Source organism: Ruegeria sp. C9, assembly GCF_056537585.1.
Window position 1 is genome coordinate 449374 of record NZ_JBQFRU010000002.1, and the last position, 56561, is coordinate 505934.

The window sequence follows — 56561 nt, forward strand, 5'->3', positions numbered from 1 at the left end:
CATGAGCGCCTTCCCACCATTCGTGCTTGCCACGAATAGCTTCCAATCCGTGCGTCTCGCGCCCCATGCCCGCAAAATCCTGTCCCTCAACAGAAACAGCATCCGAGGCATAAAGCTTCTCGAGGTTCTCCTTGGCCCGGTTCTCGCGGCATCCAGCAACCAGTTCGTCTGCGATTTCTTTCAAATTCATTGGTCCACTCCATATTTTGTTCACTATATGTTCTTATTGCCACAGCCACATGATTCGAACCACCCCCTTTGTCTTGCCTCAGTTGGATTCCCCGCCTATACGCGCGCTTATGCTTGATACTTCGAACCAACCCACCCTGCCGCCCGAGATCGCTCGTCGCCGGACATTCGCTATCATCTCGCACCCGGATGCGGGCAAGACGACGCTGACGGAAAAGTTTCTGCTGTACGGCGGCGCGATCCAGATGGCTGGACAGGTACGCGCCAAGGGTGAGGCACGGCGGACGCGGTCGGACTTTATGCAGATGGAGAAAGATCGCGGTATCTCGGTCTCAGCCTCGGCCATGTCGTTCGACTATGGGAACTTCCGGTTCAATCTTGTGGACACACCCGGCCACTCGGATTTCTCCGAAGACACCTATCGCACCCTGACAGCCGTAGACGCCGCCGTCATGGTCATTGACGGTGCGAAAGGTGTGGAAAGCCAGACGCAGAAACTGTTCGAGGTCTGCCGCCTGCGCGATCTGCCGATCCTGACCTTCTGTAACAAGATGGACCGCGAAAGCCGGGATACGTTCGAGATCATCGACGAAATTCAGGAAATGCTGGCGATCGACGTCACGCCAGCCGCGTGGCCTATCGGTGTGGGTCGCGATTTCATCGGCTGCTACGACATGCTGCGCGACCGGCTTGAGCTGATGGACCGCGCCGACCGCAACAAGGTGGCCGAAAGCATCCAAATCAATGGTCTGGATGACCCTAAGCTGGCCGAGCATGTGCCCGTTGAATTGCTCGACAAGCTGCTGGAAGAGGTTGAGATGGCGCGCGAATTGCTGCCCAAGCTCGACCCTCAGGCGGTGCTCGAGGGGCACATGACGCCGATCTGGTTTGGTTCGGCCATCAACTCGTTTGGCGTCAAGGAACTGATGGAGGGTATCGGCGCCTATGGTCCGCAGCCGCAGGTTCAGTCGGCTGAGCCCCGTCAGATCGCGCCCGATGAAAAGAAGGTCGCCGGTTTCGTGTTCAAGGTGCAGGCCAATATGGATCCCAAACACCGCGACCGGGTGGCGTTTGTCCGCATGGCCTCGGGCCATTTCAAACGCGGCATGAAGCTAACGCATGTGCGATCGAAGAAACCGATGGCAATATCGAACCCCGTGCTGTTCCTCGCCTCTGATCGTGAACTGGCCGAGGAAGCCTGGGCCGGTGATATCATCGGCATTCCCAACCACGGTCAGTTGCGCATCGGTGACACGCTGACCGAAGGTGAGGCGATCCGGGTGACCGGCATCCCCTCCTTCGCACCGGAATTGCTGCAAACGGTGCGCGCGGGTGACCCATTGAAGGCCAAGCATCTGGAAAAGGCCCTGATGCAGTTTGCCGAGGAAGGTGCCGCGAAGGTTTTCAAACCCTCAATCGGGTCAGGATTCATCGTAGGCGTCGTCGGTGCGCTGCAATTCGAGGTGCTCGCCAGCCGGATTGAGATGGAATACGGCCTGCCTGTGCGGTTTGAGGCGTCTCAGTTCACCTCGGCCCGTTGGGTCAGTGGCGACAAGGTTGAGATCGACAAATTCGTCAACGCCAACAAGCAGCATATTGCCCATGATCACGATGGAGATATCGTCTATCTGACGCGGCTGCAGTGGGACATCGACCGGGTCGTCCGCGATTATCCCGAGCTGAGCCTGACCGCGACGAAGGAAATGATGACCTGACGGATTCTGCAGGCAATCCAGAAGTGACCACATGGGGGATTGTGTCCACGATCCGCGCCCCGCGTGAGGATATTTTGCGCTTTGCCGCCCACCACCTCGATATCGGCGCGGACCGGATTCACATCTTTCTGGACAAGCCGGTCCAAGGGGACATCTCGGCCCTGCGCGAGCATCCTCGGATTAGGGTGCGCACCTGTGATGCGGCGTTCTGGAAGCGTCGCAGGCGTGAAAGGCCGGACAAACATCAGGTTCGACAATCCTCGAACGCGAATTTGATCTACAACAGGACTGATCTGGACTGGGTCGCACATATCGATGTCGATGAGTTTTTGTGGCCAATGTCCCCGATCCCAGACCTGCTGCGCGACATTCCCGATGACATCCCCGCCGTGCGCGTCCGCCCGATTGAGGCGCTGGCGGGTGGCCAGGACCTCTACAAAGCGTTCATTCCCGAAGGTCAGAATCGACAAGCGCTGGTCGAAGCGCTCTATCCCAATTTCGGCACTTACGTTCTGGCCGGTTTCATGAGCCACATTCAGGGCAAACTGTTCGTACGCGGCGGTTTGAAAAAACTGAGCGACCGTATCCACAACCTCTATCAGCACGGTGAGTTTCTGCCAGTCAGAACCGAGCTTCCTCAGATCGATCTGTGTCATCGCCACGCCCCGGATTGGGAGCATTGGCTGGCGCATTATCGTTTCCGCCTCGAACGCGGCTCGTACCAGGCCAGCCCGGATCGCCCGCGAAAGATCGGTGCGCTAGACAGGTACGAATTGATCACCCTTCTGGAAACCGAATACGGGCTCGATGGCCTGCGGGAATTTTACGATGAAATCAGCGCTGCTGACCCGGAAGTGCTGGAACGGCTTGAGGATAACGACATGATCCGTCACCGGCCGCTTGATCTGGACCAAAAAGTCGCGAAACACTTTCCCGGAACCATCTGAATTGTTGCGGAAATCCTTGTTACCGGCAGATTTGCCACGGATTAAACCGACTTCATTTGACCCTGCCCCACGTTTTTGTTATGCCCGCGCCACAGCCGAAACGCGCATGGGGCGCATGGCCATCCGGGCCCGGCATTTTCAGACGCGCGGGCCAGGTCTAGTGTCCGCTTGAACCGGACATACATGACAAAGTTTAACGAACTGAACCTGAACCCGAAGGTCCTCAAAGCAATTGAGGAAGCCGGATACGAAACTCCGACCCCGATCCAGGAAGGCGCAATTCCAGCCGCGCTGGAAGGGCGCGATGTTCTGGGGATCGCCCAAACCGGCACCGGCAAAACCGCCAGCTTCACCCTGCCGATGATCACATTGCTGGCCCGTGGGCGCGCCCGCGCACGTATGCCACGCTCGCTGGTCTTGTGCCCGACGCGGGAACTGGCAGCGCAGGTGGCCGAGAATTTCGATACCTACGCCAAGCACCTCAAGCTGACCAAAGCACTGTTGATCGGTGGCGTTTCCTTCAAGGAACAGGATGCTCTGATTGACCGCGGTGTTGACGTGCTGATTGCCACTCCGGGCCGTTTGCTGGATCATTTCGAACGTGGGAAGCTGCTTCTGACAGGCGTTCAGATCATGGTGGTGGACGAAGCTGACCGGATGCTCGACATGGGCTTCATTCCTGATATCGAGCGCATCTTCTCGCTGACGCCCTTCACCCGCCAGACGCTGTTCTTCTCAGCCACCATGGCGCCCGAGATCGAACGGATCACCGATACTTTCCTGTCGGCCCCCACCCGGGTCGAAGTTGCGCGTCAGGCCACCGCTTCGGAAACCATCGAACAAGGCGTAGTGATGTTCAAAGGTGGTCGCCGGGATCGTGAGGCCAGCCAGAAACGCAAGACCCTGCGCGCATTGATCGATGCCGAGGGCGACAAATGCACCAACGCGATCATCTTCTGCAACCGCAAGACCGATGTAGATATCTGCGCCAAGTCGCTGAAGAAATACGGCTATAACGCCGCCGCGATCCATGGCGATCTGGATCAGTCGCAGCGGATGAAAACACTGGACGGATTCCGCGATGGATCACTGCGGCTGCTAGTGGCTTCGGACGTTGCTGCGCGGGGTCTGGATATCCCCTCGGTCAGCCACGTGTTCAACTTCGATGTTCCCGGCCATGCCGAAGATTATGTCCACCGCATCGGCCGCACGGGCCGTGCCGGACGCGAAGGCAAGGCAATCACGATCTGCTCGGGCCGCGATGAAAAGGCGCTGGCCGCGATCGAGAGCCTGATCCAAAAGGACATTCCGCGCATCGACAATCCGGTCAAGGCCGATGAGCCCAAGCCCGAGGCGCCAAAGCCAGAGAAGAAGGCCAAAGCGTCGGACAACAAAAAGAGCGAGAGCCGCAAAGAGCGAGAGCCCAAAACCCGTGGTCGTGGGCGTCGCGACGATGGCGGGCCAGCAGTTGTAGGCATGGGGGATCACCTGCCCAGCTTTATCGCTCTCAGCTTTGATGAGCGTCGCGCAGGCTAGATTGTCAGCACAAGCGCCAGTATCGACAAGCCAAGCAACGTCATCCCGGCGATCTCGCGCCGGGTGATGTTTTCACGGAAAAACAGCAGCGATGCGAACAGGCTGAGGATCAGTTCGATCTGACCCAAGGCCTTCACATAGGCTGCGTTCTGCAACGTGAAGGCGAAGAACCAGCAAAACGAACCACAGAGGCTGGTCAGGCCGACAAAAACCCCGGTCCGGCGAGTCTCCCACACGGCGCGCAGCTCGGCCCTGTCTCGCCAAAGCAGCCACAGCCACATGCTGAGAAACTGAAACGTTACCACGACGGCCAGTGTCACAAGTGCCCGGAACCACGCATCGATGTCGCCCAATTGCAAAGAGGCGCCGCGATAGCTGACCGAGGAGAATGCGAATAACACGCCTGACCCCAGTCCAAGACGCGAGGCTTTGTTTGTCAGATGTTGCCACCAAGCGCCGCTGCCTCCGGGCGTTTTTGACAACAACAGGACGGCCAGCAACCCAAGCAGAATTGCCCCCAGCGCCCCGGTAGAGACCTGATCGCCGAGGACAAGGAACCCCACAATAGCGGTTTGAATCACCTCAGTTTTCTTAAACGTAATCCCTACCGCAAAGTTGCGCTGCTTGAACAATGCCACAACGCAGATCGTGGCCAATATCTGTGTGGTCCCGCCGATGACAGCAAATATCCAGAACTTCGCCGTCAGCGCTGGCAGTTCGTACCCCGTCGCGCCCAAAGCAATGGAAAGCCCCAGCAAGGCCAATGGCATGGAATAGGCGAATCGTGCAAATGTCGCCCCGGCAGCCGAAAGCTTCACGCTGCTCAGGGATTTCTGCAGCATGAACCGCACCGTCTGGAACGATGCGGCCGCGATGGTGACGGGAATCCATAAACTCATGGCTTCCCTTCTGTCGTTAAATCAAGGCTTTGGCCAGAGCGGATGCGCCACCGGATCCTTGGCGCGCCAGAAATACTCTCGGAATATCTGCCCGTACGAACGGTAGACATAAGCCTCGTTACAGGCCAAGTATCTTTCCTTGCCCGTGCGGTAGAGTGCCGGCAATCGGTACCAAGGTGCTGATGGGTTCATATGATGAACGACGTGCAAGTTATTGTTCAAAAACAGAAATGCAAGGATGCCACGGTCTTCTACGATCACTGTGCGCGCGCGCGATTTCTCATGCGCGCGGTGTTCCAGGAATGTGCGGATCTTGACCAAACCCAACCCGATATATGCTGAAAGGGCGAAGGCCCAGATCGGCATTTGCGAAAGCGCGACGATCCAAAGAGTCGCGACAACGCCGGGCATGTGCAGCGCCCATGCCAACAAAATCGCCCGATCTCCGCGAAGTGCACCACGCAGTTCATCTCGCAAGAACGCAACCTGCCCAATTGCAGGCCCCAGAACCATCCGCCCCAGCAGAGTGTTGTTCACTTGATACATCCGCCTCTGCCAACCGGACAGAGACGCCCAGACCTGAGGGTCAAGATAGTTGGTCTCAGGGTCATCATAGGGATCGGTTAGGTTCGCGTCACAGTGATGCGCCAGATGCAGGTCCCGAAACCGATTGTAGGGAATGAACAAAGTCAGCGGCATCGCCATCAGCGCCTCATTCAGCCACTTCTGGCGAAAGGGATGCCCGTGCAAAGCCTCATGGGTCAGCGAGGAATGCAGCGCAGCCACCAGCCCCATGAACGGGATCGCAAGCCAAAGCGATATGCCTGCCAACCAGAAAATCGCACCAATCCAGGCTAAATAGCACGCGATGATCAGGGCAAATGTCGCCCATTCAGGTGATTTGGGTGTGACCGGCTCAGCCATTGCGGCCCCACGTGATTCCGGCCCAGATACGCTCGTAAATTACATACATGGTCAAGCCAATGGCTGTATTTACCAAAGCAACCATCCCTCCAAGTGCTGCTGAACCCGTGGCGATCAAACCAACCAGCGTCATCATCGCCAGCCCCATCGCATTCCACACCAGCGCCTTCACGACCGACCTGCGTCGCGTTTCCATTCCAGACCCCATTCTTATTTTTGTAACACCAGCGTTACAGACAGAGCCAAGGGTCGTGAATTCTGAATATGATTAACAATTCTCACCAAAGGTGATATTAATCACCACATGATTGATAAAATCGACAAACGGGACCGTGCCCTGCATTTTCGCCAGCGCTTGGCCCGAGCAATGCAAGAGCGCAATGTCAGCCAAAGCGCCCTGGCACGCAGCATCGGGGTTGACCGATCTACCGTTTCGCAATTGCTGACCGGGGCGGGGGCACGCCTTCCGAATGCTCATGTCGTCGGCAGCTGCGCCTCGGCGCTTGGGGTTTCCGCCGACTGGCTTCTTGGGCTTTCCAACCGACCCGAAAGCGCGGCAGAACTATTGGCCAGTTCCCTCACCCTAACCGAGGCCGCCCGGGCATTGGTTGATGAGCGCATTTTTGAATGGCATCAAGAGGCCGCCGGCTACAAGATACGCTACGTTCCGGCTACCCTGCCCGACATGCTCAAGACCCGCGCCGTGCTTGAATGGGAATACGCTCCGCATCTGGGCCGTACTGCAGATCAAGCCATTGGCGCCTCGGCAGACCGGCTGGCATGGATGCGCAGCGCCCAGTCCGATTATGAGATTGCCATGCCGTTGTACGAGCTTCACAGCTTTGCCTATGCCACCGGTTACTACGAGGGACTACCGCTTCAGGTCCGGTTGGATCAGATCGATCACCTGCTGTCGGTGTGTGAGCAGCTTTATCCACGTCTGCGCATCTATCTATTTGATGCAAAACGTCTTTACTCTGCCCCCGTCACGATATTCGGCCCACTTCTATGCGTGTTCTATGCCGGAAGCCACTACATGGCTTTCCGAGACCGCGACCGGATTGAGGTCTTTACGCTCCATTTCGACCGGCTGGTTCGAGAGGCGGATATGACCGCGCGTGATTTCCCGGACCATCTGCAGCAATTGCGCTCAGAAATCTCTCAGACATGACCTGGGCTGAAAGCTGTAGTATAGTCACTTGGCGCGAAACTACAGACATTCCGATCTGAGATGGAGGATGACGGGAATGGACGCACTCAAAACCGCTGAATACGCACGTGCCCTTTATACGGCCCATGGCGATCGGGCCGAAGCCGAAGCTGCGCAGAAAATGCGCGAATGCGAAGCCGCCGGAAACCAGCAGGAGGCGCAGGACTGGCAAGCCGTCCGCAGCGCCATCCGCCAGATTCGGGGGCCAAATCAGGGCTGATTCACAGTTTCGGGTCAGGATTGACCGTATGACCATCCACCGCGATTACCTGACCCGACACCAGCCTCGCTGCATCTGAAGCCAGGAATACAGCCATGTTCGCAATGTCCTGCGCCTCTACAAAGCGGCCCATGGACGTGCCCGAGGCATAGCCGTCGTAAACCTGATCCCGGGTCATGCCCTTGGCATCGGCCTCGCGCTGCAGCACGCCCTCCATTCGTGGACCTTCGACCGAACCCGGGCAGATCACATTGCAGCGGATTCCGTGCGGCCCAAGCTCCATCGCCAGCGTTTTGCCTAATCCCACCATGCCCCACTTGGCCGCCGCATACGGCGCGCGGTTGGGGTATCCGTACTGGCCTGCAGTCGATGAAGTGATCAAGATCGCGCCGCTGCGTTGCTGTTTCATCAGAGGTGCGGCGTATTTAGAGCACAAAAATGACCCCTCTAGATTGATGGAAAGGCATGACCTCCAATCCGTCAAGGAAACGTCCTCAACTGCTGCGGTGGGACCCGCTATCCCCGCATTCGCACAGAGCACATCAAGCCCGTCCCATTCGGTCTCAAGGTCGGTAAACGCAGCCGCGACAGCATCCTCATCCGACACATCAAGCTGGCTTTGCTTCCAATGCGCCGGGCAATCCGCCAACGCATCCGCATCAACATCCGCAACCCAGACCTGAGCCCCGGCAGCATCAAACGCTTCAGCCATGGCCCTGCCGACGCCAGAGGCGCCTGCGGTAATCAAGACCCGGCTGCTCATGCGGGCTTGCGGATCGCCGCGCCCGCGCCTTCGGGATAAGGCAACCCGGCCTGCGCCTCGGCAACCCGTGCCATCGCGGCCTCGATCTCGGGTGAAGGTGGGCTGGGGCGTCGGGTCTCAAGGCTGACATGCAGAAGAAAGCTTTCGCCTGTGGCCAACAGCGTTTCACCCTCGTACATGCTGTGGAAGACATGCAGCTTCTTGCCCTGCCCTAACAGCATCTGCGTACGGCATTCGATCCGCGACCCCGCATGGGTCTCCTGCATGTAACGGATGTGATTTTCGGCAGTGAAATAGCTGCCGCCTGTCGCGATATACTCCATATCGCAGCCAATGATTTCCATGAAACGATCCGTGGCCGCTGCAAAGGCCTCCAGATATTTAGCTTCATTCATGTGGCCATTGTAGTCGGTCCAATCCAGCGGAACGGCGCGCGACAGCGTGAGGATCGGCTGGCTCAGATCCGCCTCGTCCAGCGTCGGCAGCGCTCCGGGCTTCAAGACCGCATCATGCTGGTTCAATACCGCCCCTGCACCATAGTTCTGGGCCTTCAGCGCCCGCATCATACCAACGAGGTTATTGTCCCGGATACGCTCCAACTCGCGGATCGAGTACTTGCCAGACTGCGCATCCGACTGATCCGCAATCATGTCGACCAACTCATCGGTGAACTCAGGCACATCCATCAGTTTGGTCCAGGGCCATTTCAGCGCTGGGCCGAACTGAGCCATGAAATGCCGCATCCCGGCCTCTCCACCGGCCACGCGATAGGTTTCGAACAGTCCCATCTGGGCCCAACGGATACCAAAACCCATGCGGATGGATTCATCGATCTCTTCGGTCGTTGCGATGCCGTCTTTCACCAGCCAAAGCGCCTCGCGCCACACCGCCTCGAGGAACCGGTCAGCAATATGCGCGTCGATTTCCTTCTTGATGTGCAGCGGGAAGAACCCCACCGAGGTCAAAAGATCTTTGGCCCGCGCGATCAAGTCAGGTGAATTCTTGTCGGTCGGAACCAGTTCGATAAGTGGCAACAGGTAGACCGGGTTGAACGGGTGGGTCACCACGATCTGCTCGGGTCGCAAAGCGCCTTCCTGCAACTCCGAGGGCTTGAACCCGCTGGTCGAGGACCCGATGATTGCATCTGGATCACAAGCCCCCTGCAAGCTCTTGTAAACCTTCAGCTTCAGATCGAGCCTTTCCGGTACGCTCTCCTGAATCCAGATCGCACCCTGAACTGCCTCACCGAGATCGTCATGAAAGCTCAGCGTCCCTTCTAGAGGCAGAGGTACATCGCTCAACCCCGGCAAAGAACGACGCGCGTTATCTAACACCTCACCGATCTTCCTCTCGGCTTCAGGGTCGGGATCGTATACCCGAACATCCCATCCGTTCAGCAGGAACCGGGCAGCCCACCCGCCACCAATCACTCCGCCTCCGATGATTGCTGCTGTTTTTGCTTGCTGTTCTTTGCCCACGATCCGCCTCTTCATCTGGCCAAAAATATCTCGGAGGTTTGGGGGCTGGCCCCCAATCCGCGACTACTTCGCAACCGGAGCCCGCTTGGTAAGCCCCAACTTTTCACGTACTTCCTGCGGCCCGATCACCCGCGCGCCCATGTTTTCGATGATGCTGCCTGCACGCTCGACCAACTGCCAGTTTTCGGCCAGAACACCCTTTTCCAGCCACAGGTTGTCCTCCAGCCCGACGCGCACATTGCCCCCCGCCAGAACCGAGGCCGCGACATACGCCATCTCATTGCGCCCCAGCGAAAACGCGCTGAACGTCCAGTCATCCGGCACATTGTTCACCATCGCCATAAAGGTGTTGAGATCATCCGGAGCCCCCCACGGCACCCCCATACATAGCTGGACCAGAGCGTTCGGTTCCAGAACCCCCTCTTTCACCAGCTGCTTGGCGAACCACAGATGGCCGGTGTCGAAGGCCTCGATCTCGGGCTTCACGCCCAGATCGGTCATCATCTGCCCCATCGCCCGTAAGGCGCCGGGCGTATTGGTCATCACATAATCGGCCTCGGCAAAGTTCATCGTGCCACAATCCAGAGTACAGATTTCAGGCAAGCACTTCGCTACATGCGCAACACGTTCAGTCGCGCCGACCAAATCTGTTCCGGCCTCTGCCAAAGGCAGCGGATTTTCGATCCCGCCGAACACCATGTCTCCGCCCATGCCCGCCGTCAGGTTCAGAACCGCGTCTACTTCGGCATCGCGAATGCGGTCCGTGACTTCACGGTACAGCGCCAGATCGCGTGAAGGCGCACCGGTCTCGGGGTCGCGCACATGGCAGTGCACCACGGCCGCACCGGCTTTCGCTGCAGCAATTGCACTATCGGCAATCTGCTTCGGCGAACGCGGCACATGTGGGCTGCGATCCTGTGTCCCGCCCGAGCCGGTGACGGCACAGGTGATAAAGACTTCGCGGTTCATTTCCAAAGGCATGGCGTTATCCCCAGCTTATACCCGGTTTTACCGTGGGTTTTCCCCAGGCTTCTCCCCGGATTCCGATTTGCGTCAACGCCAACTCTGACGCAGCCTTGAGGGAACCACTTAGCAAAATGCGAATCAGACTTGATGAAATCCGCAAAAAACATACTGCAGCCCGAACATCGCGCCCTGAAAACGGCGGTGCTGGTGCTGGACGAATGCAACACACTCAGCTTCGCGGCCGCCGTCGATCCGATGCGTGCTGCCAACCGACTAGCGGATCGGCCCGCTTTTGATTGGGACTACGTCACGGCAACCGCAGAACCCGCGTTGCTGACCAGCGCTCTGAATGTGCAGGGCATTCCCCTGGCCCGGTTGCAGGGCTGCGATCTGTTGATTGTAGTTGCCGGATTCCAATTGGCCCGTCATGCGACGCCCAGCCTGCTCGCCGGGCTCCGCAGGATCGCGGCCACCGGTGCAACAATCGCCGGGATAGATGGCGGCCCCTGGTTACTGGCTGAGGCTGGATTGCTCGACGGTCACGCGGCGACGACCCATTGGGAGGATTTGGAGAACTTCGCTGCGCGCTTTCCCAATGTCGATGTGCGCCCTGACCGATTTACCGTCTCCGATACACGCCTAACCTCTGGCGGCGCCGTCCCGGCGATCGATATGATGCTCCATATTATTGCTGCACGTCATGGCGCGGGCTTTGCCGCCCGCGTGTCCGGGCTATTCCTCTATGAAGGTGCGTCTCAGCCCTCAAAACCACAAAGCCGCACCGGTGCGCCGCACCGTCACACCGCGCTCACAGCCAAAGCCAACTCATTGATGGAATCCTCACTGGACGACCCGCTGTCCCTTGCGCACATCGCCGATAGACTCGGCACTAGTACACGCACCCTGCAGCAGCAGTTCCGCCTGCGCCTGAATACAACTCCACAGGATCATTACCTGCAACTCAGACTGGCCGAGGCCCGCCGTCTGGTTACCGATACCGACCTGCCGCTGATGGACGTGGCTCTAGCCACCGGCTTCGCCTCGCAATCCAGCTTCGCCCGCGCGTTCCGAACCGCCCACGGCCTCACGGCTCGCGACCTCAGGCAAGACCGTACGCAACCCACCCATCACTGACACGATCCAGCTTCATCTGGCCTAAAATACCTCGGGGGAGTCGCCAAAGGCGACGGGGGCAGAGCCCCCATCCCTTCAATATGGCATCGGAAACGCCCGATGCGCCGCACTGATCTCGGCCATCACTTCGGACGACAGCTTCAAATCCTTACCCGCCAGAATATGTTCTAGCTGCGCTACATTTGTCGCGCCAAAGATGGTTGAGGCCATGAACGGACGGCTGCAACACCACGCCAGTGACATGTGCACGGGGTCCAACCCGTGTCGCTGCGCGATTTCTAGATAAGCAGCCACGGCATCATACACGCGATCCGTTTTGCGTCCGCCCATATTCGGCACTAGCGCCATGCGCGACCCTTCTGGAATAGCCCCGCCTTGATACTTCCCGGTCAGGAAACCCGCAGCCAAAGGCGAAAAGGACAGCAACCCGACATCTTCCAGAAGACACAATTCAGCCAGGTCGGTATCGAATAACCGGCAGAGCAAAGAATATTCGTTCTGGATCGACGCGACCCGAGGTCCACTAACCTCATCCGACGCCCGCAACCACTGAGCGGTACCCCAAGCGCTTTCATTCGACAGACCAAAGGCGCGGATATTGCCCTTGTCCACCTGCGCCTGCAGAGCGATCAGGCTTTCGCGCATCTCGTCCATAATCTCGTCACGGTTGTGACCCGAGGGCGCATAGTCCCAGTTCTGTCGGAACATGTAGCTGCCACGATTTGGCCAGTGGAACTGATAGAGATCTATGCAATCAGTCTGTAGACGACGCAGTGAACCCTCTATCGCCTCAGGTATGGTCTCTTTCGAGATTGGGGCGCCATTGCGCGCATGCACGAACCCTTCACCGGAGTGTTTCGTGGCCAGCACAAAGTCCCCTCGACGCGAACGATTGGCGGCATTCCAATTGCCAATTATTTCCTCGGTCCGCCCGACCGTCTCTGCCGAGATCGGGTTCACCGGATACATCTCAGCCGCGTCGACAAAGTTGATCCCACCCGCAAGCGCCATGTCCATCTGGCGGTGCGCCTCAGTTTCCGAGGTCTGAGTACCAAAGGTCATTGTCCCAAGACATAAATCCGACACCATGATCCCGGTGCGGCCCAAAGGCTTCATATCCATTTGAAATCTCCTAAAATATATTTGTGGCCGATCAAGCCTCGGCCTTTTTCTCCCATCGTCCGGATTCCTCGGACCAATACTGTGCCGAACACCCCGCCCCGGTCAGAGCCTTCCACTGCCCGCGCGCATGTTGAACCGCCTCCGGATCATTCCCGTCGAACAGAATGCAGACACGCTCCATGGTCGAAACTTCCTCCGCCTCAACCGTTGCCCCATCGACAGCCATTACACAGGTCGCGCCATTTGCTGCCCCTCGGCCGGTCGTCAGCAGAACGGGCTGTGCTGCGTCGTGCGGGCCACCTTCGCGGCCATGCGGCAGGAACCCGTCCTCAGGTCCCAGCCACAACTTCTCATCCAGCCAGTCCATCCGCGCAGGGTCGACACCCCGCACGGCAATCCGCCATCCGGCCTGCCGTGCCTTGTCGAGCAGCACAGGCAATGTGTGCTCCAACGGCTGACGGGTCAGGTGGTAGAAATAGACGGCACCCATGCGCTTACTCGAAATTGTCCTGCACGAACCGGCTTAGCGCGCGGACGCCCCAGCCCGTGGCCCCTTTCGGTGCATAAGCGGTCTCGGAAGAGACAGAGGCCACACCTGCGATATCCAAGTGAATCCACGGCGTCTCTTCCTTGACGAAACGCTGCAGGAACTGCGCTGCGGTGATCGAACCTGCGGGCCGCCCGCCCACGTTCTTCATATCCGCAATGCGCGATTTAAGCTGTTTGTCGTAGCCTTCACCCAAGGGCAGCCGCCATGCGCCCTCGTCCTCGGCCTTGGCCGACTTCAGGAAGGCGTCGCAGAAGGTGTCATTGTTTGAAAACACACCGGCATTCTCATGCCCAAGACCAATGATGACCGCGCCCGTCAGAGTGGCCAGATCGATCATGCCCACCGGCTGGAACCGATCCTGCGCGTACCACATGACGTCACACAGAACCAAACGACCCTCGGCATCGGTGTTGATGATCTCGACAGTGTCGCCTTTCATCGAAGTGACCACATCGCCCGGGCGAGAGGCATTGCCCGAGGGCATGTTTTCGACCAACCCGACCAGCCCCACGACATTGGCCTTTGCCTTGCGCTTGGCCAGCGCTCGCATGGTTCCGGCAACAACACCCGCGCCGCCCATGTCCATGGTCATGTCTTCCATGCCTCCGGCCGGCTTCAGCGAGATACCGCCGGTATCGAACACGACGCCCTTGCCGACCAAGGCCAGCGGCGCGTCATCCTTGTCGCCGCCGTCCCATTGCATCACCACAACTTTCGAGGGGCTGACCGAGCCCTGCCCGACGCTCAGCAGTGTACGCATGCCCAGTTCGGCCAGCTTGTCCTCTTCCAGAACCTCGACCTTCAGGCCCAGCGATTCCATCTCGACCAATCTGTCCGCGAACTCAGTTGTCGTCAGCACATTCGCGGGTTCATTTGTCAGATCTCGTGTCATGCGCACACCGTCTGCGACGGCATAGAACGGCGCAAAGTCAGCTTCGGCCTCCTCCGGCTTGGAGTGACCGATGGTGATCTCACCCGCCGGGTCTGAGTCCTTGGATTTGTGGACATCGAATTCGTAGGCCCGCAGTACCATGCCCAAGGCTACCTCTTCGATACGCGCGTGATTGGCGGCCATGACCAGCACGGGTTTGCCCGCTGCAGCTTTCGCCAGATTGGCCCCGGCCTTGCGTGCCTCGTCAGAGTCGGGGCGACGCGGCAACACCAGAATATCCAGCGCCTCGGCTACCATTCCGGCAGGCCAGGCCAGCGAAATAACATTACCCGATTTGACCTTACCGAACCGCTCGCTTTCGACCAGCCGCGCAACCGCGCCTTTGGTCAGGCGATTGGCTCGACGCGCGGCGGGGCTCATCTTGCCATCGGCGGGAATGAGAATGGCCACGCGCCCTTCGGTTTGCGCTATCGCATCAAGGTCAAAGGGGGTGAATCGGACGGGCACAAGACTGCTCATATCATTCTCCTGAAAAATGCGTTGCCCAAGACCTAGCCCGCGCAGCCACCGTTGACCAGATAGCAGTTTTCCCCGCCGGGCAATTGCATTATGGTCGCGCGAAAATAACGGCAGGCTCGGGGGAGAGAACGTGACACCAATCGGCAGTTACAGGCCGTCGCGCATGATTCCATGCCCGATTGTGATTCTTGGATGCCGGGGTTTGACGGGGATGCCCAAGTGATCCTCGACCGCTATTTTGCCCGCCGCTTTATTCAAAGCTTTCTTGTAATCGGCGGTATTTTTCTGACCTTGATGATCCTGATCGATCTGATCGAACAGGTGCGGCGGTTCGATGGTGTTGACCTATCCTTTGGCCAGTTGCTGCAACTGACGTTGCTGAACACACCGGCCGCGATCAGCGAGATGTTGCCCCTGCTGATGATCCTGGCCACCATCGCGCTGTTTGTCGGCCTCGCCCGCAGCTCCGAACTGGTGGTGACCCGCGCTATCGGGAGATCCGGTATCCGAGCCCTGCTGGCGCCCGTGTTGCTTGCGCTGACCATCGGCGCACTTGCTGTTACTATGCTGAATCCCATCGCGGCCGCGACGTCGGAAGAGTTCCAACGCTTGTCTGATGGTTATCGCAACCAGGGTGGTTCAGCCCTGTCCATCAGCCGCGAGGGGTTGTGGCTGCGCCAGAGCTCAGCCAACGGTCAGTCGGTGATTCACGCGACCGGGACTGTCAACGGCGACCGGTTCGCCCTGCAGAACGTGACTATCACAACGTTCTCATCCGACGGCAAGCCGAACCAGCAAATCTCGGCCCAGCAAGCTGATCTGGAGGATGGATTCTGGACCTTGCATCAGGCCAAAATCTGGCCCATTCAGGACGACCTCAATCCCGAAGCAAATGCCACCAGCCATGAGATCCTGAACCTACCCACAACGCTGACCAGAGACCGGATTCTGGACACTCTTGGGCAAAAGGATTCGGTTTCGGTCTATGATCTGCCCCAGTTGATTCGTGATCTGGGCGAGGCGGGATTTTCAACCAAGCAATATGAGGTCTGGCTGCAGGTACAACTTGCGCGACCCCTGTTTCTGGTTTCGATGGTTCTGATCGGGGCCGCCTTCACAATGCGCCATGTCCGGTTCGGCGGCACCGGTATCGCCGTGCTGACCGCCGTATTGCTGGGGTTCGGTATCTACTTCATCCGGAATTTCGCCCAAATCCTTGGCGAAAACGGGCAATTACCTATTCTGGTCTCGGCTTGGGCCCCACCCTTTGCGGGCATTCTACTGTCTCTGGGCCTGTTGCTCCATGCGGAGGATGGCTGATGCGCTCCGTCCTGTCTTTGTTGCTGTCGAGCGCACTGATCCTCTCGCTGCCAGCAGCAGTTGCCGCTCAGTCCGAACCAGAAGGTGCCGCCAGCGAGGTTGACGCGACTGAACAGAATCAACCCGCCCTACTGGTGGCCGATGAGATATTCATTACCCCGGATCGCAAACTGGTCGCAGAGGGGAATGTCGAGGCCTTCCAAGGCGACGTCAAACTGACAGCGCAAAGCGTCACCTATGATCGCGAAACCGGCGAGTTGACCCTGACAGGCCCAATCCGGATCGATCAAGGCGGAAACAGCACATTGCTCGCCGATTCCGCGCAGTTGGACAGCGGGATACAAAATGGCCTTTTGATGGGCGCGCGCATGGTCTTTGACCAGCAAGTGCAGATCGCCTCAGTCCAGGCCACCCGTGCGGCAGGTCGCTACACACAATTCAGCAAGGTCGCTGCAACCTCATGTCATGTCTGCGCGAATGGCAGACCCCCGATCTGGCAAATTCGCGCCCGGAAAGTGACCCATGACCAGCTTGAACGGCAGCTCTATTTCGAAGGCGCACAGTTCAGAATACTCGATGTCCCGGTCTTCTACTTTCCCACGTTGCGCCTACCCGACCCGACACTTGAGCGGGCGACCGGCTTTCTCGTGCCGTCGATCCGCACCACTTCGCAACTGGGCACTGGAGTTCAGGTGCCGTATTTCTTCAAGATCGGAGATCACAAGGACCTGACTCTGACGCCCTATCTGTCGTCCAAGACCCGCACACTTGGGTTTCGTTACCGGCAGGCATTCAAACGCGGGCGTATTCGGCTGCGGGGCTCTTATACACGCGACGACCTGCAGCCCGGTCAAGACCGGGGGTATTTCTTCGCCGATGGCCGGTTCGGTCTTGGAAATGACTACCGGCTGACATTCGATATCAAAACAACTTCGGATGACTCGTATCTGGCAGATTACGGCTTGCCCGATTTTGACCGCTTGCGTAGCGAAATTGCACTTGAGCGGATCAAGCGTGATACGGCATTCAGAACCAGCTTCATCCACTACAAGTCCCTTCGGGATAGCGAAAATCAGGATGAAATCCCATCGCGTGTCTTCGACATCAACTATCGAAAGCGATTCTTCCCCAGCACCTTAGGGGGTGAAGTTGAACTAAGCCTCGATGGTCACACCCACACGCGAACCAGTGACGAAGATATTATTGGTCGCGACGTCGCCAGGGCAACATTCGATGCGGAATGGCTGCGCAACTGGACCTTTGCGACCGGATTACGTGCAGAGGCATTGGTGGGCGCGTCAGTGGATACGTTCAATATCCGCAATGACAGCGAGTTTCCGAACAATGTAACCCGCTCGACCCCGCGCGCAGCTTTTACCCTGCGCTACCCCATGCTGCGCCGCGAGCAGTCCGGTGCAACACAAATCCTTGAGCCAATCGCGCAAATTGGTTGGACGCATGTTTCGAACAATGACGTTCCCAACGATGAAAGTACCTTTCAGGAACTCGATCAGGGCAATCTTTTGTCCCTTTCGCGCTTTCCGGCCCCCGACCGCCGCGAAGACGGTGCAACCGCCGTTGTGGGCCTGAACTGGTCTCGGTACAACGCTGACGGCTGGCGGGCGCTGGCGACAATCGGACAGGTCTTCCGGTCCGATGCGGATCCGGATTTCACGCTCACATCGGGGCTGCAGGGTACCAAGTCCGACATTCTGCTTGCCGGGCAATTGAATAACGGCAAGGGGCTGACATTGGCCGCGCGTGGGCTTTTAAACAGCGATTTCAGTTTTACCAAAGCTGAAATTCGTGCAGGCTGGTCTAATGGAGATACGGCAATCTCCGGCGGGTACATCTGGCTCGAACCTGATCCTGCTGAAGCAAATAATGATGAAATCTCGGAACTACGGGTCGGTGGCCGCTACCGCGTAGACCAAAATTGGCTAACCCTTGCCAGCGCACGCTATGATTTCAGCGAATCTGAACCACTCCGCCTTGGGTTCGGCGTGACCTACGAAAATGAGTGTGTGCAGGTAAATGTGAACGTCAACAGACGCTTTACCTCCACATCAAGTATTGAGCCTTCGACAGAATTCGGCTTTACCGTTGCCCTGACAGGGTATTCCGTCGAAGGCGATGGACAGAAGTTTAAGAGAAGATGCAGTTGATCTCAGGTTTCACAAAATCTCTCCGCTCTGGCTGCCGTAGATCGGTGCTGCCGGTGCTTGCTGCCGCGCTTGTTGCAATGGCCACACCACAGGTCCAGGCTCAAAGCCTGTTCTCGCCTGCAATCCGGGTCAATCAGGACATTGTCACCTGGTATGAACTTCAACAACGTCAGCAGTTTCTCGAACTGCTCGGCGTTCCGGGCAGTTCCGAGCGCGAGGTCCGCGAAGCCCTGATCGAGGATCGTCTGCGCAAACAGGCGATGCGCGATGCCGGCATCGAAGCCGCGCCCGAAGATATCCAGACCGGGATTGATGAATTCGCCTCGCGCGGCAACCTCAGCAGCGAAGAGTTTCTGCAGCTGCTCAACGATGCGGGCGTATCAAAGGAAACCGTACGGGATTTTGTCGCCGATCAATTGTCCTGGCGCGACTTTGTCAGTACCCGCTTTCTGTCGCAGGCTCGCCCCTCGGAAGATGAGATCAACCGTGCTTTGGGTCAGGGTGGCGGCGGCGGCCTGCAGGTTCTGTTGTCCGAAATTATCATTCCGGTAACACCGCAGACCCTGGCGCAGGCTGAAGCCCTGGCCGATGAAATCTCACGACTTCCCGATCAAGACAGCTTTTCTTCGGCTGCTACGCAATACTCTGCCGCTGCCACACGCGAGAATGGCGGGCGACTGGATTGGCTGTCGCTCAACAACCTGCCTCCGGCCCTGCAACCCGTCATTCTGGGCTTGAAAAACGGTGAGATCACCGACCCACTTTCGCTCCCGAACGCCGTGGCTCTGTTCCAGATGCGCGGCATCCGCGAAGTTGCCGCAGGTGCCCCGACCTATTCCGAGATCGACTACGCGATCTACTACCTTCCCGGTGGCCGCAGCGCCGAAACGCTTGCAAAAGCCGAAAAGCTCAAGGAAGAGATCGACACCTGCGATGACCTCTACGGCATCGCCAAAGATCAATCGCCCGACGTGCTGGAACGCCTTACCCAAAGCCCCTCGGCGATTCCACGCGACGTAGCGCTTGAGCTGGCCAAGCTTGATCCAAATGAGGCATCGGCCACGCTGACGCGCAACAACGGGCAGACGCTGATGTTCCTGATGCTGTGCAATCGCACCCGCAACCTGGGCGAAGATACCACCCGTGTGGACGTGGCAAACGCACTGACCCAGCAACGGTTACAGGCCCTTGCAAACAGCCTGCTGGAACAGCTGAGGGCCGACGCTGTCATCATCGAACAATGATCGCCCCAATCGCGCTAAGCTGTGGTGAGCCCGCCGGGATCGGACCCGAAATCGCAGCCAAAGCTTGGGCAGCCCTGCGCGATACCTGTCCGTTCTTCTACATCGGCGACGCATCACATTTGCCCGATGGAACACCCATTACTCGGATCGCCGACCCGTCAGAGGCCACACCGGCCAGCGCCTCGGCTCTCCCGGTGCTGCATTTCGACTTCCCCGCCCCGAACATGCCCGGCCACCCTGATCCGGCTAACGCACTTTCGGTCATCGATTCTATTGAAAAGGGTGTTGAGTTGGTGAGTTCCGGTGCAGCTTCTGCACTTTGTACCGCGCCGATCCACAAAAAGGCGCTGATCGACGGTGCGGGCTTTGCCTTCCCTGGCCATACCGAATTTCTTGCGGCGTTGGCAGGCCGGTCGCGCGTGGTAATGATGCTTGCCAGCGAACAGCTCCGCGTGGTTCCGGCCACCATCCACATCCCGCTCTCCCAGGTCCCAAGCGCACTCACCCCAGAAGTGCTGCGTGAAACCATCGAGATCACCGCCCAAGGCCTGCGCACCCAATTCGGTATCCACCATCCTCGCATCGCCATCGCGGGGCTGAACCCCCATGCTGGCGAAGGCGGGAAAATGGGTACGGAAGAACTCGATTGGATCGCGCCACTGATCGCAGACCTCAATCCAGTCGATTGCACCGTGACCGGACCCCACCCGGCAGACACTATGTTCCACGCCGCGGCGCGCACGCGATATGATGCCGCGATCGCGATGTATCACGACCAGGCCCTGATCCCGATCAAGACACTGGATTTCGACCGCGGTGTGAACGTAACCTTGGGCCTGCCCTTCGTCCGGACCTCGCCGGATCACGGCACCGCTCTGGACATCGCGGGCCAAAGCAGCGCGACCCCCAACAGCCTGATCGAGGCCCTGAAGCTCGCCCAGCGAATGGCGCAGTCCCGCTAATGCTTCATCTGGCCCCAAATTCCTCCGCCGGAGGCAAAAAATCTCTGGCGCTCCCCCTCCATTCCGAACAACGCTAAAGTCATGAGCGCCATCGACTCCCTCCCCCCGCTGCGCGAGGTTATCGCAACTCACCAGCTTTCGGCCCGCAAGTCGCTGGGCCAGAACTTCCTGCTCGACCTCAACTTGACCGCCAAGATCGCGCGGCAGGCGGGTGATCTGACTCAATGCGATGTCCTTGAAATCGGCCCAGGCCCCGGAGGTCTGACTCGCGGGCTTCTGTCCGAAGGCGCGCGCAAGGTCGTGGCCGTGGAAAAGGACACCCGCTGCATCGCCGCCCTGAACGACATCGCCGCCGCCTATCCGGGCCAGCTGGAAGTGATCAACGGCGACGCGCTGGAAATCGAGCCGCTGGCCCATCTGACGCCTCCGATCCGGGTGGCCGCCAACCTGCCCTACAATGTTGGGACCGAGCTTCTGGTCCGCTGGCTCACCCCGCCCGAATGGCCGCCCTTCTGGCAGAGCCTGACCCTTATGTTTCAACGTGAAGTGGCCGAGCGGATCGTGGCCCAACCCGGCAACAAGGCCTATGGCCGCCTCGCCATCCTTGCCCAATGGCGGGCCGAAGCGCGCATTGCGATGTCCCTGCCACCCGGAGCCTTCACTCCACCGCCCAAGGTCTCAAGCGCCGTGGTTCACCTGACTGCCCTGCCCGAACCCCGCTATCCCGCTGACGCCGCAACCCTGTCGCGCGTGGTTGCCACAGCCTTCAATCAGCGCCGCAAAATGCTGCGGGCCTCACTGAAAGGGGCAGCGCCAGATATCGAGGACCGCCTGATCGCAGCCGGAATCAAACCCACCGACCGGGCCGAGCAGATCCCGCTCGAAGCCTTCTGCGCGCTCGCGCGCGAAATTCGCAAACCCTGAACGAAAAAACCCCAGGCCTTTGCCCGGGGTTTTCATTAAATTCATGATCGAAAAGCGCTTATTCAGCTGCCTCGGGTGCGTCGCCCTTGTCAGCGGGTGCATCCTCAGCCGCAGGGGTGGCAGCCTTTGGCTTCCGGGTGCGCGGGCGGCGCGGCTTTTCCTTACGCTCGGTCGCTTCGGGTTGCTCGGCATCCTTGCTTTCCGGCGTCTCGACCAGCCCTGTATCGGGCGCAGCCGCCTCATTCCCGAAATCCACAACGTCCGGCTGCGGAGCCTCGGCCGGATCGGCCTGACGGGCTGCTTCGCGTTCCTGACGCTCGGCGCGTTCACGATCACGCTCGGCCTGTCGTTCGCGGTTCTGACGCTCTTGCTCTTCGCGGCGCGCTTCGATCTCGCGCTGCGCTTCGCTTAGCATGCGCAGATAGTGCTCGGCGTGTTGCTGAAAGTTCTCAGCTGCCACGCGGTCATTCGACAGCTGAGCGTCGCGCGCCAATTGGTTGTATTTGTCAATGATCTGCTGCGGTGTGCCACGCACCTTGCCTTCGGGGCCCGAGCTGTCAAAAACTCGGTTTACGACGTTTCCGCCAGAAGGACGATTGCGGTTGTTCTTGGCCCGCGAGCGGGATTTGGAAGATCTCATCTTACTTTACGTCAGCCTTATCAATTCACTGTCGATCAACCCGTATCTAACGCTGCTCAGTGGCTTGTGCCGTTACGCGCTATCGACTTTTTGGGCTTGGCGTCAGGGGTGCGCTGAAACAGCGTCAACCTCGCCGACTAATCCTGAGTAAACATGTCCTGAGCGTTCAGACAAGGGGATTCTCGAAAATGTCGCAGCTTTTTTACATCAATCGGCATTTTTCGGCCTCAGTTTCGCTTAGAAGGCGGCATTCTGGCCCCCACAACACGATCACGCCTGTCCAGATCGGGGATCACCTTTACGCCGGTCAAACCAGCGGCATCAAAAAGGGCAGAAACATAAGCGCTCTGTGTCGGGCCAATTTCAACCAGGATACGCCCGCCGGGCATCAGATAATCCGGGGCCGACGCCGCAATACGGCGATAGGCATCCAGACCGTCGCCCTCATCCGTCAGCGCCATGCGCGGCTCATGCTCGCGCACTTCAGGGGAAAGCGCGTGCATCTCGTCCGCTGAAATATAGGGCGGATTCGAAACAATCAGATCGAACTGACCTTCAATGTTTTCGAACCAGTCAGATTGCCGAATCTCGACGCGCGCCTGCACCTGATGCTGTACTGCATTGGCGCTGGCCTGCAGACAGGCAGCTTCGCTGAGGTCGGCGCCGACGCCCGAGGCACTCGCCCGCTCGGCCAGCAAGGTGATCAGGATACAGCCCGAGCCCACACCCAAATCGAGTACATGATCAAACGGCTCGCTCAGCGCCGCCTCGATCAATGCCTCGGTCTCCGGGCGCGGGTCCAGCACATCGCGACTGACCCGAAACCGCCGACCATAGAATTCACGCTCGCCCAGCAGATGCGATACCGGCACTCGGATGGCCCTTAGCGAGATCAATTGATCGTAGCGTTCCGCGATATCCACCGGCAGCTCCTCGGGCGCGATCAGCGTCACCCGGCTGGCCTCGATCCGCGCCGCATGCGCCAGCAGCACCCGCGCATCCCGCGCTGGATCAGGCACACCGGCTGCGCGCAAACGTGCGGTTGCAGCGACCATGGCCTGCGCGGCTGTCAGCGCCGAAATCATTGCGCCATTTCGGCCAGAAGCCGAGCCTGATCATCTGCGGTCAGCGCGTCGATCACCTCATCCAGATCGCCCTGCATCACCTGATCCAGCTTATAAAGCGTCAGGTTGATGCGGTGATCGGTCATGCGGCCCTGCGGGAAATTATAGGTCCTGATCCGTTCGGATCGGTCACCTGAACCGACCTGACTGGCGCGATCCGCCGAGCGTTCGCTGTCGATCCGCTGCCGTTCAAGATCATAAAGGCGCGTTTTCAGCACCTGCATCGCTATCTCACGGTTTCGGTGCTGGGATTTCTCGGAACTGGTCACCACGATACCGCTGGGCAAGTGGGTAATCCGCACAGCCGAATCCGTCGTGTTCACGTGCTGCCCCCCCGCGCCCGAGCTGCGCATCGTGTCAATACGGATGTCATTGGCATCGATCTGAATGTCCACATCCTCGGCCTCTGGCAAAACCGCCACCGTCGCCGCCGAGGTATGAATGCGCCCACCGCTTTCGGTTTCGGGCACGCGCTGCACGCGATGCACGCCGGATTCATACTTCATCCGCGCAAAGACATTGTCGCCCTTGATATGTGCCACCACCTCTTTGATCCCACCAAGATCAGACGCTTGTTCCTCGATGATCTCGAACTGCCAGCCCCGCGCTTCGGCATAGCGTTGATACATGCGCAGCAGGTCTCCGGCGAACAGCGCGGCCTCATCCCCGCCGGTGCCGGGGCGTATTTCCAGCATTGCCGGGCGCGCATCAGCCGCGTCTTTGGGCAACAGCGCCAGCTGCAAGGCATGCTCCGCCTCGGGGATACGCGCCTGCAGTTCTGGAATTTCCTCTTCGGCCAGCTCTTTCATGTCCGGGTCGGACAGCATTGCCTCGGCCTCGGCCAGATCAGAAACCAGCTGACGCCACGCCATGATCTGATCGACCACCGGCTTGAGGTCGGAATATTCCTTTGCCAAAGCTGCAATATCCCCGCCCGAGGCACCATCCGCCATGGCCGCTTCGAGGTATTGGAATCGCTGAGTTATCTGTTCAAGGCGTTCTTCGGGGATCATCCGCGCGGTGTCTATCATCCAGAGGCTTTGGTCAAGGCCCTGCCTTGTGCTAGGCTTGGGCCATGAAGCGACTGATCTTAGCCCTGACACTCATTGCGACGCCCGGAATGGCCGATGTTGTTGGCCCCGGAGGCAAAGTGCAAGACTGCTATTGCACCGACAAATCCGGCACCCGCATCGAGTTGGGAGAGATGATATGCCTGCAGGTCGACGGCCGCATGTTCATGGCCCAATGCCAGATGTCGCTGAACGTGCCCATGTGGCGCGAGGTGCAAGAGGGCTGTTTGTCGTCAGGGTTGCAGCAAAGCAAGCCATTGGGTGACCCGGTCCCGATTGACGCCGAAATCTCTCCGGCCAAATCTTAATCTGGCATAGATACGCAGCGTGTCGCCGTCTTGCTGCACGGTGGTGTAGTCGGGAAACCCGAACACCTTGGTACGGGTGATATAGGTGATCATGCCCTCTTCTAGAGATCCGGCCAGCACACTGGTGCGTGGTGTTGCGCGCGCAATTTTGTCGAGACGCGCCAGCCCATCAGGACCGGTTTCGACGACCCGAACGACACCACCCTTCAGGTCTCGTTCCGCGTCTTCATGGGCCACATGCCAGCGCACAGGATCTGAAGGCGCAAGTCTGATATAGGCACCCATTGCAAGGCCCACCGCAATCAAAAGCCACAGCACCATTTTCATCTGCCCATTCATTCCCGCTATGCCCTGCTTACTCGGTCAGAGGATGGTGTCGCACCCCTATCGTGACGTCACTCCGGGCAGAATGCACAGCATCTCGAACAGTAGATTGGCTGCGGTCAGTGCCGTATTGCCCGACGGATCATAGGGTGGAGATACTTCGACCAGATCGCAGCCCACCACGTTCATGCCCGCCAGCGCATGGATCAACTGCAGCGCCTGCGGAGTGGTCAGACCTGCGATCTCGGGCGTGCCTGTTCCGGGTGCATAGGCCGGATCGAGGCTGTCGATATCGTAGGTGATATAGACCGGCTGATCGCCAACAGTTTTACGGATCAAAGAGCCGATTTCGGTCAGGTTCTGTTGCCACAGCTCCCACGCCGGGTACTGACGAAACCCCCAACCCTGTGCCTCGGTAAAGTCGCTGGCGGCGTAACCCGAGCCTCGAATGCCGATCTGAAAGGTCTTGTCAGGGACAATCAGCCCTTCCTCATAGGCGCGGCGGAAGACAGTGCCGTGGGTTTCCTTTTCACCGAACATCTCATCATTCACGTCAGCATGAGCGTCCACGTGCACCAGAGCCACAGGCCCGTGCTTGGCTGCCATCGCCCGCAGGATCGGCAAAGTGATCGAGTGATCCCCACCCATCGCCACTGGAACAATACCTTGCGCCAAAATGCCGTCATAGCTTTCCTTGATGATCCTAAGACTATCGGCAAGCGAGAAAGTGTTGATCGCCAGATCGCCGATATCTGCGATCTGCAGATGGTCGAAGGGCGCCGCGCCATTGGACATGTTATAGGGCCGGATCATCGCACTTTCACTGCGAATCTGCTTGGGTCCGAACCGTGTGCCCGACCGCCACGAAGTGCCGATATCCATCGGAACCCCCAGGATCGCCACATCCAGCCCGTCCAGCGACGACGCCTGTGGCAACCGCATAAACGTGTTCGGCCCCGAAAACCGTGCCAGATCATTGCCGCCAATCGGTTGGTTGTATTGGGTCATGTGATGTCTCCGATCCGGTGCCTCTCCAAGCAGATACCGGGATTATGCCTAACCAAAGGTTAAGGTTTCACCAGCTTGTTCCACCCAAGCAAGCAAATGATCTGCGTCGCCACATGAGCCCCGGCAATCGCCGTCGCACCAGAGGTATCGTATGGCGGAGATACCTCAACCACATCGCCGCCCTTGATGTTGATCCCGGCGATGTCGCGCAGAATGATCTGCGCCTGAATCGAAGTTAGACCGCCCCAGACCGGTGTGCCCGTCCCCGGCGCAAAGGCCGGATCGAGGCCATCGATGTCAAAGCTCAGATAGACCGGACTGTCGCCCAGAATACCCTTGATCTTCTGCGCCACGGCGGCGGGTCCGGATTCGTAAACCTCGCGCGCGTCGATGATGTTAACGCCCAACGTGTCTTCGTTGGTGGTGCGAATGCCCACCTGAACCGAGCGTTTCGGATCAACCAACCCCGATTTTACCGCCTTGTAGAACATCGTTCCGTGGTCCACGCGGGACATGTCGTCATCGGCCCAGGTGTCCGTATGCGCATCGAATTGCAGCAGTGACATTGGCCCATATTTCTCGGCATAGGCCTTAAGGATCGGGAAGCTGATATAGTGATCCCCTCCCAGCGTGACCGAAGCCACATCCGCCGCCAAAATGGTACGGATATGATCGGTCAGCGTGTCGGGAAAGGCCGGGATATTGGCATAGTCGTAGGCCATATCTCCATAATCCACGATCGCCAGCTCGCTGAGCGCGTCGAAGGGCCAGCCATAAGGCGCATCAGGCGATTGCAACGCACTGGCCTCGCGGATCGCACGAGGGCCAAGCCGGGTTCCGGGGCGGTTTGTCACCGCCTGATCGAAAGGCACGCCGGTTACAGCAATATCCACACCCGTCAGGTCTTTGGTATAAAGCCGCCGCAGGAATGAAGTCGCGCCGCCAAAGGTGTTTTCATAGGACAGCCCCTTAAGATCGGGGTTGGTGAATGCCTCATCCACCTGGTTCTTTGCATCTTCCAGTGCCATGTCTTTTCCCTGTCAGCCCAACGGCTGTGCCTTTTCGACGATCCGTGCGAAGAAGGACGCTCCGATCGGCGCGACGTCGTCATTGAAGTTGTATTTCGGATGGTGCAGCCCCGCGCCATCTCCTTGCCCCATGAACAGGTAAGCACCGGGTCGGGCCTGCAGCATGTAGGAAAAATCCTCTGCCCCCATCTCACGCCCAGCATCATCTTTCACGCGTTCCGCGCCGGATACATCCCGCGCCACTTCAGCCGCGAATGCCGCCTTGTCGGCGTCGTTGATAGTGGCGGGATAACCCTCCTGATAGTCCAGTTTGGCCTCGACACCGTACGTGGCCGCCTGCCCCGCCACGATCTGCGCCATTCTCTCTTTGACCATCCTTTGCACGGCCGGATCAAAGGTGCGAACGGTGCCGTTCAGATAAGCGGTATCAGGTATCACGTTATTCACTGTTCCGGTGTGTATCTGCGTCACCGACACCACCAGATCGTCCAGCGCATAGTGGTTGCGGCTGACGATGGTCTGGATCGCCTGCGCCATTCCGCAAGCCGCCATCACCGGGTCGCGCGTCTCATGCGGCATTGCCCCGTGGCCGCCCACGCCCTGAATATGGATCTCAAACGTATCTACTGCGGCCATCAGCGGCCCCGGCGTGGTTTCGAACAGCCCCTCGGGCCGACCCGGAGTGTTATGGATACCGTAAACCTGAGAGATATCGAACCGATCCATGATGCCTTCTTCAACCATCACGCCCGCGCCGCCGCCCTCTTCCTCGGCAGGCTGAAAGATCAGCGCAACCCGGCCCGCAAAATTCCGCGTTTCGGCCAGATAGCGCGCAGCACCCAGTAGCATGGTTGTATGCCCGTCATGACCGCAGGCATGCATCTTACCGGGGTTTTTCGAGGCGTAGTCCACGCCCGTCTCCTCGGTAATCGGCAGAGCATCCATGTCAGCGCGCAGACCAATAGTCGGTCCCTCGCCCTGCCCGTTGATGATCGCGACCATGCCGGTTTTGGCGATTCCCTCATGCAGTTCATCTACCCCAAACTCGCGCAGACGCTCGGCCACATAGGCGGCCGTCTCATAGCATTCGAATTCCAATTCGGGGATGGTGTGAAGGTGCTGGCGCCACTTGGCCATATCAGCGGCGTAATCGGCAATTCGGTTGACGACGGGCATCTGGGGTGGACTCCTGATCCTGACTGCGGGATGGATGCATCTGACACCGGAACGAAAGGGTTCGCAATGGCCGAAAATCCTCTGATCCACGACACGGACGCAGGTATCGAGCGTTTGCTGGAAATCATGCGCCGCCTACGCGACCCTCAATCCGGTTGCCCGTGGGATATCGAACAGGATTTTTCGACCATCGCGCCCTATACGATCGAAGAAGCCTATGAAGTCGCCGATGCCATCGAACGCGAGGCTTATGACGAATTGAAGGGAGAGCTTGGCGACCTGCTGTTCCAATCCGTCTTCCATGCGCAAATGGCTGAAGAGGCTGGGCATTTTACCTTTCAGGACGTGGTGCGCACCATGTCGGACAAGATGGTTACCCGTCACCCACATGTCTTCGGTGATGAGTCCCGCGAGAAGTCGGCGGATCAACAGACAAAGGACTGGGAAACCATCAAAGCCGCCGAACGTGCGGGCAAAGAACAAAAAGGTGCACTAGACGGTGTCGCCGCCAACCTGCCCGCCCTGCTACGCGCACATAAGCTGCAGAAACGTGCCGCGCGCGTAGGGTTCGACTGGCCTGACGCCAGCCATGTGCTCGCCAAGATCACCGAGGAAGCCGCTGAGCTGGAAGAGGCGCGCGACAGCATGGATGCCGACGCGCTCGAGGATGAATTCGGCGATCTGCTGTTCGTGATTGTCAACCTCGGCCGCCACTTAGGCATCGAACCCGAAGCCGCCCTGCGCCGCACAAACGCCAAGTTTACTCGTCGTTTTGAGAAGGTCGAAGCCCGGCTGGCCGAACGCGGAAAAACGCCCTCCCAAAGTGATCTGGCCGAAATGGACGCGCTGTGGGACGAGGTGAAAATCGAGGAACACCGCGCCAACGGCAAACTCCCGCCGGTGGATGCCGCACGCGAGGCCTGAAACCGCTGGACAAGCCCCGCGACACTTGCGAGTGTCCGCCCTTCACGGCCCCGGAGACCACAATGCCCCGCAAGATCATAATCGACACCGATCCCGGACAGGACGACGCCGTCGCCATTCTTCTGGCGCTTGCCAGCCCCGAAGAGATCGAGGTTCTGGGTATCACCGCCGTCGCTGGAAACGTGCCTTTGGAGCTGACCGCCAAAAACGCCCGCATCGTGTGCGAGTTGGCAGGTCACACCGATATCCCCGTCTACGCCGGATGCGATCGCCCCCTGAAACGCCCGCTCGTCACCGCCGAGCATGTGCATGGCAAAACAGGGCTCGACGGCCCTGTTTTGCCAGATCCTGAAATGCCTCTGGCCGAAGGTCACGCGGTCGATTTTATCATCGATACCCTACGCGCGCATGAGCCCGGCACAGTGACGCTCTGCCCTCTGGGGCCGCTGACGAACATCGCCACAGCGTTCCAGAAAGCGCCCGACATCATCAACCGGGTGCAGGAAATCGTGCTGATGGGTGGTGCGTATTTTGAGGTTGGAAACATCACACCAGCAGCCGAATTCAACATTTATGTCGACCCGGAAGCCGCTGATATTGTGTTTAAATCCGGCATTCATGTCGTCGTAATGCCATTGGATGTCACACATGATGCGCTTGTCACGCCCCATCGCAACGATGCATTCCGGGCATTGGATAGCAAGGTTGGTCATGCAGTGGCAGAGATGACCGATTTCTTCGAACGCTTCGACAAAGAAAAATACGGATCGGAGGGCGCACCGCTGCACGACCCCTGCGTCACCGCCTATCTAATCCGACCCGAGTTGTTCTCGGGCCGCCACATCAATGTTGAGATCGAAACCCAATCTGAATTGACATTGGGCATGACAGTGGCCGACTGGTGGCGGGTCACTGATCGCGCACCAAACGCCATGTTCATGGGTGACGTGGATGCCAAAGGTTTCTTCGACCTGCTCACAGAAAGACTTGCCCGCCTATGACCGCCGCACTCCGCCTTGCCCGCCCCGACGATCTGGACCGACTGATGGCGCTGGTCGCAGCGTTTCACTCGGAATCCGGCATCGCGCAGGATGACGAGAAACGTCGCAACGCGCTGACCCCTCTACTGGATGGAATTCCCCATGGGTGCATATATCTGATCGGTCCGGGCCGCGCACCGCTGGGCTATGTCATCCTCACCTTCGGTTGGTCGGTCGAGTTTGGTGGCATGGATGCCTTTGTAGATGAGATTTACATCCGCCCCGCCGTCCGCGGACGCGGTATCGCCACCGAAGTGCTGCATGATCTCCCCAAGGCGCTGGCCGAGGCCGGTCTGACCGCCCTGCATCTTGAGGTCGATCGAACCAACGAAACCGCGCAGAAACTATATCTGCGGTCAGGCTTCAAACCGCGCGATCGCTACATGCTGATGAGCAAATCGCTTTAGCGCGATTCCCCCCGGAAGATTACCGCCGGATTTGCCATTTCCTGCACCGGATCATCCTGCGAAACCTGCATCCCTGTGATCGGATAAGTCCCAGGCTCTGAACATGCGGCCAGCATCCCCGCGCAAAGCATTGAAATTACGAGAAAGACCTTTGAAGCAGACATATCGTCCCCCTTTCTGCAATGCTTGCAGACTATCGGGAGTCACAGCGCCGCAATAGGAACAAGTTCACACATAACGACATTTATGTTTGTTTAGCTTAACGATCAGCGGCAGTTCTTATTGAACGTCTGCTCCATGGTCTTGAACTGCCGGGGCACGCGTTTGGGTTTGGGCAGCGCATTCAACTGTTCAGTTATGTTCTCACCGGTGTACCAGGACTCGAACAATAGTTCTTTGATGTCATCGTCCAAAACCGTGTTGGCGACGTTATAGGTGCACAGGCATTCCTCCATCGTGACCTGCCCGCTGGGATCGCCTTCCACCATTTTCTGGCACACTGCCTGAGGCGGACGATCAGCCCCTGCAAGCTGAGGCAGGATCAATAGCGCCCCAGCGCCAACGATGCGTTTGAATGTTGTCATAAATCGCCCTCTCCCATGTTGGCCTTCGATGCCCAGCTTAGACGGATCGGTAATGACGCAAAGAAAAAAATGGCCCCGGCGTTCTGCCGGGGCCTGATCTGGTTTTACCAAGTACGTCAAACTCAGCGCTTTAGGATCGACGCGCCGGCGTATTCTGCGACCTCACCCAGTGATTCCTCGATGCGGATCAGCTGGTTGTATTTGGCCAACCGGTCCGACCGCGCCAACGAGCCGGTTTTGATCTGCCCGCAGTTGGTCGCCACAGCCAAATCGGCAATGGTGGCATCTTCGGTCTCGCCCGAGCGATGCGACATCACGTTGGTATACCGTGCACGGTGGGCCATATCGACGGCGCGCAGAGTTTCGGTCAGTGATCCAATCTGGTTCACCTTAACCAGCATCGAGTTGGCACAGCCACGATCGATCCCCTCTGCCAGACGCTCTGGGTTGGTTACGAACAGGTCGTCGCCGACCAGTTGTACTTCGTTGCCGATGGCTTCAGTCAGCGCTTTCCAGCCATCCCAATCGTCCTCGGACATACCGTCTTCGATCGAAATAATTGGGTAATCTTTGACCAAGGTCGCCAGATACTCAGCGTTTTCCTCTGAAGTCAGCGAGATGTTTTCACCCGACAGAACATATTTTCCGTCGCGGTAGTATTCGGTGGCGGCGCAATCCAGCGCCAGATGGATCTCCTCCCCGGGTTTGTAGCCCGCTTTTTCGACCGCCTGCAGGATGAAATCCAGTGCCTCACGAGTCGAGGCGATGTTAGGGGCAAAGCCACCTTCGTCCCCCACTCCGGTGGCCAGACCGGCAGCCGACAGCTCGCGCTTGAGCGTATGGAACACCTCGGACCCCATGCGCACGGCTTCGCGGATATTCGCGGCCGAGGTCGGCATGATCATGAATTCCTGAATGTCGATCGGATTATCGGCGTGCTCACCCCCGTTGATGATGTTCATCATCGGAACCGGAAGAACGCGCGCCGAAGTACCGCCAACATAGCGATACAGAGGCTGCGTGGTGAAATCCGCCGCCGCCTTGGCCGTCGCCAGCGAGACACCCAGGATAGCGTTCGCGCCCAGACGGCCCTTGTTCTCGGTCCCGTCGAGTTCAATCATCGCCTGATCGATGGCCACCTGCTCGGTCGCGTCAAAGCCCACTAGTTCTTCGGCGATCTCGCCGTTAACGGCAGCAACCGCTTCCAGCACGCCCTTTCCCATGTAACGAGATTTGTCACCATCGCGCTTTTCCACCGCCTCGTAGGCGCCGGTCGACGCCCCTGAAGGCACAGCGGCGCGGCCCATGGTGCCGTCTTCCAGAATCACGTCCACTTCGACCGTCGGGTTGCCCCGGCTGTCCAGTATTTCGCGTGCGTGGATGTCGATGATCGTGCTCATGATACGGGTCCCAATGATGCCAACGGTTGCATGCCTCATACCAGCACGCGGCGAAAAGTAAACCGTTTCCGTTATCGCTAACACTTATATTTTTCAGCCTTTAGGGCTAACAGTTTGCTGTTTGCGCCAACAGGTCGCGGGCGCTTAGGCTACTGCCAATGCCCGCGCCAGCTGGCGTTCTCGAATGAAAGTATACAGACCTGATCCGATAATCAGACCGGCACCAGCCAACGTCATGCTGTCGGGGCGTTCGCCAAACATCAGCATCCCGGCCGTGATCGAGAACACCAACCGAGTATACCGAAATGGCGTCAGCGCTGAAGCTTCGCCAATCCGCATCGCGGTTACGATGCCGTAATAGCCCAAAACGCCGAACCCGATGGCACCCAGATAAGGCCCGATCTGCGCAGCTTGCAGCGGCACAACGGGCTGTGCTGTGAACACCATAAGGGCCGCACCAGCCAGCGCCACTCCGATATAGGCCTGCAATGCGACGACCGACGAGGCCACACGAACATCCAACCTGCGTGTGATCAGATCACGTGCCGCGATCGCAACGACCGAGACCAAAACAAACAGAGATTCCGGCTGGAATCCCTCGAACCCGGGGCGGATGATCATCAAGACGCCGACAAAGCCGATGCCGATGGCGCTCCAACGACGCCAACCGACCTGCTCACCCAGAAACAGTGCTGCCCCCATCGTGACAAATAGAGGCATCGCTTGAAAAACCGCCGCCACAGTCGACAGATCAACAAGTGACAGCGCGGTCACAAAGCTGAGCGCACCAAAGGCTTCGGTCCCGGCACGGATCAGTGGCAAAGGTTGCCACGCGACCGGGTCGAAGATACGTTTACGTGTCGCCATAGACATAAGCGTAAACATAGCCCCGCAGATCAGACCCAATGCGATCATGATCTGCCCGGTCGCCACACTGACCGAGAGATGCTTGATGAACATGTCCTCAAGCGCGAAGGCCGCCATCGAGCCGATGATCAGCAAAATGCCGTTTACGTTGTTCATGCGCGTTTCCATTGGAACAGGCCGCTGACAGGCGGACCTTTCCGGCAGCAAAACCGTAACCTTTGCGACGTCGCAAGCAGTATTACGACATGTTCGATGAAATCGCGTTCACCGACCGATCGATTTTCGTGATGTGTCAGTCTTTTTCCAACGGTACGCCGTACAATTCTAGGCGATGGCCTTTCAGCCTGTAGCCAAGCTTGGCCGCAATCTTTTCTTGCAGAGCTTCTATCTCAGGGTCGACAAACTCGATCACCTCGCCTGACTGCATGTCGATCAGGTGGTCGTGGTGATCGCGCTCCGCATCTTCGTACCGCGCGCGCCCGTCACCGAACTCCAGCCGCTCAAGTATCCCGGCCTCTTCGAACAACTTCACGGTACGATAGACTGTCGCGATCGAAATTCCCGCATCTTCGGCTGAAGCACGGGCATAAAGCTCTTCTACATCCGGGTGATCTTCGCTTTGCTGCAAGACCTGTGCAATGGTCCGCCGCTGGCCGGTCATGCGCAGGCCCTTGGCTTCGCAACGGGCGATAATCGTGTCGGACATGGTGACCCCCGGGGCTGTTCGGTGTTCTGTCTTAATATGTCTACGCGCCCTGCGCCACAGACGATTTTGCGGTCAGGCGATGCGCCGCAGATCGGCCCAGACCGGCAAATGATCCGAGGCGATATGCGCGGGCCGCGCATCATGCACCCCGTGCAGTGCAGCCTCAAGCCCCTGCCCCACCGCGATTCTGTCCAGTGCCCCCAACGGCTGCGCGGCAGGAAAACTAGGAACCGGTGGCAGAAACCGCATGTCCGGGGCCAAATGATCAAGAACCGGCTGGCGTGACCATTCGTTGAAATCCCCGGCCCAGACGGTGGGCATGTGTTCCAGATCAGAATCACATCGACGGATATGACTGATCTGTTGGCGTCGCGACGCCGGCAAAAGCCCAAGATGCATCCCCATCACCCGCAAAGGTCCGATCTGCGTATCAAACTCGACCCGCACGGCGCCGCGGGGCTCCAGACCCGGCAAATCATGATGACGTGCCTGGCGCACCTGAATGGCGTCCCCACGCCAGATCACCGCGTTGCCATGCCAACCAAGACTACCGGCACCGCCCAGGTCCACGATCTGCCACCCGGCCTCATCCAACATGAAATGTGGCAAAGCGGCAGGACGGGGCGGCAATCGTTTGTCCGCCTCCTGCAAAACAACGATATCGGCCTGCATGCTTTCGATGACCTGCAATATCCGCTGCGGCTGCCGCCGGAAATCGAGTCCCACGCATTTCTGAATGTTGTAACTGGCAAGGCGCAGGGTCGAGCGGTAGGTCATCGGCACACTTAAACTGATTTAACCCAAGATCGCCAACTGGTCGGACAAGTGCAAGCCGAACCCAGCGCTGAATGGCAACGCGCCGCTTGCTCCGCTAACATTTGTGCAAAACGGCCTTGAGCCCGCGCAGCCTCTCGGTCACCTTCACGATCATGTTCATAAGGTTTGTCCACCCGATCAAGATAGAAGATATGGACGCGCGTCAGGGGTTCTTCTGCGCGGCCTACGACCTGCGCGACACCACCGCGCTGGATAAATACACATTCGATCGAATTGAGGCGCTATTGGCTTGGTTCCGGGAAAACCTTGAAATCCCCTATCGGTTCAACAGGACAAAATCTAAAGGCGCCTTTCAGCGCAATACCAAAGGCCTCAGCTGGTTCAAACCCGAAGCCAATGAGGTTTTGGGCAAGTCGTATGAGATGGTCGCACTGCTCAAAGAAAACGGATATCAGATCGATACTCTGCGATCAGACCGGATCGGCTACGTTGTCTATGAAGATGCGTGTCAGGTGATCGCCGAACCCTTTGCAGACACGCCCCGATAGCCTCGAAAGCTGAAACTTCAAAAGTTTCAGGCTCGGTTTCTTCACAAGAAACCGTCTCTTTGCTACGTACCGCAGAATGTCGCGTGCACGACCTCGTTCTTCGCCGGAGGGCGCATCAGGTCAGCTGATTCTGGTTGATCCTCATACGGCCGTGACAGCACTTCATTCAGTCGATTGAACGGTGCGTAATCGCCCTGCACCGCAGCCTGAATCATCTGCTCCACCCGATGATTGCGTGGAATGAAGGCCGGATTGGCCACAGCCATCACGTCCAAAGGCGCATCCTCACGCGCCAAGCGTTCCTGCCACCCCTTTGCCCATTCGTCAAAAGCCGCCGGGTCGGCAAACTGGTCTCGCGCGTGGTCGCTGCCCAGCGCGCGGAACGTGTTTGTGAAATCCGCCTGATTCTGCGCCATCCGCGTCAACAGGTCCGAGATCATTTCAAGATCCCCCTCCTCTGCCCGAACCAATCCGATCTTGGCCCTGAAACGTTCCAGCCAATGTGCCTGCATCAACGCAGGCATGGCATGGACAATTTCGGTGGCCTCTTCGACAGCTGCGTCCTTGTCCTCAAACTGCTGAATTAGAGCCGTTGCCAGCTGCGCCAGATTCCAAACCGCAATCTCAGGCTGGTTCGAGTAGGCATACCGCCCCATCCGGTCGATCGAGCTATAGACTGTATTCGGGTGATAGCTGTCCATGAACGCACATGGGCCATAGTCGATCGTCTCACCGGCGATCGAGCTGTTGTCAGTATTCATGACCCCGTGAATGAAACCCACGCTCATCCATCGGGCGATCAACCCGGCCTGCGCATCCCGAACCGCGCGCAACAAACCCATAGCCCCGTCCGCCTCAGGATAGTGGCGCTGAATGGCATATTCAGTCAGCCGTTGCAGGCTCTCTAACTGCCCTCGCGCTGCAAACACCTGAAACGTGCCCACCCGCAAATGGCTCTGCGCCACACGTGTCAGTACCGCCCCGGGCATCGGACCCTCGCGCAGCACGATCTCTCCGGTTTCAACCGCTGCCAACGCGCGCGTGGTGGGAATGCCCAGCGCATGCATCGCCTCGGAAACCACATATTCGCGCAAAACCGGCCCCAGCCAGGCACGTCCATCTCCCTGGCGCGAGAAAGGTGTCTGCCCTGAGCCTTTCAATTGAATATCCCGCCGAATCCCGTCGACTCCGACCGTCTCACCTAACAAAACCGCGCGCCCATCTCCTAGCTGAGGGTTATAGGTGCCAAACTGATGCCCGGAATATAACTGCGCCAGCGGCTCGGCCCCTTCGGGCACAGTATTGCCCGCAAAAGCCTGCGCCATCTCTTCAACGTCGCCCGGCGCAATCCGCAACAGTCGCGCCAGATCACTGTTGAAGGCAACAAGCTTTGGTGCACGCACAGGCACGGGCCCCTGCCGCGCAAAAAAGGTGTCCGGCAGGCGAACATAGCTGTTGTCAAACGGGATCATCAAAGTCATGCGGCAAACATATGCTCTGCATACACAATTGCCATAGCAGATCGTGCGCGTGCGTGCATAATCCCACAAACAGACCCGAGGCTCCCATGACCGCGCAAGACATCATCCAACACCTGAACCTGCAGCAGCACCCCGAAGGCGGCTGGTTCAAAGAGACCTGGCGCGCCGACAATCCCGGCCGTGCCACCGGCACTTGCATCTACTTCCTACTGGCAGAGGGTGAGCGCAGCCACTGGCACAAGGTAGATGCGACCGAGATCTGGCTCTACCATTCCGGCGCTCCGCTGATCCTCTCGCTCAGCGCCTCCGATACAGGCCCTGCCAAAGACCACATCCTGACACCTGATCTGACCCAAGGCGCACCGCAGCTTATTGTACCCAAGGGCCATTGGCAGGCGGCGCGCAGCAGTGGAGACTACACGCTAGTCAGTTGCACTGTTTCACCGGGATTTGAATTTGACGGGTTTGAACTCGCGCCACCCGGCTTTGATATTCCAGGAGTGTAATTCCATGGACCACCGCGCCCTGATCGCCGCGATCCCGCCCGAGACCAAGGACAGACTGCAACAGCGGTCAGACACGGCAGGTCTCAGACATCTAGCGATCTATTTCGGCGCTTTGACAGCAACCAGCACCGGTATCATCCTACAGGTTCCCCTCTGGCCGCTACTGCTCCTGCCGCAAGGCCTATTGCTGGTTTTCCTCTTTACGCTCAGCCACGAATGCACCCACAAGACGCCGTTCAAAACCCCTTGGATCAACGAAGCGGTTGGGCACCTTGTCTCAATTCCCATCTGCCTGCCATTCACATGGTTTCGCTACTTTCACCTTGCCCATCACAAATGGACAAACCACCCGACCAAAGACCCGGAACTTGGCGGCAAACCCCGCCCCGAAAACTGGCGCAGCCTTGCGATCTATCTCAGCGGCTGGCCATATTGGACGGGTATGGCCCGTGTGTTGACCGACAACGCGCGCGGCAGGATTGACGCCGCTTACCTGCCAACCCGCCAGCACCACGCCATACGAACCGAAGCCCGAATATTGTCCACACTAAATGCCCTGGGCGCACTCAGCCTGTTCTTCAGCCCCTTGTTGTTCTGGCTCTGGCTTCTGCCCGTCCTTATCGGCCAGCCTTTCCTGCGCCTATACCTGCTCGCCGAACACGGCCTCTGCCCGCCGGTGGCAAATATGCTCGAAAACTCCCGTACCACCTTTACCAATCGAATGATCCGATTTCTGGCCTGGAACATGCCCTACCACGCGGAGCACCACGCCTTTCCAAACGTGCCTTTCCACCACCTTCCAGCCTTCCATCGCTGGACCCAAGCACACCTGCAATCCACCTCGGACGGCTACACCGAATTCACTCTAGATTACGCCCGCGCCCTAAATCGCTAGATCCGCCTCTTCATCTGGCTAAAAATACCTCGGGGGAGTCGCGCAGCGACGGGGGCAGCGCCCCCTACCCGCTCACCACGACACCCCTCGCCGGAGACGACACGACACCACCCCCGACCAGCGCACTTACCCCGGTGGTACCCGGGCAAGAGGTCGGCAATCCCCGCGCCACACGCACGGCAAGGTAGGCAAAGGCCTGCGCTTCCAGCATGTCTCCGTCCAGCCCAACCGCCTCAACCGGTTCGACCGGGCAATCCAGCGACACGCGCAGCATTTCCATCAGCACTGGGTTGTGACGTCCGCCACCGGTAACCAGCATGCGCACAGGCGGCTTGGGACAATGCTCCATCCCCTGCAGCACACCCGCAGCGCTCATCCCAGTCAACGTAGCCACCGCATCCGCATCGCTCAGCTCGGTCACCAGACCAATCATTTCCGAGAAATCATTCCGGTCCAGCGATTTGGGCGGCATTCGGTTGAAATAGGGCTCGGCCAGAAACAGCTCCAGTGCGCCGGTCTCGACCGTACCCTCTCGGGCCAGCGCGCCGTCCCGATCCATCGGCAACCCCAACCGCGCCTGCATCAGATCGTCAACCGGCGCGTTGGCAGGTCCGGTGTCGAAAGCCAGCAACGCCCCTGGCGCTTCAGGCCCGTCAAAAGACGGGTCAACATAGGTCAGGTTCCCAACACCGCCCAAATTGAGGAAACACAGCGGCTCTTCCGCCCCGATCCATTTGGCGCAGGCGAAATGAAAGAACGGGGCCAGAGGCGCACCCTCTCCGCCCAGCGCCACATCATCGCTGCGAAAATCCCAGACCACCGGCAGCCCCAAAGCCTGCGACAGACCCAGCCCGTCACCCACCTGCAACGTGCCACGCCCACGCGGCTCATGCGCCAATGTCTGACCGTGGAAGCCGATCAGATCGACCTCTTCGAACTCTGAAAGAACCTCGGCATGTGCCCGGGTCACCAACTCAGCCGAGATATCAACCTTTGGTCCATGCCAAAGCCCCAGCGCCGCGCGCAGTGTGGCACGCTCTTCTTCGGAATAAGCGCGATACCCGCTGGGACCAAAGCCGAATATCTGCTGCCCATCGGTTTCAACGACCGCAGCGTCCACACCGTCCAGCGATGTGCCCGACATGGCCCCCAACGCTCTGATCGCCCCCGATTTGCTGATGACCCTGCCCACGCCGACCTCGTATTGCGTCTCTCCACCCGTTTCGCCGGGTTCTGAGCACAACCTGCACGGTAATGCAAAGCCAAGGCAAGACACATCATGCGCGAGCTTCATTTTTCTTGGAAAAGGTGCCTTTTCCTTGCCTCTGCCCCCGCCTGTACCGTGCGCCGCTACAGAATTCCGAAAGGTACGAGACCGCGAATGAAGGCGACAAGGCGTTCCCAAACGCAGCGCAGTTCCGAGTGCTCATAAAAGAGCTGTACAAAGTCCATTACCACATGTTCGCAGATCGCTACAGCAGGTGCCAAGCTCTCCCAAGAATGCCCGTCGCCGGTTTCAGTGTTCCACTTGGTCTGAAGCACCTACGATCATTCCATATAGCTCAGCTTCGTCAGATTTTCATTGAAACAAAGCGACTGAATAATGGCCGGTACTTTGGGATGTTCAGTGCAATAAAAGCGCAGGCTCAAAACCCCGGATATTCGCACATGTTGCACCAATGCTTATAGATGAGATACTAATATGCAGCAAAGCACAGACAACAAATTGAGGACGGGTGAGTAGGTTCATACCGCTTAGTAAAAAGCGGCAGTGAATTGGCCTGAACAGGGTTTATGCCAAACATATACGGTGCATTTCGGACGGACACGACTCTGACCACGAACCAGGCCCAATTCGGCGGCGTTGGAACGACATTTCAGATCTCCGCGTACAATACGATCGAAATTACTGATGGTGTTGACCCCAACACCATCGAAGGAGACGGTGTAAACAACGAATTCCCAGACGATCCCACGCAAACCTATCTGGGGAATGCAATTGCTTGGGACTACAATTACATAGTCACGGATGGCACCAATACCTATACGATTGGCGTTTTCGACTATGATTCCAGCGGCAACGGCGCGTTTGGCGGCGGAGCCGAGCAAGGATTCTTCATCGGCTTTTTGGGGGATGTCCCCCCGCTCAACACAACACTGACGATCACGGCGCTGGGTGACGGTGCCTTCGCCAGTCCAGTCGTAAATCTGCCCGTTGACGACTTTGTTCCCTGTTTCACCAGTGGCACGAATATTCGGGTAAGGGGTGGTCATAAGGCGGTCGAGGATCTGAAAGCCAGCGATGAGATCGAAGTGTTTGATCCCACAGGTGATGGGCCCGGATTTGCCACCCTGCTGCGGGTGTTTCGCCGTACGATATCTGCCCCGGAACTGGCCGCAAACCCCAAACTGCGCCCGGTTCGTATCAGCGCCGGAGCGTTAGGTCTGGGCTTGCCTCAGCGTGATCTTGTGGTGTCCCGGCAGCACCGCATGCTGGTGTCTTCAAAGATTGTCGAGCGTATGTTCAGGACTTCCGAAGTCCTGGTACCCGCCGTCAATCTGACTTCGCTGCCCGGTATTTTCATCGACCAGGATGCCCAGAGCGTCGAGTATTTTCACCTTCTTTTTGGACAGCACGAGGTAGTCTATGCCGAAGGCGCACCATCGGAAAGCCTGTTTACCGGACCGGAAGTGCTCAAGGCCATCAGTCCAGAAGCACGAACAGAAATCCTGAGCATATTCCCCGAGATAGCAGAACTGGAATTTGCCCCCAAGCCCGCCTGCCCGATCCCATCCGGGAAGCTGCAAAAGCAACTGATTGAACGCCACATCAAGAATGAAAAGCCGCTTCTGTCCAGACACACTGCACTCTAGAACCAGAGGTTATCCGGCAGGACTTGGTACGCTTCAAAGACTGACGCGATATTCTGTGTTTCGCTATGCGTTATTTCTTCGCGTTTCCCTCAGAAAGCTTATCCGCAAGATTCTTTCAGTGCGGACTGCACTTGCTCGCCAATGACTGGACATTCCGCGAGACTTAGGGAATTAGAAAGCCAGTCGCATGAATTTACCTTCCGTCGTGCGACCTAGCGGGTCTGGTTTTGAAACTACTGACCTATGACTTACACCAGCCCTTGCAGAGAGGGCCAGAACACAAGGCCTGTTGAGCGTCATGACCTACCACCCCAAATCGGATTTCATCGCCACGATGATCGAGCGCGGCTTTCTCGCCGACTGCACCGATTATCAAGGCCTTGACGACGCTCTGATTTCTGGGGTGCAGACGGCTTATATCGGCTATGACGCCACCGCACAGTCGCTGCATGTAGGTCACCTGATGAACATTATGGTGCTGCGCTGGTTGCAGAAAACCGGCCACAAGCCAATTACCCTGATGGGCGGCGGCACCACCAAGGTGGGCGATCCCTCGTTCCGCTCGGATGAACGCCCCCTGCTGGGCCCTGAACAGATCGACGCCAATATCGCAGGCATGAAGCAGGTGTTCTCGAAATACCTGTCTTACGATGACAGCGAGACCGGCGCGCTGATGCTGAACAATGCCGAATGGCTCGACAGCCTGAACTACCTCGATTTCCTGCGCGATATCGGGCGGCATTTCTCGGTCAACCGGATGCTGAGCTTTGAATCCGTGAAATCGCGGCTGGATCGTGAACAGTCGCTGAGTTTCCTCGAATTCAATTACATGATCCTGCAGGCCTATGACTTCCTCGAACTGAACCGCCGGTATAACTGCGTTCTGCAGATGGGCGGCTCGGACCAGTGGGGCAACATCGTCAACGGCATCGACCTAACCCGCCGGGTGCTGGATCACGAGATCTATGGCCTCACCACCCCCCTGTTGACCACCAGCGATGGCCGCAAGATGGGCAAATCACAGGGCGGTGCGGTTTGGTTGAACGGCGACATGCTGAGCGCCTATGAGTTCTGGCAGTTCTGGCGCAACACGACCGACGCCGATGTGGGCCGGTTCCTGAAAATCTTCACCGAGCTTCCGGTGGACGAATGCGACCGCATGGCCGCGCTGCAAGGGTCCGAAATCAACGAGGCCAAAATCCGCCTCGCCAACGAAGTCACAACTCTGCTGCACGGTGCAGAAGCCGCTGCAACCGCCGAGGCGACCGCGCGCGAGGTGTTCGAAAAGGGCGGCGTTGGCGGAGACCTCCCGACCCTGACCCTCAGCGCATCAGAGCTGGGTGACGGCATGTCCATCGTCCAGCTGATCGTCAAATCCGGCCTCGCCAAATCCGGCAAAGAGGCCAAGCGCCTGATCGCCGAAAACGGCGCCAAACTGGACGATGCCCCGCTGACAGATGCGGGCTTGATGATCGACGCAGGCGCGTTGTCATCGCCGATCAAGCTGAGCGCGGGCAAGAAGCGTCACGCTCTGGTTCAATTGGGCTGATCCAAATTGGGCGGTCGCCGCCGGGTGGCCGTCCATTGAAGTAGAAGTGGCAGATTAATTAGGTCGAGACGTAGTGGTCAGCTTTTGGTTTTAGAACCGATCAAGAACCACGTTTTCACAGAACCCAATCCCTTTATCTCCACCACGCCTCGGGGTTCGAAGTCGTAGTCCGCTTCAAGCTCCTCTTTTGCGGCACCCGTTACCTGGATCCTCCCCGGTTCACCGTGGCTCTCCATCCGGCTGGCGGTGTTCACCGTTTCCCCCCAAACATCATAGAACAACTTCTGGTTTCCAATGACACCGGCGACAGCAGGCCCTGCGTGAAGTCCGATTCTTACTTGAAGCCCATCCGGAAAATCAGGTGAGATTTCCGCAACCGACCGTTGCACGTCCAGAGCCATCTCGGCGACGCGATGCACCGGGTCGCCGACCGGAGACGGCATACCTGCCGCGACCATATAGGCATCACCAATTGTCTTGATCTTTTCCAATCCGTGTTTGTCGGCCAATTCATCAAATAGACGAAAGATCTTGTTCAGAAACCCGACTACATCTTCCGGCGGCAGTTTCGATGCCCGTGGCGTGAAATCCACGATATCAGCGAATAGTATTGCAACCTTGGGCAAACTGTCAGCGATAGTCTGGTCTGGCTCAAGCTTCAATCTTACCGCAATGTCTTCTGGCAGCAGATTGTAAAGCAACTTTTCCGACCGGTCGTATTCGGCTTCCAATTCGGCTCGCTGGGTCTCTACCTGTTCATAAAGATCACCCAGACGCGCACTTGTTGCATTCACGTCGTTTGCCAATTTGCCAAGCTCGTCGCGATTGGGGACATCAACTCGCGCCGCGAAATCTCCTTCGGCGACAACGCTAAGTGTTTGGCCAATTCGGCGCATTGGCCAGATCAGTGACGAAGAGATTGCGTAGCCAAGAAAAAGGGCTGCCCCCATTGCAATTGTTGCCGCCGCCACGACCATTTTGCGCGTCGATTGGTAAACTTCGGCATTCCTATTTGCCCGGTCACGCATCTCTGCTTCGGCGCCCTGCACAAGATTATACGCATCGCTTTGCAGTGAACGAACTTGGCGAAAAATCTGATCCAATCCCAATTCGGCGAGATTCTGCATGTCTCCGTCTCTTCGAAACCGCACCATGGCGGCGGCCTTGGTTTTGATGTCGCCCAAATCTGCGCGGATTTCATCAATGGTTTGGAACTCTTTTCTGCCCGCCTGCAGGAATCGACGTATCCCTTGCGCAATGTGATGTTGCAGGTTCTCGATCTGACCGATGAAATTGCCGGTTGAAAATGCAAAAATTTCGTCCGAGTCGTCCCCGGGCGTCTGATCGATGACCAAGGACAAGTTCATCAGGTTCAACTCGCTCAGCGCCAAATGGATTTCGTTGAAATATGCAATCCTCTCCTGATCATGGATCATCGCATCGACACGCCTGTTCGATTGCTGCAAGGCCGACACCGCAAAAAGCGCCAATCCCAAAAGCAACAAGGTGATACCCAAAAACGCCATCAGCAGTTTCACCCGCACAGACAGGGCAGCTTTTGCCACGCTCCTTACGATCAGATTTGGTTGCTGAGAGTTCCTAATGCCCCGCTCCCACATGGATTAAGCCCGTCTCGAATGGTGCCGATACATTAATCAGAATACAGTCTGCGGGCGGACTAGTCACTTTTGGCCGCAATTCTTTGGCCAGATCGTCTGCTTCGCTGCCATTGCATGATGTTAAACACAAACTCCCACAAAGATGCGTTTGAGATGCATTAGTGAACCTCCTTCGAGTTGCCGTTTATTTGACGAAACCCCAACGTCGCATTTCGCAACAGTCTTTCGCATTCCTGCATGTGGACCTCACCCTTTCCGTTCCACTCTGAACCGGAAGGAGGCACCATATGACCAGAACTGCCACAGCCACACGTACCGGAGGGCGCTCTGCCCGGCGCGCCATGCGCACCGCTCCAAACTTCGAGATGTTGCCGGGCCTGACCCGCGGCATTCCGTTATGCGAAGTGATGGACGGCGCCCAGGTTGAACGCATTGATGCGGCCTCGATGGATATTCTGGAAAACGTAGGCGTTCAGTTCCGTGACCCCATCGCGCTGGAAGACTGGAAGAAGGCTGGTGCCAAGGTAGAAGGCGAGCTCGTCTATCTGGATCGTGGTCTGGTGCGCGAGTTGATCGCGACCATTCCGTCAGATTTCACCTACCACGCGCGCGATCCGAAAAAGAACGTGCGGCTGGGCGGTAAACACTCGATCTTCGTGCCGATGACCGGAGCGCCCTTCCTGCGCGATCTGGAAGATGTGCGCCGCAACCCGACGCTGGACGATCTGGCGATGTTCCACAAGCTCAGCCATATGTTGCCCGCGCTGCATTCCTCGGCCCATCACATCGTGGAGCCCTATGATCACCCGATCAGTCAGCGGCATCTGCGGATTACCTATTCGTCAATGAAGCACTCTGACAAAACCTTCATGGGCATGACCACCAGCCCCAAGAATGCCGAAGATGTCATGGAGATGTGCGCCATCCTGTTCGGCGAGGATTTCCTTGAAGATCACCCGGTCACCACTGGCAATTGCAACGGCAATTCGCCGCTGATCTGGGATGAAACCATGTTGGGCGCGATGCGCGCCTTCTGTCGCCGAAAGCAGCCGGTGTTGTGCTCGCCCTTCGTTCTGGGCGGGGCCAATACGCCTGCCAGCGTTCCGGCGACCGTGGCGCAACTGAATGCCGAGGCGCTCAGCGCGCTGGCCTATACGCAGGTGATCCGCAAGGGCGCGCCCGCGATCTACGGGCACTACCTGTCGACCGTCTCGATGAAATCCGGCGCGCCGATGGCAGGCACGCCCGAGATCAGTCTGATGAACTTCATGATTGGACAGATGGCCCGGTATTACGAAGTGCCTTGGCGTACCTCAAACACTCTGGGCGGAGCCAAGACGTTCGACGCGCAGGCAGGCTATGAATCCGCAACCACTCTGCAGGCCGTGATCCATTCCGGCGCCAACTACATCTGGCATTCGGCGGGCTGGAACGAGGCCGGGATGCACTGCTCGACCGCCAAGTTCATCGTTGACGCAGAACAATGCGCCATGGCCTATCGCATGGCCGAGGGCCCGAAATGGGGCGATTTCGATCAGGCCGTTTCGGCAGTCGGTGATATCGGTCCGGGCGGGCATTACCTTGGGCATCCGCATACGCAGGACAATTTCCAGAGCGCATTCTTCATGCCGGATATGTTCGACAACAACTCGATCGAACAATGGCAGGCTGAGGGTTGTGTTGAAATCACCGAACGCGCCCTGAAACACGCCCGCAAGCTGCTGGCCGAGTATCAGGAACCAACGCTCGATATCGCCAAGAACGAAGAGCTGCTGGATTACATCGCCCGGCGCGAGCGTGAAATACCGGCTGCGGATGAGCTGAACCAGTCCTACTAAATCCCGGGGAGGTACACGAATGAGGTTCGCTGAAAAAACCGCACTCGTCACAGGGGCGTCGGGCGGGATCGGGGCCGCCATCGTCAGCCAGCTGCGGGCCGAAGGCGCGCGTGTGGCTGTTGCTGACCGCGATGTGGGCAGCCTTGAAGCCGAGGCGCATCTGCCCGGCGATCTGCGCGATCCCGACTATTGCGACGGGCTGGCCTTGGCCGCGCATCAGGCGCTGGATGGTCTTGATATCGTGATCAACAATGCAGGCGTGATCACCCGCGGCCCGGTGACTGAAACATCCGATGAGGATTGGGCCCTGTCCGTCGGAGTGAATGTTGAGGCCCCTTTCCGTATCTGCCGCGCTGCGATTCCAATCATGGCGGCGGCGGGTGGCGGTGCTATTGTGAACACTGCCTCGTGCTGGGGCCTTCGACCTGGCCCGGATCATGCGGTGTACTGCATGACCAAAGCGGCCATTGCCAGCCTCACCCAATGCATGGGGCACGATCACGCCCATCAGGGCATCCGCGTCAACGCCGTTTGCCCGAACGAGGTGAACACACCGATGCTGCGTTCGGGCTTTGCCAAACGTGGGTTCGATCCTGATACGGCGATTGCCGAGCTTGGGAAGTCGGTGCCTTTAGGGCGTATCGCCGAACCCGAAGATATAGCCGAAGTGATCCTTTTTCTCGCCTCGGATTCGGCGCGCTACATGTGTGGTGCTCTGGTCGAAGTGAATGGGGGCAAGCCGGTGCAATGAAAAGATTTGCAGGAAAAACAGCGCTCGTGACCGGTGGCCGCAGTGGCATCGGACAAGCCATCGCCCGGCGGCTGCGCGAAGAAGGGGCTAATGTCTACACTGCGCAGCGCGGTAAAGATGATGAGTTCCCCTCTATCCCGGCGGATTTTGCCAACCCGGAAAGCCCGGCGCAGATCATCAAGCAGGTTGTGGACAGCGCGGGCCAGCTGGACGTACTGATCAACAATGCAGGCATGATGCAGGAGGCCTCCGTCAACGACATGCCGCTTGAAGATTGGCAACGCAACCTCATGGTCAACCTGACCGCCCCGTTCCTGCTGATCCAGGCTGCACTGCCACATCTGCGCAAAACCAAGGGCAGCATCGTCAATATCGGCTCGGTCGAGGGGTTGGGCAGCAACCCCGGCCACGCCGCCTACTGCGCCTCTAAGGCCGGGCTGCATGGGCTGACCCGCGCGGTTGCCGTGGATCACGGAGCAGAAGGCATTCGCTGCAATGCGGTGGCACCGGGCTGGATCGACACAGACCTCAACATCGATTTCATCGAGAGCATGAACAACCCCGGCGCATTCCGCCGGGATATCGCCCGCATTCATCCCGTAGGCCGCACCGGCGACCCGAAAGAAGTCGCCGCACTGGTCGCGTTCTTGGCAGCCGAGGAAGCGGGTTTTGTCACCGGTCAAATTTACACGATCGATGGCGGACGGATGGCAAAGCTCAGCCTGCCCTGACCAGCCTGCAAGCTATTCCGCCCCTGATCGCCACTCTTTCCAGCGCAGATACGCATTGGCCCCAACCGATGCGAAGGGCTCGGGTGGTAAACGCGGTGGCATCGGTTGCGCCAGAAAATGATCTGCAATCTGGGAGTCTTTCCCCTGCACAAGCTCTGCCACGCCCATTCCCTGCAGTGTTCCTCGCGCTATACCCAATCCGTTTTGACAGCAGGCGGCATATACACCCTGCTCGATCTCGCCGAACGCGGCCGAGCCATTGCGGCTAAGACACAGCATCCCAGCCCAACGGTGCTGCATCTGTACATTCGGCAAGTTGGGAAATCGCTCCTGAAACTTACGATCGTGCACCGCGCCTGCCCGTTTCAAATGGCTGTCGCCGCTGTGGATTTCAGGATGAAAGCTTGAACAGGTCCGGATCAGAATGCGATCCCCATAACTGCCCGAAACCCGCCGGACCGAAGTGCCCATCGGATCCGCTGGCGTTACTGACCAGCGTGGCTGTCCGCCCAGCGTGGCGAACTGATCTGGCGTCAGTGGTTCCGTTATCGACGCGTAGAGGCAGATGTGCATCAGACGCCGCTGGTAAAATCCAAAGCTTTCCAGATGACCATTCGTTGCCATCACGATCCGCCCCGTCGAAACCCGCGCCTGTTCGGTCTCGACCACCCAGCCACCGCCTTGTTTGCGAAACCCGGTCACGGCAGAGTTTTCATAAACACCGATCCGCCCAGCCAGATGCGTTGAGAGAGCCCGCACATAGGCTGCAGGCTGGATCATCACCGTCCCGGGCGCAAACAGACCAGATGTGTAATGCGGGCTGCCTGTCAGCGCCTGCATCTGCTGTGCATCATAAAGCTCGTGGGGCTCTCCCAATCGCGCCAGATGCACTGCGTAGTCTGCGTTGTGCCGATCACCCGCTGCGGTCGCAGCAGCGTTGATCTTGCCGCACGGGTCGAACATCTCCGGCGACAGGTCGCACTCAGCGGCTACCCGGGTCGCAAAGGAAATCGCCTGGCGATTCAGCGCGATTGTGGTCCGATCTGCGTCCAGCCCATCGCTGGCGTAATTGTCCGAGGCCAAGTCATGAGGCAGATCGATCATGAACCCCGAGTTGCGCCCGGCAGAGCCTTCCGCAAAGCGCCCAGCCTCAAGCACCACAACCTTCAGCGCCGGATCAAGCTGATGCAGCCTCAGCGCTGCGGACAGCCCGGCAAAACCACCGCCGATGATGGTCACATCTGCGGTCTGGTCTTGCTCAAGCCGAGGCAGGTCTTGCTGCAGAGGCAGGATGGCATTCCATCCTGCCACGCCGGTTTGCCGGGGCAAACGTTTGGCGGTGTAGATCGTCAATCTACCGCCTCATCTTCGTCATCGGCCAGATCAATCCAGATGGTTTTCAGCTGGGTATACTGATCATGGGCGTGAACCGAGTTGTCCCGGCCACCAAACCCAGACTGCTTGTAGCCACCAAAGGGTGTGGTGATATCCCCTTCACCAAAGCTGTTGATCGTGACGGTACCCGCCCGGATCGCCCGCGCGCCACGGATCGCGCGTTTGGCGTTGGCCGTGAAGATCGAGGCGCACAGCCCATACTCGGTGTCATTGGCAATGCTGATCGCCTCGTCAAAGCCCGAAACTTCGATCACCGACAAAACCGGGCCAAAGATCTCCTCGCGCGCCAGCGTGGCATCGTTTCCGGGCACTTCGACCACCGTGGCCTCGATGAATCCATTCTCGGCCTTTCCGCCAATCAGCACGTTTTCGGCCTTGTCCAGATATCCGCAAACCTTGGAATAATGCCCTTCACTAACAAGCGCGCCCATACGAGTTTCCGGGTCCAGCGGTTCGCCGACATTCCATTGCTTCGCATGATGCGCGATCCGTTCCAACAACTCTGCCTTCACGTCCTTATGCACAATCAACCGCGACGAGGCCGAGCAATTCTCGCCCATGTTCCAGAACGCACCATTGACGACATGCGCCGCCACGCGGTCCAGATTTTCCGCATCCTCCATCACGATGGCCGGGTTCTTGCCGCCCATCTCAAGCACCACCTCCTTGGCATTGCTTTCAGCGGAATAGTTCAGGAACTTCTTGCCCGTCACGGTCGAGCCAGTGAAGGACACCATGTCGATATCCATATGCCGCCCGATGGGTTCGCCCACCTCGGTGCCACCACCTGGTACCACGTTCAGCACACCGCGCGGCAATCCGGCCTCAGACGCCAGCTCCGCCACCTTTAAAGCGGTCAGAGAAGTCTCGGCCGCCGGCTTCAGCACCACTGAACACCCCGCCGCCAGCGCCGGCCCGATCTTCCACGCCAGCATCAGCAAGGGGAAGTTCCACGGCAGGACCAGCCCAACCACGCCAATGGGCTCACGCACGACCATGGCGATGTGGTCATCACTGGCCGGGCTGACCTGATCATAGATCTTGTCGATCGCCTCGGCATGCCATTTCAGGCAGTGGATCGTCTCGGGAACATCAACAGTTTCGCAATCAAAGATCGTCTTGCCGCTGTCGATGCTCTCCATCACCGCCAGTTCCCGCGCGTTGCGGGTAAGCAGCTTGCACAAGCGGATCAGAATGTCCTTGCGATCCGAGGGGTGCATCTTTGACCAACGCCCGTCGTCAAAGGCTTCTCGCGCCTTTTCGACCGCAAAATCCACATCCTCCGATCCGCAGGCAGCAATGCTGGTCAGCACAGCCCCGGTGGCTGGATTGATAGTCTCGAACACCTGCCCTGAGGTCGCCGGGCGGTAGCCGCCATCGATGAAAGCGCCCGTCGGCAGATCCAGATGCGCAGCGATGGATTCGTATTCGTCTTTCGTCAACAAGCCCATGCCTTAACCCTCCGCCAAAATATCTGCGATTTTGCGTTTCAGAACGCGCGTCACCTGTTCCAGCGCGCGTTTGTCATCTTTGTTCAAACCTTTCAGAGGCGGCCTCACCACGCCTGCATCGATCCCGTTCATGGTGACGCCATGCTTGATCGTCTGGATGAATTTGCCGCCCTGCTCCAGCACCCGCATCAGCGGCATCAGCGCGCTCATGATGCGACGGCCCTTGGCAAAGTTGCCCTCGATCACACAAGCCTGATACAGCGCCACGTGTTCGGCAGGCAGAAAGTTCGACCCACCACAGACCCAGAACGGCGCTCCCCAGGCGAAGAACTCCAGCGCCTGATCATCCATGCCACAACCAAGTTGGATATGCGGGTAGTCCCGCGCCAGCAGATGCACCCGGTTGATATCGCCCGAACTTTCCTTGATGCCACAGAAATTCCGGCTGCGCCCCACACGATCCAGGAACTCTTCCCCCATCATCGTGCCGGTCCGGTGCGGATAGTTGTACAGCATCACCGGCAGATCAGCCGCCTTATCGATCGCCAGAGCGTTCAGCGCATTCTCACGGTCTGTCGGCACCGAATACGGGGGGCTGGCCAACAAGATCGCATCCGCGCCCAGTTCGCGCGCGCCAGAAGCCAACGCAATGGAATCGCCGGTCAGCATCGCCCCGGTTCCCACAACCAGAGGCACCCGCCCCTTAAGCTGTTCATGCGTAAACCGCGCCAGTTGCAGCCGTTCATCGACGGTCTGGGCGTAGTTCTCACCGGTCGATCCACCCGAGATCAAGCCGTGTACGCCCTGTTCAACCAGATAGTCGATCACCTCGGCCAGCGCGTCCCAGTTCACGCTGCCATCCACCGCGTATGGTGTCACCACCGGCGTGTAGATACCCTCAAATCTGAAGATCGGAGTCATGTGTCCCTCATGCAGATGTCTTGCCGGGGACCTGCCCCAGCGGAAAATCCAACCCCTCAGGCATCACGAACAGCTCGATCTGATCGCGTGACAGGGTCCAGTGGTCGTCGGCAAGCTGCGCAGCAGCCGCCTCATCGCCCGCCTCGATGGCGGCGATGATGGCGTCGTGCTGATGGCTGGCTTGCGATAGGTTCTCGGTCATCTGTGCGGTCTGCGGGCGATAAAATGTCATCCCGATCCGCGCATGGTCGATAAGCAACCGATTGAACGATGGGGATAAATAGACATTCCCTGCCATCTCACCGGTCACCTCGTGAAACCGCGTGTTGGCCAATGTCCGATCCTCAGCCGAGCCCGAACGCAAGGCCTGCCGAAACGTCTCTTGCGCTTCTTTCAACTGGTTAATCTGTGCCGTCGTCGCATTGGCGGCGGCCAGCCGCAGCACCGCGCCATAGACCATCGGCGCAACCAGAAAGAAATCGCGCAGCGTGGTATGAGACATCTCAGACACCCGCGCCCCGCGATGGGTGCGCAGGTCCAAATACCCCTCACCGGCCAACTGCCGGAACACTTCGCGCAACGGTGTGCGCGACAGGCCAAAGGCCTGCGACAACTGGGCCTCGTCCAGATCCTCTCCGGGACGCAAACGCAGGGTCAGAACCGACATCTTCAGATGCTCGGCCAACGCCTCTTTCGGTGATTTCCCTTCGTCCCTCATCCGATCCCCTTCATCACGATCCTGCGAATCGATAACTTGCCCTCTGGTATCGTATAAAAATACATGTTGTATACAGTTAGTTTTCGTGCAGCATGCAGAAAACTGTCAGAACGCCCTGATTCCGGTCCTATCGATGAGCCAAACACAGCACTACGCCTTCATACTGGTCGAGGAATTCTCGCATCTCGCCTTCTCCTGCGCGGTCGAGCCATTGCGGATCGCAAATTTGCTGGCCGAGGAAGATCTTTATCGATGGTCCTTCCTGTCCGAACACGCAGAGCATGCGGTCTGCTCAAACGGATCGGTCACTTTGGTGCATGGCGGATTGGGATCTATCCCAAAATGTGACCAACTGTTTGTTCTGTCAGGAATAAACATGCGCAATCACGTCTCGCGCCCGCTGCTCGCAACCCTGCGCCGAGAGCGGGCACGGGGCACCAATATCAGCGCCTTGTGTTCGGGTGCATGGCTGCTGGCCGAGGCCGGATTTTTGGATGGGATGCAGGCGGCGATCCATTGGGAATACCATGATGCTTTCATGGAGGCCTTCCCCGAGATCAACCTCGTCCGCAGCGTCTTTGTCGCCGACGAAAAACACATGACCGCCTCGGGCGGCACCGCAACCGCCGATTTGATGCTGCACCTGATTGAACGCGACCACGGTCACGATCTATCAGTCGCAGTGGCCGATCAAATGGTCTATAACGCCGTGCGCAACGCCACCGCCGATCAGCGCGTTTCGCTGCAATCGCGCAACGGGATGCGGAACGCGCATCTGGCTAAGGCAATCCACATCATGACCGACAATATCCAAAGCCCGTTGTCCCCCTCGGTCATCGCCAGCAACATCGGCATCTCAACCCGGCAACTGGAGCGCCTGTTTGGGAAATTCCTGAACACCTCGCCTAAGAAATACTTCATGGAATTGCGGCTGGACCGCGCCCGCAATCTGCTGTTGCAGACCGAATCTTCGGTGACCGAGGTCGCCTTTGCCTGTGGCTTCGAAAGCGCCGGCCACTTCTCGCGCGTGTACAGGGCTGCCTTTGGTGTCACGCCCATGCAGCAGCGCAGCAGGCTTGATTGATCAAAGCTGTGACTGGACAGAGGGCCATGGTTGGGATTATCTGAACAAGTGTTCAGATCAGGAAGGAACCCGCCATGCAACTCTCAACCACAGCTGCGGTGATCACCGGCGGAGCCTCCGGCCTGGGTGAAGCCACAGCCCGTCACTTTGCCGAGAACGGCGCGCAGGTCACCATCCTTGACCGCGACGCCGAGCGTGGCCTGCAAGTCGCGGCTGAAATCGGCGGACATTTCGCACAAACCGATGTGACGGATGAGGCCTCGGTCGCTTCAGCGATTGCACATGCGATGGACAAGATGGGTCGCATCACCGCCGCAGTGAACTGCGCCGGAATCGCGATTGGAGCTAAGACTGTGGGCAAAGACGGCCCCCACCCTCTGGAGGCGTTCCAGCGTACCATCGACATCAATCTGGTCGGCTCCTTCAACGTCTCACGTCTTGCTGCCGCAGAGATGGCAAAGAATGATCCTGAACCGGATGGCGCACGCGGCGTGATTATCAACACGGCCTCCATCGCCGCCTTTGACGGGCAAAAAGGTCAGGCGGCCTATGCAGCCTCGAAAGGCGGCGTGGTCGGCATGACGCTACCCATGGCGCGCGATCTGGCCTCGACTGGTATCCGTGTGATGGCCATCGCACCGGGCATCTTCATGACCCCGATGCTGGCCGGCCTGCCTGAAGAGGTGCAGCAACAGCTTGCGGCGGACGTCCCCAACCCTGCTCGCCTCGGCGACCCGCGCGAATACGGTCGTCTGGCCGGGTTCATCGTCGAGATGGGCTACCTGAACGGAGAGGTCATCCGGATCGACGGTGCCCTGCGGATGCGCTAAGACGGGTTTCATGACCGAGCGGCAGAAAATGGCGGCAGGCGAGTGGTATTGCTGCCTCGACCCCGAACTGGAAGTGCTTCGCATGAAAGCACGCCGCGCGGTCCATGCCCACAACACCTGCCCGCCCGATGACCGAGGGGCTATAGCTCCCGAATTGGCGGCGCTCTTTGCGGGGATCGGGCAGGATTGCTATTTCGAGGCCCCGTTTCACTGCGCCTATGGGATGAACCTAACGCTGGGCGACCGGGTGTATCTGAATGCGGGCTGTGTCATTCTCGACACCGCGCCAGTTCGCATCGGCAGTGACTCGATGCTCGGCCCCACGGTGCAGATCTATTGCGCCCAACACGCCAAAGACCCAGCCCTGCGCGCACAGGGTCTGGAAATCGACCACCCGGTGACAATCGGCGAAAACGTCTGGATCGGCGGCGGCGCGATCATCATGCCCGGCGTCACTATCGGAGACCGCGCCATCGTCGGCGCGGGCAGTGTCGTCACGAAGGACGTCCCCGCCGGAGCAACTGTTGTCGGTAACCCCGCCCGCCCCATTTGAGCACGCGCAAACCGGTGCATAGGTTTGTACAACTCAGACAATCTAGTCGATTGAGGTTGTACAACTCGGACTCAACCGGCGTCGGCCTTCTCTTCCAGCATCAGCCACTCTTCCTCAGCCGCTGACAGTTTTACCTGCCGTTCGACCAGGGCATCGGTTGCCTTCTGGAACTTGATCGGTTCGCGTGTGAACAGCTCAGGATCAGACATCAGATCTTCGAGCTTGGCGATCTCGGCTTCAAGGCGCGCGATCTCTGCTGGTAGCTTCTCAAGTCGGTGTTTCTCCGAAAATGAAAGCCCCGCCTTCTGCTTCGCCTCTTGCTTCACTTTCGGCTTTGAAGGCCTTGCTTTTTCTTCCTTTTTCGCAACCACATCACCTCGCTGAGCGATATAATCGGACCAACCACCGGCATAGACCGTTGCGCGCCCATTGCCCTCCATCGCGATGGTTGTGGTGGCGACCCGATCCAGAAAATCTCGGTCGTGACTGACCAGCAAGACCGTTCCATCGTAGTCGTCCAGAAGTTCCTGCAGCAGATCCAGCGTTTCGACATCCAAGTCGTTCGTCGGTTCGTCCAGTACCAGAAGGTTCGAGGATTTTGCCATCAGTTTCGCCAACAGCAACCGGGCTTTTTCCCCACCGGACAAGGACTTAACAGCCGCTCTTGCCTGCGCGTCATCGAACAGAAACTCTTTGAGATAGCCCACTACATGCTTGGGTTGGCCGCCCACCATCACCTGATCGGCCTTGCCCGAGACCCGCATCTCGGGATCGCCGGTCAAGCTGTCCCACAGGCTCATTTCCGGGTCCAGCTGTGCCCTCGCCTGATCGAACACGGCGATCTCAAGGTTAGTACCCAGCACCACCGAACCCTCGTCCGGTTCGACCTGACCCAGCAGCATTTTCAGCAACGTCGTTTTGCCCACACCGTTCGGCCCAACAAAGGCCACGCGGTCGCCGCGCTGAACCAGAAGATCGAAATTGCGCACGATCTGCTGAGAGTCAAATGACTTTGAAACGCCAGTGGCCTCGATGACCTTGCGGCCTGATTTCGGACCGGATTCCAACGTCATGGCAGCCGATCCCTGACGTTTGATCTGCGCTGCACGCTCGGCGCGCAAGGCTTGTAGCGCCCGAACACGACCCTGATTGCGCTTGCGGCGGGCGCTGATACCCTCGACGGCCCATCGCGCCTCGGACTTGATCAAGCGGTTCAGCTTGTGGCGCTGCTGATCCTCCTCTTCCCAGACCTTATCCCTCCAGCTTTCAAAGGCCGCAAAGCCCTGTTCCTGCCGCCGCACAACTCCGCGATCGATCCACAGCGTCGCACGGGTCAACGCACGCAGGAATGCGCGATCATGCGAGATCAGAACATAGGCTGCACGGGTCGAGCCCAACTCACGCTCCAACCACGCTATCGCCTCGATATCCAGGTGGTTCGTCGGTTCGTCCAGCAACATCAGGTCCGGCGCTTCGGCCATCAGCTTGGCCAAGGCGGCGCGTCGCCTTTCCCCACCCGAAGCGGTTTCGACCGCACGCTCAGGGTCGAATTTCAGCCCTTCGCCCGCGCGTTCGACCTTATACAGCTCGCCCGGTTCCAACCCGCTTGAGGCATAGTCTCCAAGCGTCGCGAATCCCTGCATTCCGGGATCCTGCTCCATGTAACCCACTGATTTACCCGGAGGGATGACGATTTCACCCTGATCGGCCTCGACCAGCCCGGCCATCACTTTCATCAAGGTGGATTTGCCTGAC

Annotated in this window: 57 protein-coding genes (2 of these 57 only partly in view); 26 read left to right on the plus strand and 31 right to left on the minus strand. The window is 58.5% G+C overall.

What is annotated here, in order from left to right; all coding sequences use genetic code 11:
- Positions 1-190 carry the 5' portion of a SnoaL-like domain-containing protein gene (locus ACR0NE_RS06405; protein ID WP_170396787.1) on the minus strand. It extends 173 nt beyond the left edge of the window, so only the first 190 of its 363 coding nucleotides appear in the window; its start codon is at positions 188-190; its stop codon lies beyond the left edge, outside the window.
- 109 nt (positions 191-299) lie between these two features.
- On the opposite strand from ACR0NE_RS06405, the gene ACR0NE_RS06410 reads away from it, so the two are divergent.
- From ACR0NE_RS06410 to ACR0NE_RS06420, 3 genes are all read left to right on the plus strand, one after another.
- Positions 300-1904: a peptide chain release factor 3 gene (locus ACR0NE_RS06410; RefSeq protein ID WP_170595427.1), complete on the plus strand. Its 1605-nt coding sequence runs from the start codon at positions 300-302 to the stop codon at positions 1902-1904.
- Between the two features lie 41 nt (positions 1905-1945).
- Positions 1946-2851 carry a glycosyltransferase family 2 protein gene (locus tag ACR0NE_RS06415; protein WP_170595424.1) on the plus strand — a complete coding sequence of 302 codons (906 nt, stop codon included), beginning with the start codon at positions 1946-1948 and terminating at the stop codon, positions 2849-2851.
- A gap of 183 nt (positions 2852-3034) precedes the next feature.
- A complete protein-coding gene (locus tag ACR0NE_RS06420) occupies positions 3035-4387 on the plus strand; it encodes a DEAD/DEAH box helicase (RefSeq protein WP_170396782.1) in 1353 nt (450 codons plus the stop codon).
- Here the strand turns inward: ACR0NE_RS06420 and ACR0NE_RS06425 are convergent.
- The 3 genes from ACR0NE_RS06425 to ACR0NE_RS06435 are packed head-to-tail and all read right to left on the minus strand — an operon-like array spanning position 4384 to position 6406.
- Positions 4384-5286: an EamA family transporter gene (locus tag ACR0NE_RS06425; RefSeq protein WP_170595423.1), complete on the minus strand. Its 903-nt coding sequence runs from the start codon at positions 5284-5286 to the stop codon at positions 4384-4386. The two genes, ACR0NE_RS06420 and ACR0NE_RS06425, sit on opposite strands and share 4 nt — an antisense overlap.
- A 21-nt stretch (positions 5287-5307) precedes the next feature.
- Positions 5308-6210: a fatty acid desaturase gene (locus ACR0NE_RS06430; RefSeq protein WP_170595421.1), complete on the minus strand. Its 903-nt coding sequence runs from the start codon at positions 6208-6210 to the stop codon at positions 5308-5310.
- Positions 6203-6406 (minus strand): DUF2061 domain-containing protein, encoded by a 204-nt coding sequence (locus ACR0NE_RS06435; RefSeq protein ID WP_170396775.1) that lies wholly within the window; start codon positions 6404-6406, stop codon positions 6203-6205. The genes ACR0NE_RS06430 and ACR0NE_RS06435 overlap by 8 nt, the downstream gene beginning before the upstream one ends.
- Before the next feature lie 108 nt (positions 6407-6514).
- Here ACR0NE_RS06435 and ACR0NE_RS06440 point away from each other — a divergent pair, with 108 nt between their 5' ends.
- Both ACR0NE_RS06440 and ACR0NE_RS06445 read left to right on the plus strand, forming a co-directional pair.
- Positions 6515-7381 (plus strand): helix-turn-helix domain-containing protein, encoded by an 867-nt coding sequence (locus tag ACR0NE_RS06440; protein WP_170396773.1) that lies wholly within the window; start codon positions 6515-6517, stop codon positions 7379-7381.
- A gap of 76 nt (positions 7382-7457) precedes the next feature.
- A complete protein-coding gene (locus ACR0NE_RS06445; protein ID WP_170396771.1) occupies positions 7458-7640 on the plus strand; it encodes a hypothetical protein in 183 nt (60 codons plus the stop codon).
- 1 nt (position 7641) lies between these two features.
- On the opposite strand, the gene ACR0NE_RS06450 is transcribed toward ACR0NE_RS06445, so the two are convergent.
- The 3 genes from ACR0NE_RS06450 to bcoG all read right to left on the minus strand — a co-directional run bounded on the left by ACR0NE_RS06450 (position 7642) and on the right by bcoG (position 10862).
- Positions 7642-8403: an SDR family oxidoreductase gene (locus tag ACR0NE_RS06450; RefSeq protein ID WP_170396769.1), complete on the minus strand. Its 762-nt coding sequence runs from the start codon at positions 8401-8403 to the stop codon at positions 7642-7644.
- Complete coding sequence (locus tag ACR0NE_RS06455; protein ID WP_480459322.1) at positions 8400-9881, minus strand: carnitine 3-dehydrogenase; 1482 nt, start codon at positions 9879-9881, stop codon at positions 8400-8402. Before ACR0NE_RS06455 ends, ACR0NE_RS06450 begins: the two co-directional genes overlap by 4 nt.
- A gap of 63 nt (positions 9882-9944) precedes the next feature.
- Positions 9945-10862 carry a 3-dehydrocarnitine:acetyl-CoA trimethylamine transferase BcoG gene (gene bcoG, locus ACR0NE_RS06460; RefSeq protein ID WP_170595417.1) on the minus strand — a complete coding sequence of 306 codons (918 nt, stop codon included), beginning with the start codon at positions 10860-10862 and terminating at the stop codon, positions 9945-9947.
- A 132-nt stretch (positions 10863-10994) separates the two neighbouring features.
- On the opposite strand from bcoG, the gene ACR0NE_RS06465 reads away from it, so the two are divergent.
- Entirely contained in the window at positions 10995-11981 is a 987-nt protein-coding gene (locus ACR0NE_RS06465) for a GlxA family transcriptional regulator (RefSeq protein ID WP_170396763.1), read from the plus strand.
- 75 nt (positions 11982-12056) lie between these two features.
- Here the strand turns inward: ACR0NE_RS06465 and ACR0NE_RS06470 are convergent, their stop codons facing one another.
- Genes ACR0NE_RS06470 through ACR0NE_RS06480 form a run of 3 tightly spaced genes read right to left on the minus strand, consistent with a single transcriptional unit; the run spans position 12057 to position 15064 of the window.
- The gene (locus ACR0NE_RS06470; protein ID WP_170595415.1) at positions 12057-13103 is read right to left on the minus strand and encodes an aldo/keto reductase; all 1047 of its coding nucleotides are present in this window, start codon (positions 13101-13103) and stop codon (positions 12057-12059) included.
- 31 nt (positions 13104-13134) lie between these two features.
- The gene (locus ACR0NE_RS06475) at positions 13135-13593 is read right to left on the minus strand and encodes a DNA polymerase III subunit chi (RefSeq protein WP_170595413.1); all 459 of its coding nucleotides are present in this window, start codon (positions 13591-13593) and stop codon (positions 13135-13137) included.
- Positions 13594-13597: 4 nt separating this feature from the next.
- Positions 13598-15064, minus strand: coding sequence for a leucyl aminopeptidase (locus tag ACR0NE_RS06480; protein WP_170595411.1), 1467 nt, complete (start codon positions 15062-15064; stop codon positions 13598-13600).
- A 219-nt stretch (positions 15065-15283) separates the two neighbouring features.
- Between ACR0NE_RS06480 and lptG the strand changes: the two genes are divergently transcribed.
- From lptG to rsmA, 5 genes are all read left to right on the plus strand, one after another.
- A complete protein-coding gene (lptG, locus tag ACR0NE_RS06485) occupies positions 15284-16384 on the plus strand; it encodes an LPS export ABC transporter permease LptG (protein ID WP_170596094.1) in 1101 nt (366 codons plus the stop codon).
- Positions 16384-18549, plus strand: coding sequence for an LPS assembly protein LptD (locus ACR0NE_RS06490; protein WP_170595409.1), 2166 nt, complete (start codon positions 16384-16386; stop codon positions 18547-18549). The genes lptG and ACR0NE_RS06490 overlap by 1 nt, the downstream gene beginning before the upstream one ends.
- Positions 18540-19793, plus strand: coding sequence for a peptidylprolyl isomerase (locus ACR0NE_RS06495; protein WP_170595407.1), 1254 nt, complete (start codon positions 18540-18542; stop codon positions 19791-19793). The genes ACR0NE_RS06490 and ACR0NE_RS06495 overlap by 10 nt, the downstream gene beginning before the upstream one ends.
- A complete protein-coding gene (gene pdxA / locus ACR0NE_RS06500) occupies positions 19790-20755 on the plus strand; it encodes a 4-hydroxythreonine-4-phosphate dehydrogenase PdxA (protein WP_170595405.1) in 966 nt (321 codons plus the stop codon). The genes ACR0NE_RS06495 and pdxA overlap by 4 nt, the downstream gene beginning before the upstream one ends.
- An 81-nt stretch (positions 20756-20836) precedes the next feature.
- Positions 20837-21679 (plus strand): 16S rRNA (adenine(1518)-N(6)/adenine(1519)-N(6))-dimethyltransferase RsmA, encoded by an 843-nt coding sequence (gene rsmA / locus ACR0NE_RS06505; RefSeq protein WP_170396749.1) that lies wholly within the window; start codon positions 20837-20839, stop codon positions 21677-21679.
- A gap of 58 nt (positions 21680-21737) precedes the next feature.
- On the opposite strand, the gene ACR0NE_RS06510 is transcribed toward rsmA, so the two are convergent.
- The 3 genes from ACR0NE_RS06510 to prfA form a co-directional block, all read right to left on the minus strand.
- Positions 21738-22319, minus strand: coding sequence for a DUF4167 domain-containing protein (locus ACR0NE_RS06510; protein WP_170396747.1), 582 nt, complete (start codon positions 22317-22319; stop codon positions 21738-21740).
- Positions 22320-22546: 227 nt separating this feature from the next.
- Positions 22547-23404 carry a peptide chain release factor N(5)-glutamine methyltransferase gene (prmC, locus tag ACR0NE_RS06515; protein WP_170595403.1) on the minus strand — a complete coding sequence of 286 codons (858 nt, stop codon included), beginning with the start codon at positions 23402-23404 and terminating at the stop codon, positions 22547-22549.
- Positions 23401-24456 carry a peptide chain release factor 1 gene (prfA, locus tag ACR0NE_RS06520; RefSeq protein ID WP_170396981.1) on the minus strand — a complete coding sequence of 352 codons (1056 nt, stop codon included), beginning with the start codon at positions 24454-24456 and terminating at the stop codon, positions 23401-23403. Before prfA ends, prmC begins: the two co-directional genes overlap by 4 nt.
- A 62-nt stretch (positions 24457-24518) precedes the next feature.
- Here prfA and ACR0NE_RS06525 point away from each other — a divergent pair, with 62 nt between their 5' ends.
- Positions 24519-24821 (plus strand): hypothetical protein, encoded by a 303-nt coding sequence (locus tag ACR0NE_RS06525; protein WP_170422045.1) that lies wholly within the window; start codon positions 24519-24521, stop codon positions 24819-24821.
- On the opposite strand, the gene ACR0NE_RS06530 is transcribed toward ACR0NE_RS06525, so the two are convergent.
- The 4 genes from ACR0NE_RS06530 to ACR0NE_RS06545 are packed head-to-tail and all read right to left on the minus strand — an operon-like array spanning position 24747 to position 28357.
- On the minus strand, positions 24747-25160 hold the full coding sequence (locus ACR0NE_RS06530) for a DUF1499 domain-containing protein (RefSeq protein WP_480459319.1): 414 nt from the start codon (positions 25158-25160) through the stop codon (positions 24747-24749). The genes ACR0NE_RS06525 and ACR0NE_RS06530 overlap by 75 nt on opposite strands.
- A gap of 45 nt (positions 25161-25205) precedes the next feature.
- The gene (speB, locus tag ACR0NE_RS06535; RefSeq protein ID WP_170595401.1) at positions 25206-26153 is read right to left on the minus strand and encodes an agmatinase; all 948 of its coding nucleotides are present in this window, start codon (positions 26151-26153) and stop codon (positions 25206-25208) included.
- A 59-nt stretch (positions 26154-26212) separates the two neighbouring features.
- Positions 26213-27181, minus strand: a complete 969-nt coding sequence (gene speB, locus ACR0NE_RS06540; RefSeq protein WP_170465288.1) for an agmatinase — start codon at positions 27179-27181, stop codon at positions 26213-26215.
- A gap of 12 nt (positions 27182-27193) precedes the next feature.
- Complete coding sequence (locus tag ACR0NE_RS06545) at positions 27194-28357, minus strand: M20 aminoacylase family protein (RefSeq protein ID WP_170595399.1); 1164 nt, start codon at positions 28355-28357, stop codon at positions 27194-27196.
- 66 nt (positions 28358-28423) lie between these two features.
- Between ACR0NE_RS06545 and mazG the strand changes: the two genes are divergently transcribed.
- From mazG to ACR0NE_RS06560, 3 genes are all read left to right on the plus strand, one after another.
- On the plus strand, positions 28424-29281 hold the full coding sequence (gene mazG, locus ACR0NE_RS06550; protein WP_170567064.1) for a nucleoside triphosphate pyrophosphohydrolase: 858 nt from the start codon (positions 28424-28426) through the stop codon (positions 29279-29281).
- Between the two features lie 62 nt (positions 29282-29343).
- Entirely contained in the window at positions 29344-30282 is a 939-nt protein-coding gene (locus ACR0NE_RS06555; protein ID WP_170567062.1) for a nucleoside hydrolase, read from the plus strand.
- Positions 30279-30728: a GNAT family N-acetyltransferase gene (locus ACR0NE_RS06560; RefSeq protein WP_170396732.1), complete on the plus strand. Its 450-nt coding sequence runs from the start codon at positions 30279-30281 to the stop codon at positions 30726-30728. The genes ACR0NE_RS06555 and ACR0NE_RS06560 overlap by 4 nt, the downstream gene beginning before the upstream one ends.
- Here ACR0NE_RS06560 and ACR0NE_RS06565 read toward each other — a convergent pair.
- The 6 genes from ACR0NE_RS06565 to ACR0NE_RS06590 form a co-directional block, all read right to left on the minus strand.
- Positions 30725-30892 carry a hypothetical protein gene (locus tag ACR0NE_RS06565; protein ID WP_170396730.1) on the minus strand — a complete coding sequence of 56 codons (168 nt, stop codon included), beginning with the start codon at positions 30890-30892 and terminating at the stop codon, positions 30725-30727. The genes ACR0NE_RS06560 and ACR0NE_RS06565 overlap by 4 nt on opposite strands.
- Before the next feature lie 102 nt (positions 30893-30994).
- A complete protein-coding gene (locus tag ACR0NE_RS06570) occupies positions 30995-31312 on the minus strand; it encodes a hypothetical protein (protein WP_170422059.1) in 318 nt (105 codons plus the stop codon).
- 122 nt (positions 31313-31434) lie between these two features.
- Positions 31435-32712 carry a phosphopyruvate hydratase gene (eno, locus tag ACR0NE_RS06575; protein WP_170595397.1) on the minus strand — a complete coding sequence of 426 codons (1278 nt, stop codon included), beginning with the start codon at positions 32710-32712 and terminating at the stop codon, positions 31435-31437.
- 144 nt (positions 32713-32856) lie between these two features.
- Complete coding sequence (locus ACR0NE_RS06580) at positions 32857-33735, minus strand: DMT family transporter (protein ID WP_170595395.1); 879 nt, start codon at positions 33733-33735, stop codon at positions 32857-32859.
- Positions 33736-33871: 136 nt separating this feature from the next.
- Positions 33872-34285, minus strand: a complete 414-nt coding sequence (locus ACR0NE_RS06585) for a Fur family transcriptional regulator (protein WP_170396723.1) — start codon at positions 34283-34285, stop codon at positions 33872-33874.
- A 72-nt stretch (positions 34286-34357) separates the two neighbouring features.
- Positions 34358-35062 carry an endonuclease/exonuclease/phosphatase family protein gene (locus ACR0NE_RS06590; RefSeq protein WP_170595393.1) on the minus strand — a complete coding sequence of 235 codons (705 nt, stop codon included), beginning with the start codon at positions 35060-35062 and terminating at the stop codon, positions 34358-34360.
- 116 nt (positions 35063-35178) lie between these two features.
- Between ACR0NE_RS06590 and ACR0NE_RS06595 the strand changes: the two genes are divergently transcribed.
- Entirely contained in the window at positions 35179-35610 is a 432-nt protein-coding gene (locus ACR0NE_RS06595) for a hypothetical protein (protein WP_480459315.1), read from the plus strand.
- 62 nt (positions 35611-35672) lie between these two features.
- Here the strand turns inward: ACR0NE_RS06595 and ACR0NE_RS06600 are convergent, their stop codons facing one another.
- Positions 35673-37091 (minus strand): protein adenylyltransferase SelO, encoded by a 1419-nt coding sequence (locus ACR0NE_RS06600; protein ID WP_170595391.1) that lies wholly within the window; start codon positions 37089-37091, stop codon positions 35673-35675.
- Positions 37092-37177: 86 nt separating this feature from the next.
- Between ACR0NE_RS06600 and ACR0NE_RS06605 the strand changes: the two genes are divergently transcribed.
- Both ACR0NE_RS06605 and ACR0NE_RS06610 read left to right on the plus strand, forming a co-directional pair.
- A complete protein-coding gene (locus ACR0NE_RS06605; RefSeq protein WP_170595389.1) occupies positions 37178-37597 on the plus strand; it encodes a cupin domain-containing protein in 420 nt (139 codons plus the stop codon).
- 4 nt (positions 37598-37601) lie between these two features.
- Complete coding sequence (locus tag ACR0NE_RS06610; RefSeq protein ID WP_170595386.1) at positions 37602-38492, plus strand: fatty acid desaturase; 891 nt, start codon at positions 37602-37604, stop codon at positions 38490-38492.
- Positions 38493-38556: 64 nt separating this feature from the next.
- Here ACR0NE_RS06610 and ACR0NE_RS06615 read toward each other — a convergent pair whose 3' ends face one another.
- Positions 38557-39636 carry an anhydro-N-acetylmuramic acid kinase gene (locus tag ACR0NE_RS06615; RefSeq protein ID WP_370644450.1) on the minus strand — a complete coding sequence of 360 codons (1080 nt, stop codon included), beginning with the start codon at positions 39634-39636 and terminating at the stop codon, positions 38557-38559.
- A gap of 650 nt (positions 39637-40286) precedes the next feature.
- Between ACR0NE_RS06615 and ACR0NE_RS06620 the strand changes: the two genes are divergently transcribed.
- Positions 40287-41366 carry a Hint domain-containing protein gene (locus ACR0NE_RS06620; RefSeq protein ID WP_170595383.1) on the plus strand — a complete coding sequence of 360 codons (1080 nt, stop codon included), beginning with the start codon at positions 40287-40289 and terminating at the stop codon, positions 41364-41366.
- 298 nt (positions 41367-41664) lie between these two features.
- The gene (gene tyrS / locus ACR0NE_RS06625) at positions 41665-42915 is read left to right on the plus strand and encodes a tyrosine--tRNA ligase (protein WP_170595380.1); all 1251 of its coding nucleotides are present in this window, start codon (positions 41665-41667) and stop codon (positions 42913-42915) included.
- Positions 42916-42992: 77 nt separating this feature from the next.
- On the opposite strand, the gene ACR0NE_RS06630 is transcribed toward tyrS, so the two are convergent.
- On the minus strand, positions 42993-44480 hold the full coding sequence (locus ACR0NE_RS06630; RefSeq protein WP_170595377.1) for an adenylate/guanylate cyclase domain-containing protein: 1488 nt from the start codon (positions 44478-44480) through the stop codon (positions 42993-42995).
- Between the two features lie 341 nt (positions 44481-44821).
- Between ACR0NE_RS06630 and ACR0NE_RS06635 the strand changes: the two genes are divergently transcribed.
- Genes ACR0NE_RS06635 through ACR0NE_RS06645 form a run of 3 tightly spaced genes read left to right on the plus strand, consistent with a single transcriptional unit; the run spans position 44822 to position 47854 of the window.
- Complete coding sequence (locus tag ACR0NE_RS06635; protein ID WP_170595374.1) at positions 44822-46372, plus strand: trimethylamine methyltransferase family protein; 1551 nt, start codon at positions 44822-44824, stop codon at positions 46370-46372.
- Between the two features lie 19 nt (positions 46373-46391).
- The gene (locus ACR0NE_RS06640; RefSeq protein WP_170595370.1) at positions 46392-47123 is read left to right on the plus strand and encodes an SDR family oxidoreductase; all 732 of its coding nucleotides are present in this window, start codon (positions 46392-46394) and stop codon (positions 47121-47123) included.
- Positions 47120-47854 (plus strand): SDR family oxidoreductase, encoded by a 735-nt coding sequence (locus ACR0NE_RS06645; RefSeq protein ID WP_170396703.1) that lies wholly within the window; start codon positions 47120-47122, stop codon positions 47852-47854. Before ACR0NE_RS06640 ends, ACR0NE_RS06645 begins: the two co-directional genes overlap by 4 nt.
- A 12-nt stretch (positions 47855-47866) precedes the next feature.
- On the opposite strand, the gene ACR0NE_RS06650 is transcribed toward ACR0NE_RS06645, so the two are convergent.
- Genes ACR0NE_RS06650 through ACR0NE_RS06665 form a run of 4 tightly spaced genes read right to left on the minus strand, consistent with a single transcriptional unit; the run spans position 47867 to position 52339 of the window.
- The gene (locus tag ACR0NE_RS06650; protein WP_170595367.1) at positions 47867-49207 is read right to left on the minus strand and encodes an NAD(P)/FAD-dependent oxidoreductase; all 1341 of its coding nucleotides are present in this window, start codon (positions 49205-49207) and stop codon (positions 47867-47869) included.
- Entirely contained in the window at positions 49204-50700 is a 1497-nt protein-coding gene (locus tag ACR0NE_RS06655; protein WP_170595364.1) for an aldehyde dehydrogenase, read from the minus strand. The genes ACR0NE_RS06650 and ACR0NE_RS06655 overlap by 4 nt, the downstream gene beginning before the upstream one ends.
- 3 nt (positions 50701-50703) lie before the next feature.
- Complete coding sequence (locus ACR0NE_RS06660; protein ID WP_170595361.1) at positions 50704-51621, minus strand: dihydrodipicolinate synthase family protein; 918 nt, start codon at positions 51619-51621, stop codon at positions 50704-50706.
- A 7-nt stretch (positions 51622-51628) separates the two neighbouring features.
- Positions 51629-52339, minus strand: coding sequence for a GntR family transcriptional regulator (locus ACR0NE_RS06665; RefSeq protein ID WP_170595358.1), 711 nt, complete (start codon positions 52337-52339; stop codon positions 51629-51631).
- 133 nt (positions 52340-52472) lie between these two features.
- On the opposite strand from ACR0NE_RS06665, the gene ACR0NE_RS06670 reads away from it, so the two are divergent.
- The 3 genes from ACR0NE_RS06670 (at position 52473) to ACR0NE_RS06680 (ending at position 54806) form a co-directional block, all read left to right on the plus strand.
- Positions 52473-53423, plus strand: coding sequence for a GlxA family transcriptional regulator (locus tag ACR0NE_RS06670; protein ID WP_170567036.1), 951 nt, complete (start codon positions 52473-52475; stop codon positions 53421-53423).
- 74 nt (positions 53424-53497) lie between these two features.
- Complete coding sequence (locus ACR0NE_RS06675) at positions 53498-54253, plus strand: 3-hydroxyacyl-CoA dehydrogenase (RefSeq protein ID WP_170595355.1); 756 nt, start codon at positions 53498-53500, stop codon at positions 54251-54253.
- Positions 54254-54263: 10 nt separating this feature from the next.
- Positions 54264-54806, plus strand: coding sequence for a sugar O-acetyltransferase (locus tag ACR0NE_RS06680; protein WP_170595352.1), 543 nt, complete (start codon positions 54264-54266; stop codon positions 54804-54806).
- 71 nt (positions 54807-54877) lie between these two features.
- Here the strand turns inward: ACR0NE_RS06680 and ACR0NE_RS06685 are convergent, their stop codons facing one another.
- Positions 54878-56561: the 3' portion of an ABC-F family ATP-binding cassette domain-containing protein gene (locus tag ACR0NE_RS06685; protein WP_480459308.1), read on the minus strand. 125 nt of this gene lie beyond the right edge of the window; only the last 1684 of its 1809 coding nucleotides appear in the window; its start codon lies off the right edge, out of view; its stop codon occupies positions 54878-54880.

Coding starts and splice junctions, on each gene's coding strand:
- ACR0NE_RS06410 (WP_170595427.1), top strand. CDS start 300: ATGCTTGATACTTCGAACCAACCCACCCTGCCGCCCGAGATCGCTCGT.
- ACR0NE_RS06420 (WP_170396782.1), top strand. CDS start 3,035: ATGACAAAGTTTAACGAACTGAACCTGAACCCGAAGGTCCTCAAAGCA.
- ACR0NE_RS06425 (WP_170595423.1), bottom strand. CDS start 5,286: ATGAGTTTATGGATTCCCGTCACCATCGCGGCCGCATCGTTCCAGACG.
- ACR0NE_RS06430 (WP_170595421.1), bottom strand. CDS start 6,210: ATGGCTGAGCCGGTCACACCCAAATCACCTGAATGGGCGACATTTGCC.
- ACR0NE_RS06435 (WP_170396775.1), bottom strand. CDS start 6,406: ATGGAAACGCGACGCAGGTCGGTCGTGAAGGCGCTGGTGTGGAATGCG.
- ACR0NE_RS06440 (WP_170396773.1), top strand. CDS start 6,515: ATGATTGATAAAATCGACAAACGGGACCGTGCCCTGCATTTTCGCCAG.
- ACR0NE_RS06445 (WP_170396771.1), top strand. CDS start 7,458: ATGGACGCACTCAAAACCGCTGAATACGCACGTGCCCTTTATACGGCC.
- ACR0NE_RS06450 (WP_170396769.1), bottom strand. CDS start 8,403: ATGAGCAGCCGGGTCTTGATTACCGCAGGCGCCTCTGGCGTCGGCAGG.
- bcoG (WP_170595417.1), bottom strand. CDS start 10,862: ATGCCTTTGGAAATGAACCGCGAAGTCTTTATCACCTGTGCCGTCACC.
- ACR0NE_RS06465 (WP_170396763.1), top strand. CDS start 10,995: ATGAAATCCGCAAAAAACATACTGCAGCCCGAACATCGCGCCCTGAAA.
- ACR0NE_RS06470 (WP_170595415.1), bottom strand. CDS start 13,103: ATGGATATGAAGCCTTTGGGCCGCACCGGGATCATGGTGTCGGATTTA.
- ACR0NE_RS06475 (WP_170595413.1), bottom strand. CDS start 13,593: ATGGGTGCCGTCTATTTCTACCACCTGACCCGTCAGCCGTTGGAGCAC.
- ACR0NE_RS06480 (WP_170595411.1), bottom strand. CDS start 15,064: ATGAGCAGTCTTGTGCCCGTCCGATTCACCCCCTTTGACCTTGATGCG.
- ACR0NE_RS06490 (WP_170595409.1), top strand. CDS start 16,384: ATGCGCTCCGTCCTGTCTTTGTTGCTGTCGAGCGCACTGATCCTCTCG.
- ACR0NE_RS06495 (WP_170595407.1), top strand. CDS start 18,540: ATGCAGTTGATCTCAGGTTTCACAAAATCTCTCCGCTCTGGCTGCCGT.
- pdxA (WP_170595405.1), top strand. CDS start 19,790: ATGATCGCCCCAATCGCGCTAAGCTGTGGTGAGCCCGCCGGGATCGGA.
- rsmA (WP_170396749.1), top strand. CDS start 20,837: ATGAGCGCCATCGACTCCCTCCCCCCGCTGCGCGAGGTTATCGCAACT.
- ACR0NE_RS06510 (WP_170396747.1), bottom strand. CDS start 22,319: ATGAGATCTTCCAAATCCCGCTCGCGGGCCAAGAACAACCGCAATCGT.
- prmC (WP_170595403.1), bottom strand. CDS start 23,404: ATGATTTCGGCGCTGACAGCCGCGCAGGCCATGGTCGCTGCAACCGCA.
- prfA (WP_170396981.1), bottom strand. CDS start 24,456: ATGATCCCCGAAGAACGCCTTGAACAGATAACTCAGCGATTCCAATAC.
- ACR0NE_RS06525 (WP_170422045.1), top strand. CDS start 24,519: ATGAAGCGACTGATCTTAGCCCTGACACTCATTGCGACGCCCGGAATG.
- ACR0NE_RS06530 (WP_480459319.1), bottom strand. CDS start 25,160: ATGAATGGGCAGATGAAAATGGTGCTGTGGCTTTTGATTGCGGTGGGC.
- speB (WP_170595401.1), bottom strand. CDS start 26,153: ATGACCCAATACAACCAACCGATTGGCGGCAATGATCTGGCACGGTTT.
- speB (WP_170465288.1), bottom strand. CDS start 27,181: ATGGCACTGGAAGATGCAAAGAACCAGGTGGATGAGGCATTCACCAAC.
- ACR0NE_RS06545 (WP_170595399.1), bottom strand. CDS start 28,357: ATGCCCGTCGTCAACCGAATTGCCGATTACGCCGCTGATATGGCCAAG.
- mazG (WP_170567064.1), top strand. CDS start 28,424: ATGGCCGAAAATCCTCTGATCCACGACACGGACGCAGGTATCGAGCGT.
- ACR0NE_RS06555 (WP_170567062.1), top strand. CDS start 29,344: ATGCCCCGCAAGATCATAATCGACACCGATCCCGGACAGGACGACGCC.
- ACR0NE_RS06560 (WP_170396732.1), top strand. CDS start 30,279: ATGACCGCCGCACTCCGCCTTGCCCGCCCCGACGATCTGGACCGACTG.
- ACR0NE_RS06565 (WP_170396730.1), bottom strand. CDS start 30,892: ATGTCTGCTTCAAAGGTCTTTCTCGTAATTTCAATGCTTTGCGCGGGG.
- ACR0NE_RS06570 (WP_170422059.1), bottom strand. CDS start 31,312: ATGACAACATTCAAACGCATCGTTGGCGCTGGGGCGCTATTGATCCTG.
- eno (WP_170595397.1), bottom strand. CDS start 32,712: ATGAGCACGATCATCGACATCCACGCACGCGAAATACTGGACAGCCGG.
- ACR0NE_RS06580 (WP_170595395.1), bottom strand. CDS start 33,735: ATGAACAACGTAAACGGCATTTTGCTGATCATCGGCTCGATGGCGGCC.
- ACR0NE_RS06585 (WP_170396723.1), bottom strand. CDS start 34,285: ATGTCCGACACGATTATCGCCCGTTGCGAAGCCAAGGGCCTGCGCATG.
- ACR0NE_RS06590 (WP_170595393.1), bottom strand. CDS start 35,062: ATGACCTACCGCTCGACCCTGCGCCTTGCCAGTTACAACATTCAGAAA.
- ACR0NE_RS06600 (WP_170595391.1), bottom strand. CDS start 37,091: ATGACTTTGATGATCCCGTTTGACAACAGCTATGTTCGCCTGCCGGAC.
- ACR0NE_RS06605 (WP_170595389.1), top strand. CDS start 37,178: ATGACCGCGCAAGACATCATCCAACACCTGAACCTGCAGCAGCACCCC.
- ACR0NE_RS06610 (WP_170595386.1), top strand. CDS start 37,602: ATGGACCACCGCGCCCTGATCGCCGCGATCCCGCCCGAGACCAAGGAC.
- ACR0NE_RS06615 (WP_370644450.1), bottom strand. CDS start 39,636: ATGTCGGGCACATCGCTGGACGGTGTGGACGCTGCGGTCGTTGAAACC.
- ACR0NE_RS06620 (WP_170595383.1), top strand. CDS start 40,287: ATGCCAAACATATACGGTGCATTTCGGACGGACACGACTCTGACCACG.
- tyrS (WP_170595380.1), top strand. CDS start 41,665: ATGACCTACCACCCCAAATCGGATTTCATCGCCACGATGATCGAGCGC.
- ACR0NE_RS06635 (WP_170595374.1), top strand. CDS start 44,822: ATGACCAGAACTGCCACAGCCACACGTACCGGAGGGCGCTCTGCCCGG.
- ACR0NE_RS06640 (WP_170595370.1), top strand. CDS start 46,392: ATGAGGTTCGCTGAAAAAACCGCACTCGTCACAGGGGCGTCGGGCGGG.
- ACR0NE_RS06645 (WP_170396703.1), top strand. CDS start 47,120: ATGAAAAGATTTGCAGGAAAAACAGCGCTCGTGACCGGTGGCCGCAGT.
- ACR0NE_RS06655 (WP_170595364.1), bottom strand. CDS start 50,700: ATGGGCTTGTTGACGAAAGACGAATACGAATCCATCGCTGCGCATCTG.
- ACR0NE_RS06660 (WP_170595361.1), bottom strand. CDS start 51,621: ATGACTCCGATCTTCAGATTTGAGGGTATCTACACGCCGGTGGTGACA.
- ACR0NE_RS06665 (WP_170595358.1), bottom strand. CDS start 52,339: ATGAGGGACGAAGGGAAATCACCGAAAGAGGCGTTGGCCGAGCATCTG.
- ACR0NE_RS06670 (WP_170567036.1), top strand. CDS start 52,473: ATGAGCCAAACACAGCACTACGCCTTCATACTGGTCGAGGAATTCTCG.
- ACR0NE_RS06675 (WP_170595355.1), top strand. CDS start 53,498: ATGCAACTCTCAACCACAGCTGCGGTGATCACCGGCGGAGCCTCCGGC.
- ACR0NE_RS06680 (WP_170595352.1), top strand. CDS start 54,264: ATGACCGAGCGGCAGAAAATGGCGGCAGGCGAGTGGTATTGCTGCCTC.